This is a genomic window from Bacillus cereus group sp. RP29 (assembly GCF_040459765.1).
GTDB classification, from domain to species: Bacteria; Bacillota; Bacilli; order Bacillales; family Bacillaceae_G; genus Bacillus_A; species Bacillus_A paranthracis.
In genome coordinates, this window is sequence record NZ_JARVHN010000002.1 from 288,358 (window position 1) to 330,391 (window position 42,034).

Consider the following 42,034-nt stretch of genomic DNA (forward strand, 5'->3'; position numbering starts at 1 on the left):
ATTAAACCCTTTTTAGAAGAAATAGAGAAATATAGTTCGTTTAGTCAAGGCGTAATTGATTTCCATGATGTTAGATGGATTGGTGATGGTTCGGCTGAAATTAAACTGAATGATGGAACTGAATTTATGTGCCATGTTAAAAAGGATAAATTTAATCCTTTTGATTTTCCGCATTTTGAAGAACTAGAAATTAATTTGGATGAGGGTGCCATCAAAGAAATAAAAGAAAACATGTCAAATTTAATTAATTTACATGAAGAAATGAGAAAAGTTATTAAAAAAGGGATTAGACAGTAGTTTCTAACAACCTATAATAAAATATTCAACTGTATTACAATTTCAAAAAAGAAGGATAAATGGGGCGACCTGTTTATCCTTCTTTTTGGTTTATCATGCTAAAAAAAATAATATTATCTGTATTTTTCCTTAGTTTTTTTGTGGAAATATCTCATGATTAATTATGAAGGATGAATAATTTAATTACTCTCATTAATGAGGTACTGATAGAAAGGAGGCCATTGTTGTTATATGCAAAATAATAGAAAAAGAAACGTAATTAAAGAAAGGATTAGACAAGAAAAAGAACGAAGAGAGCGATTACTAGCAGAGGAAGAAGAACAATATGAGGATGTCAATAAAGATCCAATAAGTGAGCAAATACAACAAGAGCATTTGGAACAACCGCGGAACCAACGTGAAGAAAGTGTAAATGTGAATTTACCTAAAAATGAATCTTCAAATAGTAACCCAGCTCTTGATTGGATCACTACAATTCAAAATCAGGCAGGCACTTCTGAGAATGATTTAAAAATAAAAGAAGCAGAAGAAGAAGCGATTGAACGTGAAGAAGTAGAAGCGCGTAGAAAAGCAGAGGAAGAAGCAAGAAAACGAGCAGAAGCGGAAGCGCGTAGAAAAGCAGAGGAAGAAGCAAGAAACCAAGCAGAAGCGGAAGCACGTAGAAAAGCAGAGGAAGAAGCAAGAAACCAAGCAGAAGCGGAAGCACGTAGAAAAGCAGAGGAAGAAGCAAGAAACCAGGCAGAAGCGGAAGCACGTAAAAAAGCAGAGGAAGAAGCAAGAAACCAAGCAGAAGCGGAAGCACGTAGAAAAGCAGAGGAAGAAGCAAGAAACCAGGCAGAAGCGGAAGCACGTAAAAAAGCAGAGGAAGAAGCAAGAAAACGAGCAGAAGCGGAAGCGCGTAGAAAAGCAGAAGAAGAAGAAGCAAGGAAACGTGAAGAAGCGGAAGCGCGTAGAAAAGCAGAAGAAGAAGCAAGGAAACGTGAAGAAGCGGAAGCACGTAGAAAAGCAGAGGAAGAAGCGAGAAAACGAGCAGAAGCGGAAGCACGTAGAAAGGCAGAGGAAGAGGCAAGAAAACAAGAAGAAGTGGAAGCACATAGAAAAGCAGAGGAAGAAGCAAGAAACCAGGAAGAAGCGGAAGCGCGTAGAAAAGCAGAAGAAGAAGCAAGGAAACGTGAAGAAGCGGAAGCACGTAGAAAAGCAGAGGAAGAAGCAAGAAAACGAGCAGAAGCAGAAGCGCATAGAAGGGCCGAAGAAGCAGCAAGGAAAGAAGTAGAAGCACGACGGAAGGAAGAAGAGAGAAAACTTGAAGAAGTAAGAAAAAGAAGATTAGAGGAAGAAAATAAAATAAAAGAAGTACAACAGAGACAAAAAATAGTTGTAGCTAAAGGTGAAACAGAAAGTGATGAGATTAATTTAAATAAGGAAAGAGATCTACCAAATGAAACTAAATTTGAACAAGAAGAGAAAGTAGTAATCGATAAAAAAGGAATCTTAAATAATATGAAAAAATATAAGTACGCTATTATAGGAGTCGCATCAATTGTTTTATTAGTAGTAGCAGGTTTTGCCTTTAGTAATTTGAAGAATTCACAGGCTGCATCTGCAAATAATGTAAATAGTCTTGAAGTTAATGCGAATTTAATAAATGGATTAAGGTTATCTGCAGTTCAAAAATATCAAGATGCTGCCTTGGAATTTGATAAAGTGGATTATAAAAAATTAGGAAAAGAAGATAAAAAGGCGGTTTTATTTACGTATCTATTAAGTGGTAAAGCACAGAAGGCAATTGACTTAGAACAAGATTTTGCAGAATCAGTAGTTTCATATTATATAGCTGTAGATAATTTGAAAAAAGTAAAAGAATTAAAAACAAAAAATCCACTAATTAATTTTGAAATTGCTGCATTAGATAACAAACATGAAGAAGTTATCAAATTAAGAGATCAAGTGCCACTAGATGGCAGAAGAGAAGGAATTATTGTTAATAGTTATTTGAAATTAAATAAATCTGAGGAAGCTAAAAAGTTTGCTCAAAAAGTTGGAAATAAAGATTTACTCGAAAAAATTAATAATTCTACACCTAATAGTTCTGCTACTTCTGTAGCAACTATAAGTGCAGGTTAGGTAATAGGGAGGAATTGATTGTGCCTTTAGATTATTCGAAAATTTTAAAGAAAGTGTTACTTACGACTACTGTAACTACCTTAAGTGTTGGGGTAGTTACAGGCTGCTCACTGTTTTCTTCTGAAAAGAAGAGCACTAAAACAGCATCAGTATCTAAAAAGAAAAAGGATAGTGAAAAAGAAAAGAAAAAAGATGAGAAAAAAGAAGAAAGTAAGAATGAGCCGACTGAAAATCTAAATACTAATGATTTTGATGAAATCATTGATAATGCAAAACGTAGCTCTGACCAAAATTTAGCCGGTATCATTGAAAATAACAAAACCAAAAAGAAATTTGATGACTTAACAGATTCAATTGCAACCGCAGCTATAAACTCAGATCGTAACTTAGCATCAGTTATTGACGGTGATAAATCAAATAATCGTTTTTCAGATTTAAATACTTCAATTGCATCAGCAACAAACAATCCTTCTGTCTCGGATAATAAGGATAGTAAGAACTTTGTATTTGGTGGCGATCTAAATATTAATGATGGTGTGGCTATTGCAGATAACTCAATACCTCCAATTAATAATGATAAAAAGCCACCTACTTCTGGTGACACTAGTGGCGGGGAAGTGAAACCGCCAACAGGTGGTGAAGGTAATAATGGAGGTGGTACAAAACCACCAACAGGCGGAGATGGTAACGATGGTGGAGGCGGTACAAAACCACCAACAAGCGGAGATGGTAACGATGGTGGAGGCGGTACAAAACCACCAACAGGCGGAGATGGTAATGATGATGGGGGCGGTACAAAACCACCAACAGGCGGAGATGGTAACGATGGTGGGGGCGGTACAAAACCACCAACAGGCGGAGATGGTAACGATGGTGGAGGCGGTACAAAACCACCAACAGGCGGAGATGGTAACGATGGTGGAGGCGATACAAAACCACCAACGGGCGGAGATGGTAACGATGGTGGTACAACAAAACCAGAAAAGGATACAGTGGCACCAGTAATTACAGCGAAACAAGGTGTAACTGTTTATGTAGGAGATAGCTTAAATGCAGGAGATTTAGTAGAAGTAAAAGATAATAAAGATCCAAACCCAGTAGTAACAGTGGGAGCGTACGATACAAGTAAGGCAGGAGAAATTCAAGTAACAGTAACTGCAACAGATGCATCAGGAAATAGCTCAAGTACAACAGTAACCGTCAGCGTAGTAGAAAAAGAAGAAGAGAAAGATACAGAAGCACCAGTAATTACAGCGAAACAAGGTGTAACTGTTTATGTAGGAGATAGCTTAAATGCAGGTGATTTGGTAGACGTAAGAGATAATAAAGATCCAAACCCGGTAGTAACAGTAGGAGCGTACGACACAAGTAAGGCAGGAGAAATTCAGGTAACAGTAATAGCAACAGATGCATCAGGAAATAGCTCAAGTACAACAGTAACTGTTAACGTAGTAGAAAAGGAAGAAGAGAAGGATACAGAAGCACCAGTAATTACAGCAAAACAAGATGTAACTGTACATGTAGGAGATAGCTTAAATGCAGGTGATTTAGTAGAAGTAAAAGATAATAAAGATCCAAACCCAGTAGTAACAGTGGGAGCGTACGATACAAGTAAGGCAGGAGAAATTCAAGTAACAGTAACTGCAACAGATGCATCAGGAAATAGCTCAAGTACAACAGTAACCGTTAAAGTAGTAGAAAAAGAAGAAGAAAAGGATACAGAAGCACCAGTAATAACAGTGAAACAAAATGTAACTGTACATGTAGGAGATAGCTTAAATGCAAGTGATTTAGTAGAAGTAAAAGATAATAAAGATCCAAATCCAGTAGTAACAGTGGGAGCGTATGATACAAGTAAGCCGGGTACAATATCAGTTCAAGTAACAGCAACTGATAATGTGGGTAACAGCTCAACTGCAACGGTAACTGTCAACGTAGTCGAGAAAGAAGAGGAGAAAGATACAGAAGCACCAGTAATAACAGTAAAACAAGGTGTATCCGTACATGTAGGGGATAAATTAAGTCCTGAAAGTTTAGTGAGTGTAAAAGATAATAAAGATTCAAATCCAGTAGTAACAGTGGGAACGTATGATACAAGTAAGCCGGGTACAATATCAGTTCAAGTAACAGCAACTGATAATGCGGGTAACAGCTCAACTGCAACGGTAACAGTAAAAGTAGTAGAAAAGGAAGAAGAGAAGGATACGGAAGCACCAGTAATAACAGCAAAACAAGGTGTAACCGTACATGTGGGAGATAAATTGAGTCCAGGAAGTTTAGTGAGTGTAAAAGATAATAAAGATTCAAATCCAGTAGTAACAGTGGGAGCGTATGATACAAGTAAGCCAGGTACAATATCAGTTCAAGTAACGGCAACTGATAAGGAAGGAAACAGCTCAACTGAAACAGTGAATGTGGTAGTTCTTGAGAAAGAAAAGCCGGAACAGAAGCCGGAACAGAAGCCAGAGCAGAAACCAGAACAGAAACCAGAGCAAAAGCCAGAACAGAAGCCAAAACAGAAACCAGAACAGAAGCCAGAGCAGAAACCAGAACAGAAACCAGAGCAAAAGCCAGAACAGAAGCCAGAACAGAAACCAGAACAGAAGCCAGAGCAGAAACCAGAGCAAAAGCCAGAGCAGAAACCAGCAGAAACAACATCTAAAGAGCAGGGAAATGGATTGCTTGCATCAAATTCTAATGATGTAGCGAAATAAGATATTAGCAAAATGATAATTTAGTAAAAGTATAGAATCTCAACTACTAGTTGGGATTCTTTTTTTAATCGATTAATATATGGAAAATTCTATCATTTCGTCTTATAATGAATTTATACTATTTTCTTTTTTATTTTTAAATTCTAACTATAACTTTTAGCCCTTCGGGTTTTGTTAAATTATGAGATTACTCTATGTAGTCTACTAATATGACATATCCCAAAGGGCTTTTTGTTTTGAAAAAAGAAATTAGTAAATACAGAAGCGAAGGGGAATAAAAATGAACATTGTACAATTACCAAATCGTGTATTTAAAGCAAAAGAGGAAAGGGAAAAAAATGAGTATGTAAACTATATTCGAGATGTGGTTTTTGCAAATTGCACAAAGGGAGAAATAGAAAAATTTAATGAAGTACTAATGAGTAAGAAAGAGAACTTAATTAAGAGGCAGTTAAGTTTATTGTTTTTCAACTCAATAGTTCGGTCTTCGTTAAAAGAAGCTTTATATGTTGCTTTAGATGCAGAAGTGGAATTTTCAATAAATCAAGAGCAAGGTGAAAAATTACTAGATTTTAAAGTTAGGAAGGAAAGAGAAGAAGTTAAGGATTATTTTACCGTTTTAGAAGATAAAATAATAAATGAAGTAGATGACGAAACAAAAATTCAGCTAGCTGAAAATTACAATAGCGAGAATTTTAGAAGGTTCATTTATAAATTTTTGTATCAGTAATGAATAGCTAATTAAAAGTTATTTTAAAAAGAACTGACAGCCCTACTATTAGTTTAAAATAAAGAAACTTCATAAATTCTTATTTTAATACCAGCTAAATACTTCAAAAGTTTCATTTAAATGTAACTCATAAAAAATAAAATGTACCCTATCGAATACATAATTAAAATGTATATTCGATAGGGTATTTCACTTTTTACAGGACATTTTTTTAAGTTGTTACAATAATGTTTTCTTAAAACTTCACAAATCTGTCCAAAGGTTTATAGCGTAGAACCACCTTGCCTTCTATATTATTCAAAGGTACAAAGCCTATTTCTTTAAAGCGGCTGTCTAAACTTTCCTCGCGATTATCTCCTAATATAAAAATTGTATCATTCGGAACTTTATCGAAACCGTAAATACCTTTTAATGAAAAATCAGCTGTTTTACCTTTTGCGTATAGATCTTTTACCACAAGTCCATTTATATAAAGCTGCTGTGATTTATATTCTATTGTATCTCCAGGTAAACCAATTACCCTTTTTATAATGGTTTTATTATTAGAAGTGTTTTCTAACGGGGAATTAACAACAACTATATCAAATCTTTGCAGATCTTCTATTGAATGGGAGAGGTGATTAATTAAAACCTTGTCATTATTAAATAAGGTATTTTCCATAGAGACTCCAGAAACCTTATATGGAAAAAAAACGAACTGTCTTAATAAAAGTAAGGTAACGCCAATTATAAATATTAATATTGGAAAAATAGAAATTAGACGTTTTTTCAATTGTAAATCAAACTCCATTCTGAGGGTTTATAATATTTATCATAACATAAATTTAACGGATTAAATATTCTGAAGATTGTTGTTTTTGCAGGTGTAATTTGTTAAAATTAAGTATACCTTTTTTTAATTTCAATTTTTTATATCTATAACTACTATAGCCCTTTCGGGGTTTCGATTTTCAAAGATAGTTTAAGTTTTTTACTTTTACTTTCTTTTTAAATATAACTCCGAAAAGGGCTTTTTTGCGTTTTTTGGAGAACATCACATTGTGAAAGGATGAAGATTTTATGAAGATCAAAAGATTATTTTTAGTGTTAGGCGTTTTAGCTATGATGTTTGTTTTTTATAACACCTTTATAAAATATGAGCCTCAAACTGATGCTTTAACTCCAATCAAAGTAGAAGATTTGAAACAAAAGATTCAATACGATTATTTGTTTGAAGATGAATTATCACAAAATGTGATTAATGACTTAGGTGGGCAATTCAAATTAATATTTGATGATATTGATAAGAACGGTCACTTAACTATTTATCAAAACAAAAAAGAACTAGAAATGTTTTTAGGAAATCATGTAACAACTGCAGAATTAGCTGATGGATATATATCAGACTATTTTAGTACAAATAAGAATTACAAAGTTACTTATAAAAGTAAACCAAGTCTATTTAATTATGAAGAACCAAGAACTGTTACAAAAGTAAAAAAAGGATTGTTTTTGGTTAAACAAAACGACTTAATTCTGGAATTTAAATATGTACCAGAAATAGATGGATTTCGAATTTCTGAGATTACATATTTAAAATAAAAAAATATTAGGAGGAACTTATTATGTTACAAATTAGAACTGTTATTGCTGATGCATTAAATATTGATAAAGAAGTGAATGGTTTTTTGAAGTATTGTGATAATCACGGGAAAATAGTTAAAGAAATAAAACCAGGTGGGATCATTAATCGTGAATATGATCAAGGCCAACCACTTGTAACAGTTTTAGTTGTTTATGAAGAGAAAAATTAACTGCAGTTATGAAAAAGACGAGGATCAATTCCTTGTCTTTTTTATTTTCTAAGAAGGGTGGATAAATTGACTATGAAAATAATAAAAAAAGTGGCCGTCTTTAATTACAAAGAATTTGAGAATTCTTTGTTAGAGATGAATAATCGTGAATTAGATGTGGATGATTTAATGGTACCTATTGATTTAGCGAAAGTTCTAAAGTTTATACGTAAAGATTCATTCTCGGTTAAAGAGTTATTGGATCAGAACTTTCAACTTGAATTAATAGTTGCAGCTGCAGATTACATGAGACCTGAATTATTCGAAAATCAAACTATTTTAGATGAAATCACAGGAAATGTTGAATATGCAGATACAACAGATGAAGACTTCCCATTTTTTTAATGGTAGAAAAAGAGGGGATTATATGTGGAATGATATTGAAGAGTTTTTTGTTGGAAATGATACTACTGGTATATACGACATGTACAATTCTTTTTTTCAATTAATCTATTTTATTTGTAGTTCTAAAGACTTGCTAGCAAAAGCTAATATGGATGATTACGAAATTGCTATTCAAGATCATGATATTGAGTCTAATAGTGAATGCGCCCATATTAATTTTGTTAATGCGTTACTGCAATCTATAAATGATGAATGTAAGTTTCAAGCAGCATTTTTAATGGATGAGGAAGAAGTATATTTATTTCAATTAGAAGACTCAGTATTTCGAGAATACAATAAAAAGCTATTTTTAAATGATACGTGTTTATTACAAATTAAAAGTAACATCGATTTAAAAAATGTAAAGGATATATTTCCGGATTTAGTTTTAATAAGTGACTATGCTAATGAAGATGTATTTTATGTAATCCATGAGGACATTCATGATGTGTTAGATACAAAGAAATTGAATCGATATATAGATTTATTGATATTAATTAAATAGTAAGGAGTCCTGATCATGATAGATATATGGGAACGTTTAGAGATGGATGAACATGAAGAAAATTCTAATCTAACAATAATAAATCTTATTTCTTTATTTATCTCAATGAAGAATGAAGGGGTACCAGCGGAATTATTTGAAGAGGTTGTAATTCAAAAATTAGATTGGAATGCAGAATTCTATTCCTATAATGGCTTCAATCCATATACAGAGCTTGTAGAAGGAATACTTAACTGTATTGGTTATTTAGAAGAAGCTACTGTTAGAGAGTATCTAGAATGTGAAGCAAATGAACTATTTGAAGGAGATTTTGATGAACCTATTATATTAGTTTTCATTCCCCTACCTTCAGGATATGAAATGAATGATATTAAGAATCTATTTAAGGAAAAGGTAATCCATTTTAAAGAAGATGTGGATAACGAATTCGATAATGAATTTGCTTTTGTTATGTGTAGTCAATTTGAATATTTTGACGTATTTACTTGGATTGAACTATTTGAAGTGGTGTATTTCATAAAAAAAGTTCAAGAAGAAAAAGAAAAATTTAATTTAAGCCTTTATAAAGAAGAGATTGTTGGGAGGACTTACTTTGACAATTTATTTAAAAATTGAGGAACATTCTCCAATAGTAGAAGCAAAGATTGTGGATGATTTAGGAGTAATAAAAAAGGATTTTAAATTTCCTGCGGTTGAGCTTGGAAAATCTATTGCTAGGTCTATTTCACTAGCAAAGGAAGAATTAGATTTTGAATTTAATTATGATTCAGGTTTTATGCCTAAGAATTTAAAGCAGCATCTTTCTGTTGGTACAAAAGATGGAATTAAGCACTTTTATTTTTTGGAATTAGAGAAAGCAAATAGAAAAGTTGAGTTATGGAGAGGTAATCATAAAGAAAAATTAACTTTTAATATTGTGGGTTTTCCAAAGGTCTTATTAGTACTCGCGGTATTACAAAATCCAAAAGGGGTTAAATCTTTTCAGAGTGCATTTGCATATGCGATGAAAGATGAACCTATTAAATTAGATTCTCCACTATATGTATATCCATTTCCGAATGTCTACTATAGTGGGAATGTATGCATGGGTGGGAATAAACCTCCAACAATAGAAAATTTAACAGCTTTTGAACGATGGTTTCACCAATTACCATTCGGTGCAGATATGTATACACCGGATAGAATTTCGAAGGATCTAGAATTAAAAAATAAATCTGATGTTTTTCAACTTTTTAGTTTTTTAGATGGAAAAGAATTTAATGATAATTGGTTAGTTTCATATAAGAAAACATATAAGCAATTGGTTAATGAATTTAAGAATTCAAAATAATAAGGAGTAAGTTATTATGAGTAAAAAAGAACTTGATATTTTTGATTATTTATTAGAGGAAAATAAACAAAGTGAAAAAAATGGAGCCGAAACAATAAATAGCTTAGATGAAGGAACGATTTTGGCAATACAAAAGATGGAGGAACAAAAAAGGGCCAGCGAAGAAAATAGAGCATCAAGATTAAAAGAACCTAATAGAAGTAAACAGCAGCAGGCATCTAAGAAAGAGCAAAAAGATAATAAACAGAAACCCGATAACGATGCAATAATTAGAGATTATAAATTGTGGAAGCTTAATAATGAAACTGTAGTGAAGTATTGGGGTAACACACATGCTTTAATAGAGTACTTTAGTGAAGAAGAGATTCTTAATAACGGAAAACCAGACTTCATGGAAATTAGTGGAGAAAAATTGAGAGAAAGAATGGAGAACTCAGGATACGATGAATTGGTAAAAGGTCATGTAATAATGGGTTATATCAAAGATAAAAATATTATCACAGTATCCATTGACATGAAGAAAAAGGGGAATAGTACTAAAATTACACCTTTCTTTCCAATACCACAGTATATACTTCAAACTTTTATAGAGCATGCAAAATTCTACGCTACTAAAGAGTTAGAATTACATGCAGAAGTATATCTTGATCAAAATGGGTGTTATGAAATAGTCTTTCCTAAGCAAAAAGTAAATAAATATTGGGTTAAACCTGAGACTGATATTTTAATGCAAATGGAGAAGAGATTAGTGCTTCAAATACATTCACATCATAATATGAGTGAAATACCAAGTGTATTGGATAATCAAAATGAGGTTGTTCCAAATATTATTTATGTAATTGTAGGTAGATTACATCGATATTTTCCTTCAATACATGCAAGGATTTATAAAGATGAGTTACATCAACAAGTAGACCTTACAAAGGTATTTGCATCACCTTTTAATGTTAATGGACCACTGGAACAAGTGGAGGTTGTAGAGTCTGCAATTCATGAGGTGGACGAAATATGATTCAATTATATCCATTTAATGTAGATATTCCTATTCATATTGTTCAAGTTGGTACTGGTGGTACGGGGTCATTAGTGGCTCAGTATGTAGCGCAGCAAATGGTTACTTCTAGAATTACGGAAATCAAGGGGATTTTAGCAGATGCAGATAGTATTGAAGAGAAAAACTTAAGAAATCAGTATTTCATTAAAAATGAGATAGGTAAGAAAAAAGCAGACGTATTAGCAAAAAGATATTCTAATCCGTTTGGAATTGATTTGCGGTCATATTCTGAAGAGTATATAGAAACTACTGATCTTTTAATGAAATTATTTGATTCATTGAAAGTAAATAATAAAAAGGAAACAATAAAAATTCTTATCAGCTGCGTCGATAATAATTGTGCGATTCGTTCCTAACTGAAAAGGTTAGGTACTAATCCTTAATTGGATTAGGAAAACTAATATTCTGAAAGGTAGAATGAGGAGGTAACGCTCTAAAATGCCTTCCCTGATACTCCGATATGCAATCTTGTTGATAAAGACAAGATTGTATAAAGCTCGGTAAAGTCGGTTGAATGTTACCCCAGTATGCTCTAAAAGGCATATGGAAAACTGCTCAGAGGTGAGTGGCGTAGCAGATAGACCGGGGGTCTATAAAATACCTATGGTTAGAATGTTACTAAATGTAACTGACGAAATTCTGAATGTAAGTGTCTAAATATCGATATGGTAGAAATGCCATACCCACCGAAGTTGTGGGGGTTGTGAGGTGGAGTAAGAATAATTGTTATGAAACACCTTATATTGTTAAAGGCAATATCCAGCAACCAGGCGCAAAGGAATGACCTAAGGGTATATGAAAAGATAAGAATATTGGAACGAAGAAAGCTAGGAACACGGAGGTTTTATCGCCTGTGAAGTGTTGAAATGGAAAGGGTTTAAATAAATTTATAACATTTCTTTATCCTAGTGAGAGCAATGGCATGACCTATGAACTATTTGTAATAAATAGGGAGGAATAGCCATTAGTCAAAAACAACTATCAAATTATTGAGTGATGTAAGTGGACGTGAAATCGCAAGGTTCGTGTAAGACTAAGAGAGGTGAAAGTAATTTATGAGTAACCGACTTGAGATGGAACGAAAGCCAAAGAAACATAAGAAACTTAGATTTAATGAGTATTATGATACACAGCAATTGTTTGATGACCTTTACAATAGAAGTAGTAAAGGGGAGATATTCAAAAATCTAATCTCCCTTATAATGAGTGAAGAAAATATAAAACTTGCCTATCGGAATATAAAGAGGAATAAAGGAAGTTACACTAAAGGTTCTAATGATACTACTATTTTAGAAATAGCTGAACAAAATTTAACTACATTTGTAGCAAAAGTACAAAAAGCGCTAGAAAATTATAATCCGAAACCTATTAGGAGGGTGTACATTCCAAAGAGGAATGGTGACAAAAGACCACTAGGTATTCCAACAATGGAAGATAGGATTGTTCAGCAATGTATTAAACAAATTCTGGAACCTATTTGTGAAGCGAAATTTTATAACCATAGTTATGGTTTTAGACCAAATAGAAATGCAAAACATGCTATTGTTAGAGCTATGTCCCTTATGAATATTTCTAAGTTCCATTATGTAGTTGATATTGATATTAAGGGATTCTTCGATAATGTAAATCATGGAAAGCTACTAAAACAGATTTGGTCGTTGGGAATTAGAGATAAAAGTCTATTATCTATTATTTCTAAAATTCTCAAGACGGAAATTGAGAACGTAGGAAAAATGGAAAAAGGAACCCCTCAAGGTGGAATCATTTCTCCATTGCTTTCTAATATTGTTCTTAATGAGCTTGATTGGTGGATAAGTTCACAGTGGGAAACTATGATTACAAGACACAACTATGAAAGTATTGATAAAAGAAATAATACAATTATTCGCTCCCACAAATATACTGCATTAAGAAGAACGAGTAACCTTAAAGAAATGTTTTTAGTGAGATATGCAGATGATTTTAAAATCTTTTGTAAAGATTTTAATTCTGCACAAAAGACTCTAATAGCAGTTAAGAAATGGCTTAAAAATAGATTAGGACTTGAAGTGAACAATGAGAAATCTAAAGTCACTAATCTTAGAAGAAATTACACCGAGTTTCTTGGGTTTAAGCTTAAGGTTGTTAAAAAGAAAGCTAAGAAAACAGACTATGTTGTAAAATCGCATATTACCGAACAGGCCAAGAATAATATCACTGAAAAATACAAAAAGGCTATTAAGCGTATCAAAGTTAGACCACATGCTGATGAGGTTCGTTTGCTTAATTCAAAAATTTTAGGGTTTCACAATTACTATAATATCGCTACGATGGTAAACAAAGATTTTGCAGACATATACTATAAAACAAAAAACTTTGTTTACAATCGGTTACATCGTATATCGTCTTTAAAATTTAAAGGTGGAGAGACTCCTCCAACTTTTCTGAAATACTACGGTAAGTATAATTTTAAGACGTACTATATTATGGAAAAGCCAATATATCCGATAGCAGGTATTACACATAAATCTGCAAAAGCGCTAAATAAAGAGGTAAATTCATACACCGAACGAGGGAGAAGGCTAATTCATGATAGGTTAAAATCGATTAACATAACAATATTAAGGTATTTGATGGAAAACCCTATTATCGATCAATCAATTGAGCTTAATGATAACCGTATTTCACTCTATGTAGGGCAAAATGGTAAATGTGCCATTACGAAAGAGCCTCTAGAAATAGGGGATATGGAGGTCCATCACATCATTCCAAAGTCAAAAGGTGGGACTGATGAATACGTAAATTTAATTTTTGTTCGTAGTGATATCCATAAACTCTTTCATGCAAAGAAAAAGGAAACAATAAATTACTATTTAGATAAAATCGGAATACTCAGCAGGTCTATGATACGTAAGATAAATAAAATGCGTACTTCTATTGGTAACGAGGAGATTTAATGAATTAACACTCAAAATGATAGTTTGGATTTGATGGAACGCCGTATGCGGTGAAAGTCGCACGTGCGGTGTGAAGCGGGGGAAAAGATAGAGATAATATCAAAGTCTTACCTATCGCTATTTTCAAGACAACAATTTCATCAATTTTTCAATGAACAAGAAAATATTGTTTATATAGACACAGGTAATGATGCAGTAGATTTAATAAAAGGAAATCCAAGTGAGGAAACTATTAAACAACAAGAAGAGAGCGGTTATACAGGGCAAACAGTAACAGGGTTAAGAGTGAAAGGTGAAACAATTTTAGCACCTGTTGCTGAATTGTATCCAGATGTTTTAACAGATGAGGATACAATAGCACCCAGTGATATTTCGTGTGATCAAGTAATAGTATCGCAGCCACAAAGGCGTATTACAAATCAATACTCGGCTTTGGCGGTTAATAATATGTTGAATTTTATTGTTAATCAATATTTGATTGTAAATCATCATATGGTATTTCATGCGAAAAAGGGATATAGCAGGGCATTTCCTGTAACTGAGGAACAAAGACTGCTGTTTAATCGAACAAATAAGGGTATTAAAGAATAATTATTTAAAATATGTAATTTGATTTTGAGTATCAAACGGGATATTGAAAGGAGAATGAATAATGAATAAGTGTACATTTTGTGGAAGAGAATCAGATTTTCATGATACTAAAATCGTAGGTGGTTATCAAATATTAACATGTTGTACAGATTGTGAAGAAGAAATACTTCAAGATCAAGAGGGTTTTAGTATAAATTAAATTTAGAGAAATAAAAGAAGTGAATGGACCAATTGGTTCATTCATTTCTTTTATTTCTCTACCCATAGTACTACATAGAATTACTATTTCTAATTGAGCTTATAGATGTTGTTAACTAAACACATGCTAACTATGTCAATAATATGAAAGGTCTTCTATGATACTAATTTTATCATTTCAATCTTTCCTCAATTTTAAGTACTGGGAAGTAATCACCAATCTCATTTGTTTCCTTTTCGTTACGAGTCATACTAATACTTCCTATGTTAGCATATGTAACAGCTAGTGTTTGCCAACCTTCATGTTTTAGTAATTCATCTGATAATTGACTGTATCTATTAACAGCCATATCCTTAGCTGGAAATAGATTGTTAGATGCTAATACAATAGTTGCTTTTATTTCACCATTTTCAACAGCTACGTCATTTAATTTGTCATTTTCTCCAATAGAATAATACTCAATAATTTCTTTTACATTATCAACTGTAAGTTGCTGTGGCGATTGTTCTACTACTGATTCCTTGTCCGCGGCTGGTATCTTCTCTTCTGCATTTTGTTCTATCGGTTGCGTTTGGGTATCTTTAGTCGCTAAGTCTACCTCTTGCTCAGACGGCTGTGTTTGGGCAGTTTCAGTTTCTGCTTCTACTGGTGCATCTTCTTCAGATATTTTTCCAATACTTTTTTCTGTTGTACCTACTTTATTTCCGTATTGTATATCTACAATATTCCCAGCTGCAATAACATACATATTTGTCGCTTTATTGAACTGATTAATACCATCTTTCCACTCGGTACCTTCTGTATCAGACATTCCTGTTAATAGTTTTGATGTAGATAATTCATATTCTTCCATTGCTTTTATTAGGTTCTTGTGTTGAGTTTCATACTTTTTGTCAGGAACTAAGTCTTTAAATTCTTTAGTTACCTTTCTAAATTCCATAACCGCTTCTTTATACTCTTTTTGTGACGAAGATAGCGAATGGTCTTTCTCTTGTATTTCAGTCATTTTATTGGATGCCTTCCTCATAGCTCCAGTTCCTTTTAAAAATCCTTTTTCATACTTTGTTTCATCTTCTATGTTTCCGCAACCCCCGACAAATAGCATAAGTGGAAGTAATAAATATACAAGCCTAAGCCTTAACATGTTGTAAACCCCTTACTTTCTAATTTTTTGTTTTATTCGTTATAGATTAAACTACTACACTCTTTTTAGGGATTCTAAAAAAATGTAGTAAACCCAGATTTTAAAATGTATGTATTTGATATTCATCTCAATATCTTGGTTTACGAATAATATGTTTGAATAATATTGTAATTGTAACATTTAAATCGAATACTGCACTATAAAAGTTAAAGAAATTATTTCTTGTTTTGATATACAATAAAATAAAAAACAGACCATAAACCAGCAATATAATTTAAAGTTTTTGTATTATTTTCAGTTTATAAATTAGCTGTTTTTGGTTATTGATATGGTATAATAAGTATATAATCTTTTTTCTTTTTCCTTTCTGTAATTAAAGCAACCTATCGGGTTGAAGAGTACGCATTTTTATGTGTTATGTCTTCTCCTTTTAGGTTGCTTTTTTATTTTGCTTAAAAAAGGAGTTATAATTTGAATCATTTATTGAGAGTTTCAAAAACAATACATCCTGTTATTTTAAATGCTTATCGATGGAAAATTACTAAAGGGAAACTTATTAGCAAACGATTAATTAGAATTGAAAATATCGATTTAAGAATCGATACAGAACTCGAAGGTGTTAGCGTAGGTGATACGGTTTATATTCATGTAGGAGATGTTATCTCGTATATCACAGCTGCTGAATGGGATCAGTATCAAAAAGAACAACATGTAATTGAAGATAGTTACAATAAGATGGTAACTAGTAGCATTGGTAATAGAACCTTATTTTAATAAAAACGATAAAAAAAGGAGTGTATATTGATGAATGTATCTATTTATAATCGCGAAAATAAAGAATGGAAAGAGAGAAAAGAAACAAAAAACAACAGTTTTAACGAAGTACTGAAGACATTGCAAATTCTAGAAAAAAATTTAGGAGGTAATACCTGTATTGCACCGTCAGAAATAGATATGGGAATTTATCCAGAGCTGATAAATATGGAAAATATAATACGAAATAAGTTAATAGGATATCAAGAAGATTTTTATTTCTTTGATATATATTATTATTTCTTATTTGAGCGAAAGGTATTGTGGTTAGTACGAGAGACAGGAACGAGAATAATAAATTTATGCAATTATGAAAACGTTGAAGAAAAACAGGTAGCATTTGAAATACTGGAATTCTATATTTATCAAAATTGTAGTGTAATCTATAGCATAATCGATGGGAGATTGAAAAAATTAAATAACCATCAGGCTTTAGAATTATTAGAAAGAGTAAAGATATCAAAGAATTTGATTTGTTAACTTGAGAAAGTTAAATAACAAAATAAATTTTCTGAATTTAAAGATAAAACAAACTTCAATGTGATATAATTTAGTTGCATTTTTTTCTTTTTCTTTTTTATATCACTAATTACTTATAACCTTTCGGGTTAATGAAATTACACAAAAAGGAACTTTATGTTACTTTATTTCATTGTGTAAACAATTCATTTTCCTGGAAGGTTATTTGTTTTGCCTGAAAGGGGTGATGCTATGTTATAGCAACTAATTATTAAATAGAAACTGCTGCTGCAATGTCAAAAGTTTTTCGAAAAGGGGTGCATATTATGTTGGTTACAGTAATTGTGTCAGTTGTGGCTGGTATGGTCTCAGGATTGGCTAGTCATTACATCACAAACAAAAAGTTTTTGTTGCCTCGTAAGAGCAAGCTTGCATTTCACCCGGGTTTCTTGGGAGAGATGTTTGTAGGAAGTATTGCTTCACTCGTTGGTGTTGCAATGTTTAACCCTGAAACAATGATGGATATTCTTAAGGTGAGTATTCTTGCTGGGATTTCAGGGCAAGCCTTTTTGCTGCACAATCGTTTGGCAACGGAACAGGTGAAAACCGACGAGATTCAGTCGATTTCAAAGAAATTGGCCGAACTCGAAAAAAAGAATAAGGAATAAAAGAGGAGTAATTTGGTATAAATAGAAATAGAGAGATGAGGAGATTTGGTTATGTAACGGCCAAATAAAGAGAGTTGAGTTGAGGTGAGCCCGATGTCTCGAAAGGAAGTTTTTGATTATCTAGATGATCAAGAAAAGGAAGATTTAGCAGAATGGACAGAAGAGCTTAAGAATGCTCAATCTACGAAAGCGGTTATACTTTATTCAAGTAAGATAAAGGAACTGCTAGGAAAGATTGAACAACGAATGATTAGTTCAGGAGAGGAAGCAGCGACGGTTAGCTTCTAATTGAATAGCAAGAAATAGAAAAGCTGGTGGAGGATTTATCCATCAGCTTTTCTTTATTATTAAAAAAATTATGAGGAGTGTTTACAATGAGTACAGATTTATTACAACAATTATTAGAGGTTGATCAAAAAGCAAGAGAACAAGAAAGAATACATTTAATACAAAACTTTTTCAATTTAGGTGTTTCAATTAAAATCATAGCGGAAGCAACTTCAGTAAGCGTAGAAGATGTAAAAAGGATAGTTAATAGTTAAATAATGAATATATAAAGTTAAAAACGTTTATAATTGTTTTAAAAGTCCCATCAATAATTACTAAAATAAGGTAAAATGGGTAGAGATGGAGAGACTGGCGATAAGGTCAGTGAAGGGGGATCTGTATTCGATATGTTAAAAGATGATATTATTTTGGATAAGTTACAGCAATTTGTTTCTGGGGAATCTATACAACGCCAAAGTATGAAGAGTAGCCTTGCTGATTATATACTGTCATCTGGTGAAACGTCTAAAGCTGCAAATTGGATAGTTAGCTATATTGAGAGCTTATGTCATGACAAGCATGACAAGGGTGTTTACACTCAAATGAACAATCCTGAATTAATTGCTGATTTATTAGAAGTGGCTTATGAAAGTCTGAGTAGGGACGCTGATCTACAACCATACGTTACAAAAATCGTACGATTATTGTATATTGATAAAAAGGAACGAGATAAGTTAGATTCTGAACGATATGTTCAGTACTGGGCAGCTGTAATGTTGGATGAATTAATTTCGTTAAACGTTTCGTTGCCACAGGAAGTAGTAGAGCTGATTCTATCGGATTATTATAGACAAGATATACCGACAAATGAGTTCATTTGTAGTATATGGAGGAGATTGGCTGAAAGAGGCATTAATATATCCAATCATATAAATTCACTTGTCATAAATGTTAATAACCACGAATCTTCTACTCTCACTAATAATAGTATACTAGCTTTATGGGCATGCATTCACAGGGGATTCTTTGATACACCTATCCCTGATAGTAATCAAACTTACCATGTATGGCTTTGGCATATGACTACAAGCTGTGTAGATAAACTAAAGAAAACATACGAGGAACCTACCCGCTCAGTGGCAGTTGGCTGTCTTCTTGAAACTGCAAGGATATACCCGGAGACTCAATCTTTGATTCTAGAGTGCATGAATAAATGGGGAATTGCAGAACCAAAGCGTCCACGTAGTGATTTTCAACGAGATTTAAAAGAGCTTTTTTCACGTTGCGAAAATCATCCAGGCATAAATTGCTTACCAGAGAATTATGTTATTACTAAAAGAGGAATCATGTTGAGATCTAAATCTAACTCGTAATTCAAATAACATAAGGATCTTACGAATCAAGTCTATTCTTTCAATTAGCCTATCAAAACTGAATTAAGTAAATATATGGTATTCCAAATGAAATAGTAATGCTAAAAATGAGGGGGGCTAAAAATGCTAGAAGAATTTATAGTAACTATGTCAACTTTAGATAGACAAAGACGAGTGAGAGTGTATTTACCGAAAAGTTACGAGAACTCAACTAAACATTATCCTGTTTTATATATGCACGATGGCCAAAATTTGTTTCAAGATGAGGAATCTTTTTTTGGAACTAGTTGGAGAATAACGGACTGTCTTAAAGAAAGTCGTCTAGACATTATTATTGTAGGAATTGATTGCAATGGAGAAGGTACAAAACGTTTTGATGAGTATGGACCTTGGATAAGCAATAAAACCATAAATCGAGGATTATCATTAGATGAGACCATCGACTTAGGTGGGGAAGGAGAAAAATATATAGATTTCATAGTGAAGGAATTAAAGCCACATATTGATAAAAAATATAGAACACTAACAGATGATACAGCAATTGCAGGAAGCTCATCAGGGGGACTCATTTCAACTTATGCAATGGTGAAATACCCATCTATTTTTCGAAGGGTAGCCGCTCTTTCTTCTGCATACTGATTAAATCAACTTGAAATTGAAAACTTTGCCAAAATAAGCGATTTATCAAATATAAAGTATTTTTATTTTGATGTAGGAACAGAGGAATCGACAGTTACGTTTGATTCCAAGGCCTATATTGACTCGAATCAATCCTTTAAGACCGTAATAGAGGAAAAGGGTATAAATTATAGATTTAAAATTATTGAAGGAGCTCCTCATAATCAAATAGCCTGGAGAGAGAGATTTCCTAATATTCTTAGATACTTATATACTAGTTAAAGATTTGTATCATTTCTATTATAAAAAAACAGATATTAATATTGAATAAACTATATTCACTTACTTCCGTTTTCAAGAATTATGTAAATCAGCTGTCCATATGGGCAGCTGATTTTATTTTTCGGCATAGCATAGATTATTGTGAAAAACGCTGACGGTATCCTAGAGAGAATAAAAAGCAACAAAATACTAAACTTTAGAAGTTGAATAAAGGATTATTAAAAAAGAATATGGAGCCAGATACTTTGCAATTGTGATACATATTTTAAGATTGTAAGAACAATAGCAATTTATCGTAAGAATCGCTATTTTTTTATAGTATATTTATGTAAATTATGTTATGGTTTCATATGTTAATTACTTACAATTTCTTAGGGGGTGGGGGGTTGAAGGTAAAGAATCTAATTTTATTAGCATTTTCACTTATGTTTGTAGCATGGGGATCAGCAGGGTGTACTACAAAAGAAAAACAAGTAGACAGTAAAATTTCTATTGAGCAAAATAAGAAAGCAGACTATGAGGAAAACTTAGCATATCTAATGAAAGATGTTTCTGAACAGTCCAAGGTCGTAAGTGACATATTAACAGGCCAAAAGTCAGTAGAAGAGAAGAAGAAAGAATTTGATTTAGCTTCTAAAGACTTACTTGAAACATCTGAAAAGGTTAAAAAATTAAAGCATGATGAAAAGTATAAAGATGTGCAATATACAATAGATACTGCTATGGGTTTACTAGATATGTCACTTAAATCAATTGGAGACGGTCTAGAATTAAAAGATAGGAAATTAATAGAACTAGGTAATGATGCAGTAGTCAAGGCTTCTAAGAAGATAAACGAAGCAAACGAGATGATGAAAGACATTAAGTAGTCAGTTAATTTCATACAGTGGTAATTTAGTTAGCTTCTAAACTACTAGAAAATGAGTTTGAAGAAAGTAGGAAAAGATATGAAACGAAAGGCACTAAAACTTGCTTTACCCGTCATGCTATTAATAGGAGGAGTTGGTTGTGGAAGTAATGCGATAGATGAAGAGAACGCTATTGTTTCGAAAGAAGATGCAAAAAAGGAAGACATTTATGCAGGAAATCTACTCCAGTTAAATAAAGAGTTTAACACTATTATTGAAGATCTAGCTATAGCCGAGGAAAAGGGGTATAGTTCTGAATCATCCAAAGCTGAGTTTGAAGAGAAATTTAAACAAGCAAAGTCAGTTACAGCACAAATGAGAAGATTAGCACCAAGCTCAAAATATAAAGATGCCCATAAAAAGGTATCTCAAGCAACTGCAGCGATAGATAAATCATTTAATAAGCAATTAGACGCTATTAAACAAGAAAATTCAACTAAACTTAAAGAAGCTACAGACAGTATGAGTGAACCATTTGACCAGTATTTAGAAGGGATAAGTGATGTGAACGATATATATCTAAAAGAGATTGAAGATATTGCTGAAACATTAGGAAAATAGGTAAAATAAACGATATTCGTAGTGGCGAATAAAATGGAAACAAATATAAAAGTGGAAAGAATAGAAAAAGCATTTTTAAATAAAGGGGTATATGTCAATGAAACGTAAAATTTTATCTTTTTTAGTAGTTCCAATGTTAATGTTAACTGGGGTTGGATGTGAGACAAAGGTTAAGAAAGATGAAGCAATGGAAGCTTCTGTTAAACAGAATAAAAAAGAAGACTTCAGTAAAAACCTAGAATATTTAATGAAAGATTTCTCCGAACAATCTAAGGAAATAGACGATATTGTAAAAAGTAGCAAGTCAATGAAGAAAAAGTCAGAAAAGTTAAAAGAAGTATCTAAACCATATTTAGAGTTAGTGGACAAAATAAGTAAGTTAGAGTACGAAGAAAAAGATCACCCAGTACAACAAAATGTAGGTGTAGCGATGATTCATGTAAAAGATGGAGTGGCAATCATACAAGAAGGTTTAGATAAGGGTAAAGAATATGAAGTTGATGCTGGGGTTGAAAGATTAGAGACTGCTTCTAAGTTAATTGATAAAGCAAACAAAGAATTAAAAAAATCCAAGTAACCTAACTATTGTAAATGAATAATAAAATTGTTTAATTTTGATCTAAAAAATAAGAGCCTTACTACATTTGAAATGTAATAGGGCTCTTTGAAGTTGTTTAATATCAAATTGATCTATACAATTTCATTCATAAAAAAGATAATAAAGTTGTTTAATTCTTACCGAGCAAACGCCCCCGTTAGTTAATAAGTAGGAAACTCTACTACGGATATAAGTAAATCAAAATCATAAAATGGTGAAGGCACATTAAAGACCTAAATTTTCAACTATTAGATGCCAATTTCACTTCATCTATAATTAAATTACTATCTAACCATTCTTCTAACATCTTATTGAATAGTTTTGGATTTGCTAAAGGTACCCCATGACCAATCTTAGGAATGATAACTCCTTGACAATTGGGGTTGTTAGCCATAATTTCCTTCATTGAATCCTTCATTATTTTTTTCTCTTTTTCACCAACAGTAACTAATATATTGTGTGGGTATTCCCTGAATGTTTTAGGTATTTTAAATGAAGAATTTTCATTCATAACCCTTAAAAAAGCGTCTTTGTTTACTTGTAGACTTTCTTGATAATAAAGATTAAAATACTCCTCGCCTATATATAGGGTTTTTGCTTGAATTTTAGAAAACGTTTTATTCTTTACCAGTGGTAATGCCATTGTCATTATCTTATTTAATATATTTGCAAAAGGAATTGGTTTAACCAAAGCACTATTAATCATTGCAAAATCAATTAAATCTTTTTTCTTACTAAGCATTGAAAGGAGTACTTGGGAACCTAAAGAGAAACCTATTGCCACAACAGACTTGCCTTCTCTTTTTTCTTCTATTAATTTAATTATTTGCTCTGCTGCATAATCAATTGAAAAAATTTGTTCATCTTTTCTGCTATATCCATGTTCAGGTAGGTCAAGAACTAAACAATGAAAATTTTGAGAGAAGAAATCAACTTGTTTATCCCACATCCAACCACTTACTCCACCACCATGTATATAAACCATCATTCTTTCATGTTCTACTCCAAATTCTTTATAATACAAGGTAATTCCCCCCAGCTATGAATTTCCCCCCTTACCAAGATTATACAGTACTTTTTTACTTGAACTATATTTATTCGTACATTGCAGGTACTTTTCTTACACTAACCTGCCGCTTTAGTTCAATAAGAATTAAACAACTTTATTGTCACTAAACAACTATAGGGGAGTGTGTTATATCTAGAGGCTATCCTATAATTAATGAATCCTAAAGCTTAATACATAATAAAAATACCGGTTCTTATTAGAACCGGTATTTTTAATGGTATTATTTCGAAGCACTTATTTTACTTAGTAAAATAAGTGTGTAGTCTAATTCCTATCAATAATCCGTAGGTAACATCATAATAAAACTTCTACCGTTATCAATAATCCATATATGGTGTGCTAATGGAAGTTTATCCACTTTTACATTTGTTTTGGAACGTATCTCAAAATCTTGACTTTCTTGTTGATAATTTAATACTAAATAATTATCTTCCAATTTTAAATCAAAGATGTGTTTATAACTTAATAATGAATTGTTTTTTAAAAGTATTTGTGTTTTGAAGAAATCCCAGATACTTTTAGTTATTATAGAAGGAAGCATTTTATCTATACTTGCAGTTCCATAACATTCACGGTAAATATTACGTAGTTTCATATTGTATCCTCTCTTTCAAAACCAAAGGAGATTGAAACATTTAAGGATAAATCTAATGATGGTACACGTAAGTTACCCCATGTATCTAATGGATCATGCCCATCTATAACATACCTTTCTTCAATTCTCGCTAAATAATAGTTTTCAGCACCAATGCAATTTAGCCAATAAAATAATAGTAAAATAGGCTCGCTATTTTTAATATCGCTTATATTGTTACCTAGTTCTTCTGGCATATCCCAATTAAACTCCGACCAATGCCATAACAGACCGTGTGGCAGTGTATTTTTTGTTTTTGCCTTATTTAGTAAAGCATGCACTTTTTCTACTGATTCAGAATTAGTTAATATTTCATTCATAGATTTTAATAAATCTGAATTTCTTATAATTAACACAACATTTGCCATGTGCTTAATACCTCCTAAAGTATTCTTTATAAAATTTCACGTACCATATATTTAATATATTTTTAAACACCAAGTAATCAAGGGAATGCTGTCCTTGAAGGGACGGAAATATCATTTTAAACTTGACACGTAATTACGTAAAACATAATCACAATCGCTACATATATCCTCATATGATTTTCCGTGTATGGTTTTCTTTTCAATTAGTTCAATTGTCTCGACATAATAGGAACAATTTGTACATTTTTTTAAGTGTAAATCCAATTGATCGGTAGGTAATTTATTTTTATATAGCCAAATATCTACATCAAACTGTATTAGTTTTTTGATTCTTGGAAATTTCATAGTAGGGGTTTGGGATTTAAAATTAACTAAATTAAGCATTAAGGACCTCCTTAAAATATTTCTGATTCACCTCAATTATTTTGGTGAATCAGAAATTTTATCCAAGTATTTAAAATTCAAATCTCATCAAAGTTAAACTTAAAAAGAATATATTGACTATTAATAAGTGAAAAAATTTTCTTAAATACGAATAAATTCATGAGTGTTTATATGAAAATCTTTTTGTTTTTGAAACATAATCACTTCAGAACAATCTTCACTCTTTTTTATTTTGTTTATAAAGGTATTTAATTTTTTTTGATCATAATTTTCTAATTGCCAATATACTAACTCATTCTTCATCGACCAGCCTTTTAAATAATTTTCGCGGAGACCAACTACTAATAAGATTAAATCCTTATTCTTTTTACTAATTTTTTTATATACCTTTTCTAAATTTACATATCCGAGTAGTAGTGCAAATAGCATTTCTATATCACGAGACATACTGGAAATGAAATTTTCATGTTTGGCATATGCAAATAATCTTTGCTTAATAACGGTTAAATCATAATTATTAAACTCCAATACCATTGGGCCGCCCCAATCACCATCAGATATATAGCCAGCTTTTTTTCCATCTATATATACCACTGCTTGTTGAAGTGGTTCACCCTCATGTCCGCGTTTAATTGTGTAAGTCTTGATTTCAATTCCGCTAATACTTGCCATTTGTATTCCCCCTGGTCTGCATAATTTAATCCTTAAATATCCCTCATACAATCTGTGAATAAATAGATTTAAATTTCTTGCGATCATTTATCGTTCCAGATAACTCAAATTTCATTAATACTGGTACGTTGTATTTATCAGAAATAACATCTGCACTCTTTGCAAACATATCTCCCCAATTGCGATTACCACTCGCTGCAACGCCCCGTAAATACTTGTTATTCTTAGTTAAGAAGTCTTCTACAAGTTGTGGCACTTGTCCAAAACCTGTTGTGTAAGTAACGAGTATAAAATCTTCTTCAAGGAGTAAATTATCAGTAATTTTTACTGACTTTATATCAGGAAATGATTTTATAAACCGTTCAACATTACTTGTCTTAGATGCAAATGCCACTAACATAAAAGTACCCCCTTGACTATTTTTTAAAGCAGAAAAGGGGCATATTCTAATTGAATATAACCCCATTTTGAAACTATAAAATTAGGTTCTCACCCAGGTTCTAATTACTGATAGTTAGTTGTTCATTTAGGTCTTCTATTATTGATTCTTTAGTTGATTCCATACCGACAGGAATAACAACTCCATATATAACTCCTTGAATTAAGCCATCTGGATAATTCGGAGTATCTTTAACCCGTTCTAATAGAAATTCAGCAAATTCTTCAATAGTTTCATCATCTTGAGCGTAAAATTGAATGTTCCCAAGAAGGACTAGTTCCGGAGTCTCTGAACTCTGTTGCATTGGCACTAGTTCCTGCATTAACGGTTGACGTATTTCTGGTAAGCAATAATCTAAAAATATGCCTATTGTCGAAATAACCATAGTATCCATGAAAGAAGTAATAATCAGATTTCCTTTCATTCCATAAACACGAATTGCTGCAGCTATTTGACGATAATCTTCGCTATTTAAATACCCTTGAAACTCACCATTTAAATATAAACTAAATAACTCATTATTATTTTCAAACATATTATAATTCCTCCTTATTATCTTTAATAATATTTCTATCATCTTCATAATGACTTGCTGCTGCATCTGAAAATTGGTCCAACAGAAAGTGAATTTGTCTGTCTAGCAGAATAATATCGTCAAATACATGACTTCCAAAGTACATGCTAATTGATGTAATACTTTCAAAGTTAATGCTTAATTCATATTGACCGATCTTACTGTTGAAATAGAAAGTTGATTTTTGCTGTGTGTTTTGGAATTTATGTCGTACTTCTGTTTTTTCGAGAAGTTTTCTTTCTTCAAGTTTCGGGGCGATAAAACGATATATCGCTTTAATTAGACTAGAAGAGAGTACTTCCATCATAAAAGTAAATATTTCTGGATTCTTTTTGTAGATACGATTATAGGAATCTAAAAAAAGCATAGTTTTTGTAAATTCAATTTTTGCTTTAGAAAACTTTTGGATTTCAGTATGTTCGTGAATTAAACAACTATCCCAGTAAGTTTCATTTAGCAGCTCAATAAAATTAGTCATCATAACTCCCTCCATAATAAAAACTCCTCAAAATTGAGAAGTCTGTGTATTACGCATAAATGCGTTTAATATTTTCTTACTGTGCTTCTAGTAGAAATTCTTCGTAGTCTTTTCTCAAAAGTAGATATTGTTTTGAGATGATTTCTTGAATGTCTTCATGTGTTAGATACTGATTTTCAATCAGAGTTTCATTTTTTAATTCTGGCCATGTTTTTCCACATTGATCTAATACGAATTCGTTAAAACTCATTTACTCTCTCCTTTCTAGACAATACAAAAAGCCCTTCAAGGATACAGGATAGTAAGAACTAATGCAGTTTGCATTATATTCTTCTTTCAAGTAACCCGAAGGGCTTATGTGTATTGAGATTGATTTAAAAAATTAAAAAGGTGTATATAACAAATAATATCTCAAATTTCTGAAAATGTAAATTGATTATAAAGATTTCATTTTAGAGTTTGATAAATATAATTTATAAGAAGTAAATATGAAAAAGTTAGAGAATTATCTTAGTTATTAAATAGATTCTGCCTATACTTTAAGTAGAGCCCAATTTATTAAATTTAAATAGTTTATATGTTCATATATAGAATTTTGAAGGGGGTAAATTGTAAATGATTCCAACGTCAACATATGTGGCTAAATGGGTATTAGATGACTTAACACTTGCATCAAGACCGAATCAGGGGATCAAACTAAGTACATTTAAAAAATTAGAGAAACTTTATGTAGAATACAGAGAAATGATTGAGGGAGATACTAGCTTTGAAATCACACATTATTTACTAGAATTTATCAATCCACATAATCTATTTGTAGTAAGAGAAGGTTATTATATATTCGATAATAAAACGATGAAATTCATTAAAGTATCGGACGATATTCATTTTTCTAATCAAAGCTTAGCATATTGTAATAATGGAGTTGCAGTGGATTTAATAAACGGAAAAATGCATTTTTTAGAAGGACATTATTATAAAGTTAAGACCTCATATGTTGATTTGTTAAAAGGAGAAACTATCCCTGTAATGGTACTAAGTCATTTAGATAATAATGTTGGAGTATCAGTTCCTTTGACAATGTTTAATGAGGAAAGAACTTTTAAAATTGCAGAGAGTTATATAGTGGATCTCACCTCGAAAAATTGTAACAATGAGAGTGAATTTAGTGAAAAGGGAAACGTAGTACGATTTCTAAAACCGTCTATTGTGTAGTTAAATATATATGTTAATTAAATTCATAATGAATTTTAGAAGGTGATAAATTTGTCTTTTGAAATGTATACAGCCTTTCGAGGTAAAGTAATTATAAAGGAAGAATATAAAGAATTGGTGGAATTAATAAATACAGGAAGCTGGGAAGAAGCCGCGTTAAAGTTTCCATTTGTTAAAGAATATATAAAAGTTAATCGTAGTACAGACATTCCATTTACAAAGGTACAGATAAATAAAGCACTAGCAGAAGATGATTTTCTATATATGAGGTGGCACGTAGGAAACTGGGAAGAAGAGAATGACTATTATACAAATTTAAAAGGTAATGAATGGTCATTTATAGCCAATTTAAAGAATTACAGAGATAAAGAATATAATGTGACACCTATTTCATTATTTATGAATTTGATATTAAAAGAAGTAGCAGAACATATTATAAAGCTGGAAGCTTGGTATGGTGAAGCTGATGAACCAGAAGAATATGTTTATGTTAATAACAAATTTATAAAGAAGTTGTAGCAGTAATGAATTATTGCTGCTTTTTTATTATTAAATACACTAAAATTATTGTTGTTGGCTTTATGTATATTCATTTATAATAGAATATGGAAAATTTTACACTGCAATAATAAAGATTTTTATTAAATAAGAGCTGGGAGCAGCTCTTTTTATTTTGCTCAGGGGGAGTGTGAAAGAGAATAGTATATGTTAGTGACAAAATTAAACGATCTAATAGAGAATAAAAAATTACAATTAGTTGAACTGGTAAAAAAACATGGTTTTAGTCATACGAAAGTCCTCTATTTAAGTCAGGAAATCGATAAATTAATTAATAAATATATGATTATAAAAAAGGAACCCTATAATAGTAGGGTTCAAAGGGAACAGATACATAAAATAAATAAAGAGAATAATTTAATTATATAAGAAAATTGATACCGTAATATTGAGAAAGTGTAAAACCTTAATTAATTATTTTCGTTTGAAAAGTGATGTGATTACTATTTTAAAGTTAAGAACAGATTTAATAGAGAAAGCTATTAAACTAACTCATATAAAAGAAGACACCAATGTTAGTAAACAGGAAATTGATATTGCATTTAATTTATATGAAGAGTTACAAAAAATAGATGAACCCAAGAAATTTAAATTTTATCCTTATAATGAAAAGCAAGCCAGTCAATTCTCACTATCTGATTTCTCGAAAGACCCTAAAATAATTCCTCGTTTGAGAAACTGGGTTTTAGAAGTGTTACCTATTATTGATTTGTATAACCAGGTTGGGAAATTACCCCTAACTAGGGAGAATGATGATTTTATAGAGTATCTTGAAGATTGCTTCAATACTTATATCTCTGGGTTAGAGAGCATCTGCAGTGCAACATTAGAAACAGTCATTACCAAAAAGGATTTGGAACTTGTAAGGGATTTGTGTAATGGGATTACTAATTCTTTAAAAGAATATTATAAAGGTTTTCCGTCAAAGGCTTTTAAAGAATTTCAGAGAGTTTTAATAAAAAACGTGTCTAAACCAAATCATTTCAATGATATAAAAACACTTCAAAACTTTGACAATGAATTCCTTTATAAAATGCGAGTCGGTACCGATCATGTATTTACAAGTAAAGAAATGTTTCATATTCCGTTAGAACTTCGGGGAATAGTTAGCACAAATAGATACAGTATTCCTGGATTACCATGTATCTATTTAGGAAGCTCACCTTTAACCTGCTGGGAAGAACTTAATAAACCGGATTTAAACACGGTTCAGACTTCAGTATTTAAATCAGATGATATAAGTTATATAGATTTATCTACACCACCTGTTGCTTTTATAGAGAAGATAATTAAGAAATTCGATGATTTCGGTACAATTATGAAAAAACGCTTATTTGCGGATATGTTAAATGAACCAAATGAAGTAATTTCTTATCTAATTATTTGGCCATTAATGGCAGCATGTTCTGTACGTGTAAAAAATACGACTAACACATTCAAACCAGAATATATTATCCCACAACTATTATTGCAATTTATAAGGTATGATGAATTTTTTGATGGCGTAAGTTACTTCTCAACTAAAGTGGATAACTATTCTGCTGCAACAGCCGTACTTTATAAAAATTTCGCTTTTCCAGTTCAGGATGGAGCAACTAAAGATCTTTGTCCAAAATTACTAAGTAAATTTGAGGTTTCCGATGCAGTACCGTGGAATATGTTTCAGTTATATAAGGATTCACATCATTGTCTCCCCAATGAGGAAGAGAAACGAGTTGAACATGAATTCATTAATGGAATGAGTTTATTATATTCTTCTACAGATTTTAGTAAGCTTGAAACTTTTTTACAGAATAAATTTTTATTAGAAAGATCTAATTGACATTAGTATAGAATGCGGGAAGGTATTCAATCTATAGATTCAAATGTTTAGGAGACTAAATGAATTTGTGATATATTTTTAAAGTAGTGCACAAGTGCAAAATCACAAAAAAGATCACCTATGAAATTTTGTAGGTGGTCTTTTCATGTTCGTTAAATAAACTTTGGATTCAATTAGGGGTACAGCCAGCATTTCGGAAAAAAACCACGCTAAGCAAATTTATATGAAAAAAGAGCCGTATTTTACTCCGTTAAGAGTAAATCGGCTCTTTTATATTCAAAGGGCGTAAGGATTGTAAACTTGTTGCATGTAATCCCTCAAACTTATATTCACCCAAGAAATTGATGTGTTCCCAACCTAAAGGCCATATATACGGCATTAAATCCTCTCGAAATTCGCCTGTATCTTTTAATTCTTCTACGGCTTTTTCCATATAGACCGTATTCCATACACTTATCGCATTAATAATAATATTAAGTGCACTGGCCCGTTGCAATTGATCTTGGAGGGCTCTTTCTCTAAACTCTCCGCTCTTTCCGAAAAATATAGCTCTGGCTAAGGCATTTGTGGCTTCGCCTTTATTTAAGCCTTTTTGTATTTTTCTCCTCACTGATTTACTCGAAATATAATCTAAGGTAAAGATCGTTTTTTCTATTCGACCCATTTCACCAAGGGCGGTCGCTAATTTATTTTGTCTTGCATAAGATCCAAGTTTCCCCATTATAAGTGAGCTAGATACTTTACCTGTTCTTACGGAGTATGCTAACCGTAAAACATCATTGTAATTTTCTTGAATAACCTTTAAATTAATTTTCCCTTTTAATAGTGACTGAACATTTGGATATTCTTGCACACCGTTAATAGTAAAAAGTTTTGTATCCATTAAGTCACGAATACGTGGTGCAAAGCGGAAGCCTAGAAGATGTGTTAATCCGAAAACTTGATCTGTATATCCGGCGGTATCTGTATAATGTTCTTCAATCATGAGGTCTGTTTCATGATGAAGTAAACCGTCAAGGACGTATAGTGCATCTCGGGCATTTGTATTAATTACTTTTAAATAGAAGGAAGCAAATTGATCACTTATAAACCTATAGATAGTTGCTCCTCTTCCTGTTCCATAATGCGGGTTTGAATCAGCATGTAAAGAGCGAACGCCAATAGGTACCCGCATTCCATCTGAAGACGATGTATTACCGTCTCCCCAATATGTTGCTAATTGTCGCCTGTGTTGAAAGTTAACTAGAACAGACTGAGCTCGAACCATAGCATCATCATACATTCTCCATTGTGCAGTGTTTGCCATTTGTCTATAAGAGATTCCAGGAGTAGCCTCTGCCATTTTTGTAAGACCAATATTTGTACCCATTGCCATCAGAGTTGCTAATACTACATTCTTCTCTTCTTTATCAGGAGATTTGTTCGTTGAAGCATGAATAAATTGCTCATGAAATCCAGTCCAGCTGGAAACTTCTAATAGTAAATCTGTGAGCTTTATTCTTGGTAACATATTATGTAGACGGATACTAAATGCTTTTGCTTCTTCTGGTGTCCCTTTATCTAACCTCTCCACATATAGCTTTCCTTGGCTGATATCAACACCTTCTAATTTTTCACTATTTTTTGATAACCAGTCCAAACGTTGGTTTAGCGAAGTAATCCTTTCTGTTAAGTACTCCTCGACCGTTAAAGGAACTGCCAAGTAATTTTCCGCATTTATTATGTTTCTCCAATCCTCTTCAGATATTAAGTAATCATCAAATGCCTTATGCTGTCTACTTCCTGAAACAAATACATCTCCTGATCTTATGTAATTTCGCAACTCTGTTAATGCTGCAAGTTCGTAATAATGTCGGTTAACATTCCCTTCGTCGTCATACACATGTTTTTGCCAGCGATTTGATACAAAATTCAAAGGTGCACTCATCGGTACTTTTCGCTTTCCGTTTATGTTTAAATCATGTATAGTATGAAGCGCTTGAAGTACTGGCTCTGCCGATTTAGTTGATCCAAACTGGAAGACCCTTAATAGGGTAGGCGCATACCGCCTGATATAAGAATATCTAGTCTCCAACAAATCTAAATAATCATAGCTTATAGGTCTTGATAACTGTTTGGCTTCCTCAACCGATTCCACCATTTTATCCCACGGCATAACGTCATCTAGAGCTGTAAAAGCATCTTTTCCTACTTCTTTCGCTTCAATAAGTGCTCCACATATCTTGATAAATTGTACAAGTTTTTCATTCAGTTTTTTACCATTTACTTTTTGCATCTCATCTTGTGCTTTTTTTCCTTTTAATTGAAGATTCATCATAATACGGTCGTGTATTTCAATTGCATAATCGATTAAATCTTGTGTAATTTCTAGCATAAAAGCAACTAAAATACTGTATCTTCTCACTTCATCAAACCTTCTAAAGGCATATGGTTCATATTTTGATCCTAATCTTGCAAGCTGCCGAAGGCGGTTGGAATTAATCTTGCTCGTATCAACTACAAGCCCTATATCTTTTACATATTCAAATCGCTCCACAACCTTGAGGAAAGACTCTGGTGATGGTTGAGAGGGAAGTTGTTTTAACCAAGCCAATGGCGAAATTCCATTATTTGTGGGTAGAAGTAAAGCATCTATTCTTTTCTTTTGCTCAGATGTTAAGTCATCATACAAAATACTGTATACTTTTTGATCTGCTTGCTGTTTGGCTTCCCAAACTATATTTTCAATTACATACATGGCAGGAAGAATAACTTTTGATTTCCGTAACATGGACAGTGCTATTTCAATTAAATGAAGTGAATTGCTGTTTTCCATAGCTTGTTGTGTGAGATGTTTCAACAGATTTTCTTCATGGCTAGAAGAAAAATTAGTGAAATTATACTCCTCACGAATTTCACTAAGATGCTCCCATAATGTGTTATTACGATTGGCATATTTAGAAAACCCTTCTGCAGGAATCTGTAGCTGTCTTGCGATATGCTTGATTACTGACATAGGAATATCGTTATACTCAGTTAAAGCCCATCCAGGATAACGAATTAATGCCAGTTGAAGAGCGAAACCTAAACGATTATATCCTCTACGATGCTTGAAGATTAAATGTAAGTCATGTTTAGAAAAGGTATGAAATGTTACCAAATCCCATTCTGTTAAACGTGATAAATCCATTAATTCATTTCGTTGTGCCTCCGACAGTAATTGTTTAACTCCCATTCTTTCTTTTTTCCTCTCTTTAAGAATTTATTTTTATTTTTTAGTTTAAATTGTTTAAAGTTATGGAGCGCAATGTTGTATATACGGTTAATAAAGATCTCTGCAGATGCTATAAGGGGACATGAGAATAGCCTTTATTATACAAATTATAGCATTTAACTAAGTATAATTTGATTAGTATATATCAAATGTAAAATCCCAGTCTTAATCCATAAAAAAAGAGCCCTATATCCCTTGGGCTCTACCATAAATTCGTATACAATAGTAGTCCTTCAAAACTAGTATTGTATGTATATAGTATTAATTTTTTTAAACTGCAGTAGATATAAATACAGAGTATACAGCACTTTGAGTAATTCCTGGAGTTATAAAAAGTGAGATAGCATCTGTCCTTGCAACTGGATTACCAGGTATTGTACTAGTCCATGTAACTGTTGCAGGGGCTACCACTGGATTAGGATTAAATACCTTTACAGGTTGTGCTCCAATATCAGTTGGTTTAATCGAAAACACTATAGTTCCAGTAATATTGGCTGTAAGTGTAAGCGTAATTGTAGAGACTATTTGACCAGCACCCGGTGAAGCTAGATTAGTAGGTACATTATCACATACTCGCAACAAATATACACCTGTACCTAAGTTATTTACATTTATAGAAGCAGAAAACGCAACAACACTACCAGCTCCTGCTGTTACATAAGGGAGCGTTTGTGAATCTGCACCAGGTGATCCTGCTATGCGCTGAAATCCCGCATTAGTACCACCAAAAAGGATAGCCTTTGTAGAAGTTGTTGCTGTAGCGCCAGTAGCTCCGGTAGGTCCTGTAGCTCCGGTAGGTCCTGTAGCTCCGGTAGGTCCTGTAGCTCCGGTAGGTCCTGTAGCTCCGGTAGGTCCTGTAGCTCCGGTAGGTCCTGTAACTCCCGTAGGACCAGTAGCTCCCGTAGGACCTGTAACTCCAGTAGGACCTGTAACTCCGGTAGAACCAGTGGCTCCTGTAGGACCAGTGGCTCCCGTAGGACCAGTAGCTCCCGTAGGACCTGTAACTCCAGTAGGTCCTGTAGAACCAGTTGTTCCGGTAGCTCCAGTAGGTCCTGTAATTCCCGTAGGACCTGTAACTCCGGTAGGTCCTGTAATTCCCGTAGGACCTGTATCTCCGGTAGGTCCTGTAGTTCCCGTAGAACCAGTGGCTCCGCTAGGACCGGTGGCTCCAGTAGGACCTGTAACTCCGGTAGAACCAGTGGCTCCCGTAGGACCAGTAGCTCCAGTAGGACCTGTAACTCCAGTAGGACCTGTAACTCCGGTAGAACCAGTGGCTCCAGTAGGACCAGTAGCTCCAGTGGGACCAGTAGCTCCGGTCGGACCGGTCGGTAGTGTAAATGGTGGAGTTGGCGGCAATGTAGGGCCTACAAGACTAGGATCAAACGCTGCAGCAGATATGAAATCAGCTTGGGCTAATTCGTTTGAATACTTTTTTTCATTCTCATCTGACATTATATACCTCCTTTCTCTTTAAAAAATTTATTTAATGTAGGGCTTGTACATACTATAAATTATAAAAGAAACAGTCTTTTCTAAAATAATTGAAAATATTCTTTGGATTTTCAAAGATTTATTTATTATTAATCAAGGTTAATCTCATTTGTATTTTATAAACAAATCCATTAAAAGAACTCTTACCAAAAACCAATATTTTTGTAACATTTCTCATCTTGCTTCTATTTCTATATTTATAAGGTTTTTTGAGTTGCAAAAAATAGTTACCAAAAGTATTACCAAATACCTTTACAATAAATGAACCTTCGGTACAATGTAAATATATGATTGTACAGGAGGAAGCAAATGATTATTGGTTATGCACGCGTATCTACTATCGATCAAAATTTAGATCGGCAAATCCATTCACTTACTGAATACGGATGTGAAAAAGTCATACAAGAGAAATTCACTGGAACGATTCGAGAAAGACAAGGTCTTATAAATTTGTTTGATGTGATAAGAAAAGGAGATACTGTTGTAGTTGAAAGTATCTCACGTTTAGGACGGAAAACATTAGATATCCTAAGTATTATCCAACAGTTCGAAGAAATAGGAGTTCAATTTGTATCATTGAAAGAGAATATGGATACAAGAACGCCTACAGGTAAGGCTATGTTGCAAATGATGTGTGTCATTGCAGAATTAGAAAGAAATTTAATTGCGGAACGAGTGAAAGAAGGATTAGAAGCAAGTAAGAAACGTGGAAAAAAATTAGGTAGACCCAAATTAGAAAAAGAAAAACTCTCAATTGCATTACGCATGTATGACAGTAAAGAATACTCTATTAAAGAAATTGTAGAAGGAACTGGTGTATCACAAGGTTCTCTTTATCGAGCAATTAATCAACGAAAACTCGAAGAAACACAGAGGTGACAAATCTCTGTGTTTTTACTTTGCGGTCTATGACTGCAACCCTGTCACTACCCCCATATTGGTGAAATAAAAGTGGGTTCAAGTCTTTAATTCAATACAAAAATGTCAATTCTATTATGGAATTGACATTTTTGTATTGAATGAGTAGCGTATTTTTGTCATATATAAGCAATGAAAATTGCATTGAATAGATAATAGCACAATTAGACATAAAGGGAAACTTAGATTTGTTTAGCATATAATTTTTGGAAAAACTAATTTGTTTTTATATTTGAAAGTATTACAAGCCTCGGCAAACATATAGATGGTTTTCATAAAACTCATGGTAAACCATTTCAATTTTCTTACTCAACGACTCCTGAATTTTCAATATTTACAATGTATTTCACTTTTACTGGTACTGTTTTATATATTTTGTTCCATTCTTTTAACTTAAATGATTTATAATGCTGTTTAAATTTAGAGCCTAAACCAAGTGGATCTACATTTAGATTTTGTAGTTTTTTTAGTAGCTTTTTACTATCTGTATTAAGTTGTTTTTCTATGTTCTTTGTTATTATCTCGAAATTCTTTTTATTTTCTAGACTTATTCTTTTTGAGACTTCTTGCAGACGAGCATCCACTTTAACTTGAATATAAAAAGATGGTTTTCCATTTTTAATCCGAACATGATAGGAAGGAGTGGAACGGATGTTGTTAATTAATACATAACCGCCGTGGCTTTTAAATTCTTGAGAGTTCAATCTATGTTTTTCAAGCAATCCTCTAAAAACAAACATCTCTTTTGGTTCCAATTTCCCTACATATGTTTCTTCATTGAAAAGAGCTAAACCTTGAATTTTTATTTTATCTTTTTGTTTTTTTAATATTGGCAGAAAATTATCTTGTCCTACTGTGTAATAGCGATTAGAGTTATGATGTAAATTATCATACGGTAATGAACCTGTTTCCATATTGTGTTCCAACAGATTTTTTATATAAATTGCAACATTAAAGTTATTTTGATATTTTCCAGAGAATAGATCATATCCATTACCTTCCAGTATCCCTAGATATATTGAGTGTCCTATACTACTATCTCGTAGAAGTGTATCATACGCTACCGCTATATCTTTTTTAGCTAATTTTTCTGTAAAAAGAGCAACACGTAATTGGCCAATGGCAAACGGCTGTGCAGATTCGAAAAAGGCATTTTCTCTTCCTTGTTTTACTGTGTTTGCAATATTCTCAAATACTTGAACTTTATGACCTTTTTGTTGAATAGGACAGACAATTGTTGCTTTTATTTTATCTTTTGTTGTATCGTATACAACGCCTTGAATTAATTGAACATCATCAATAAGAGACTTTTGCAAGCATCCTGTCATAAATATTAATGAAATACCAAATAGTATAATTTGTTTTGTGTAATTTTTTTCATATTCCCTCCATCCAGTCACAAATCAAATTGAAAAGTAACTCGTTGTAAGTTTTGGATTATATTGTATTAATTATTAAATTATAGGATTTGATTATTTATGATATTTTCCCATAATAATCACCATTATATGTATGTTTTTATTAAAACTACCAATAATAGCAATTATGTAAAAAGTAAACGAATACACGTATTTATCAAAAAATCCTAACCTTAATTATTTTCAAGATGGAAGAATCAAAAAAGGTATAGAGTATATACAGATAGATATGGAGATTTTAATGAACTCTCTTCAACTAGGACAAACATGTGAAATGTCCAACGCTTATGTAGGAAGGACTAATCGATAGCTTTTTATATAGCTTAAAGTAATTTTTAATCAAACTTTATCCTAAACCTACAGAAGAAACGCAACAGTAAAAAACTTTGCGTTTCTTTTTTATTGTTATATTTATTGGAAACTACTTTGCACTTCCCGGCACAGTTGCTCCTTCTCCCCCTAAAAGAAGGATTAGAAGCAAGTAAGAAACGTGGAAAAAGATTAGGTAGGCCTAAATTAGAAAAAGAAAAACTCTCAATTGCATTACGCATGTATGACAGTAAAGAATACTCTATTAAAGAAATTGTAGAAGGAACTGGTGTATCACAAGGTTCTTTTTATCGAGCAATTAATCAACCTCTAAGTTTTTCGATGCTCCCTTTACATATCCAAGAGCCAATTTACTCTTAACGGGGTAAAATACGGCTCTTTTCGCATATAAATTTGCTTAGCGTGGTTTTTTTCAAAAATGCTGGCGGTACCCCTTAAAGAGGGATAGCTCTTTTCTCGTATATATTTCTTTGTATTAGTGTAATCTAACTAAAAACTTACTGAAAAGGAAGTTTAATGGGTGAATTTGTTAAAGCTAGGGTTAGGCTACTCAAATTGATGGGACAAACAATTGGTATTGTAGGTGGTCATATAATTTGGGAATTGGTAGTGAATGCAATGATTATAAATCCGCTTTTATATAGTGCCACCTCGTAGTGATTAATATTTCAGTTGCTGCAGTTACTGTATTTTCACTTCCTCATATATAGCATCGTAATTCGGTATCGGATTTTAATTTTTGTGTTTTTGCTAATAGTGAATGATGTAGGATTACATGGGATTATTTTAGCTCTTATTGTACATATGATTCATTTTATAAATTTAAGATTGTTAGTGTTTTTTTACAACACCTATTGCTTCTTCACCTTAAAGGGATAGGAAGGAAGAAATTATTCGTCTCCCAAAATCGACGTTGAAAGAAAGACGAGAAGTTTGCAAATAATAGATTCTAAAATACGTTCAAGGGAACAAGATAGTGCAATGCAAACTTTATTTTTAAAAGGTTGGGTTGATATGAAGTTTGTTGAGCTAGTACCTTTCCAGTTTTTTATTTTATATAAAATGGAGGAATCGTTGGAGTGAAATACCTTTTTAAAATTATTATAGTTACGCTTTTAGTTGGATCTATCAGCGGTTGCTCCGAGTTAGTAGAAATAGAAGAAAGGGGATTTGTAGTAGGAGCTGCTTATGATATTGTGAAGGAAAAGCAATCAAATCCAATTATGAAAGGGACCTATCAAGTGGTACTCCCTCATGTGGCACAACAAGGTGGACAGGGTGATGGAGATAGTGGTAATTTTATTAATGTGAGTGCAAAGGCAGATAGCGTTTTTGAACAAATACAAATTATCGCTAAAAAAATCAGTCGTACATTGTTCTTCCCGCATATACAAGTAATTATTTTTTCTGAAGAGTTACTCTCGAATCCATATATTTTACAGAATACGTTAGATGTATATATTCGAGATCATGAAATGAGACGAAATATCCGTCTATTCGTTACTGAGGAAAATGCAGAAGCTGTATTGAATCAAAGTGCAAAACCTGAAAATTTACCGGCACAGTATATTGATATGTTAGCTGAACATCCTCCGAAAAACGCTCAAATGGTTGGGGCTGCAAGAATTGGTGATGTGCAGGAAAAGATTATTTCAAAACGAAGTTTTGTATTACCTATCTTAAAGTTAACAGAACAGGGGATACAAATGGGAGGGGCTGCACTGTTTCGTGGAAAAGATAACAAGTATATTGGAACGTTAAGCGGGGAACAAACAATGGGAATTAATTATATAATAGGCAGAAAAATAGGAGGTTTCTTTACCATACGTAAAAAAAATCAGCTTATTACATATGAAATTCATAAGTTGCACCGAAAAATAAAGATATTTACTGAAAATACCTTAAAACCGAAATTTGATATTCATTTATCCTTGGAGGGTACATTGGCTGAGTTGCACTTTAATGATCATAAAAGGGGTCTGAATGAAAAGCGTTTAGAGAAGGATATTTCGAGGGAAATGGAGAAGCGCATCCAAAAATCAATTAAGCTTGTTCAAAAAAAATATAAGGTAGATGTATTAGAACTAGGAGAAGTGTATAAGCGGCATAATTATAAAGAATGGAAAAAAATCAGTAAGAATTGGGATCAAGGAAAAAATTATTTTAGTGATGCCGAAATTACTGTTCATGTTCATCCGACTATTGAACATTCAGGTTCAGCTTTACCCAAGAGAGTAAAATAAAGTGATTTCTGCCTTTACGTATTAGACATTAACTGCACAATGTTATTAGTGGGAAGACAATAATGGGAAAAAATATCCCAAAGGGTAGTAGAAGCTGTTGAATTATATAATTATAAACAAACAGTGTCGCTCGAACAGATTAACTTTCCATGACAGAAACAACTGAGATAGTAATAGGCGCAGACCTATCAACATCCATTACAAAGGCAATACCCGTTACTAAAAGCACATCTTGCAAAATATTAAGTAAAGTAGTATTTCAAGTACAAAAAGGAAATGTAAAATGAAGATTCGTTGTTAGAGGGAGATTATATGAATTTTATTTGAGAATCATTTATTTTAATCTTGAGTGGTATTCTTTTATTACGAATAGCATGTAGAGAGTTTACTTCGCAGATGACATTAGCACAAGCTGTAGTAATGATTTCTATTGGTACAGTTATTGTACGACCTATAGTAGAAAAAAGTGTATTAAAGGCAATTGTAAGTTCATTTATATTTGTCATTTCAGTGGTTATTATAGAATATCTACAATTAAAATCTAATGCATTCCAGGAGTTTATTACTGGTAAGCGTAAAACAGTGATTAAAAATGGTATTTTAAATGTTTCTAACTTGAAGAAAATGCGTTTAACAGTAGGTCAATTAGAAATGACGTTACGTAACTAAGGAATTTCAAAGGTTAGAGATGTAAAAACAGCAACACTAGAACCCAATGGTCAATTAGAGTATGAATTAGAAGCGGATGCTAAGCCGTTAACAGTATGAGTCTTAAAAGGATTAATTTAACCCCAATTTTCAAATCAAAATATACTATCAGATAACCCAACAGACTTACAATCAAAAAATAATAATTCAAATATACTTCAAGAGAAGGATGTATAATCTGATTTTAAAAATCATGATTTGAAGTAAGAAATAAAAAATGCAGCTAGCGAAACCTAAATGCTCCCACAAACACTGCAACAAAGGACCACTTCACAAAGTATGTGTAAATACCAGTTTATACCACCCTAATCTTAAAAAAGTACCAGTTATAAATAAAAGATTTTTAAGTATCGTAAATGTTACTTTCATCTTATATACTCCTGTTAAAAAGTTTCTATAATAGAGCAGTCAGTAAAACTAATTTGACTTGTCATACATGCTTATCAGGCTAAGTTTAGGTTTTCTATGAACTATATAAAAATAGGTTGTTTTAAGTAAGTTATGTTGCGTTAGCAACTTAATTTGAATAGTTTTCCTCACTTTAATGCAACACAAATGACATTGTGTCGCATTAAACGACCTTATCGTTGTTCAAATCACTTATTTTCATGTCAGGATTTTAACGTGGGGGTTTTCAGAAGTGATGTCCCCTTCTATAAGTTTTATATAACAAAGAAAAAATCATCTACTTTCGTGGATACTTCATCGTATTTAATTAAATGAAAGTAAACCTTTGGGTAAAATTCAATTGGATTTTAACTAAATTTGTAATGAATTTCTCAATACAGATATACTGCCTAATTACGGGTATAATATTCAAAATTAACAAAAAGTAGGTTATGATATAAATATGATAGTTATCCTTTTGTTTACTCCTTGTGCTAAAGATAAGATTATGTTCCCTGATCTTATCTTTTTATTTTTGGATTTTAGATACAAAAAGGAACCTTTAATAGCTTAAAACTACCCTGTCACTAGGCTAGAAAGATGAAAAGCTTCAAATCCCGGTCTCTACGCAGCAGATTAAAGTAGTAAAAATTACTTGAAGGAAAACGCTTGGACGTAAATTAGAA

The 42,034-nt window shown here is 32.3% G+C and carries 45 protein-coding genes and 3 pseudogenes (1 of these 48 cut by a window edge); 35 read left to right on the forward strand and 13 right to left on the reverse strand.

Annotated elements, in window-relative coordinates; all coding sequences use genetic code 11:
• From QCI47_RS29510 to QCI47_RS29525, 4 genes are all read left to right on the forward strand, one after another.
• A protein-coding gene (locus tag QCI47_RS29510; RefSeq protein WP_000119415.1) for a hypothetical protein crosses the window boundary here: on the forward strand, positions 1-297 show its 3' portion. 129 nt of this gene lie to the left of the window's left edge; only the last 297 of its 426 coding nucleotides appear in the window; its start codon lies beyond the left edge, outside the window; the stop codon is at positions 295-297.
• Positions 298-528: 231 nt separating this feature from the next.
• Positions 529-2,421, forward strand: coding sequence for a hypothetical protein (locus QCI47_RS29515; protein WP_001180714.1), 1,893 nt, complete (start codon positions 529-531; stop codon positions 2,419-2,421).
• 20 nt (positions 2,422-2,441) lie between these two features.
• Positions 2,442-5,135: an adhesin gene (locus QCI47_RS29520; protein ID WP_025921772.1), complete on the forward strand. Its 2,694-nt coding sequence runs from the start codon at positions 2,442-2,444 to the stop codon at positions 5,133-5,135.
• Positions 5,136-5,415: 280 nt separating this feature from the next.
• Positions 5,416-5,865 (forward strand): hypothetical protein, encoded by a 450-nt coding sequence (locus tag QCI47_RS29525; RefSeq protein WP_001028512.1) that lies wholly within the window; start codon positions 5,416-5,418, stop codon positions 5,863-5,865.
• A 235-nt stretch (positions 5,866-6,100) separates the two neighbouring features.
• On the opposite strand, the gene lepB is transcribed toward QCI47_RS29525, so the two are convergent.
• Positions 6,101-6,655 carry a signal peptidase I gene (lepB, locus tag QCI47_RS29530; RefSeq protein ID WP_029948453.1) on the reverse strand — a complete coding sequence of 185 codons (555 nt, stop codon included), beginning with the start codon at positions 6,653-6,655 and terminating at the stop codon, positions 6,101-6,103.
• 269 nt (positions 6,656-6,924) lie between these two features.
• Here lepB and QCI47_RS29535 point away from each other — a divergent pair, with 269 nt between their 5' ends.
• The 11 genes from QCI47_RS29535 (at position 6,925) to QCI47_RS29585 (ending at position 14,696) form a co-directional block, all read left to right on the forward strand.
• On the forward strand, positions 6,925-7,446 hold the full coding sequence (locus QCI47_RS29535) for a hypothetical protein (RefSeq protein WP_000695115.1): 522 nt from the start codon (positions 6,925-6,927) through the stop codon (positions 7,444-7,446).
• Between the two features lie 23 nt (positions 7,447-7,469).
• Positions 7,470-7,658: a hypothetical protein gene (locus QCI47_RS29540; protein WP_000939328.1), complete on the forward strand. Its 189-nt coding sequence runs from the start codon at positions 7,470-7,472 to the stop codon at positions 7,656-7,658.
• A 135-nt stretch (positions 7,659-7,793) separates the two neighbouring features.
• The gene (locus QCI47_RS29545; RefSeq protein WP_232481706.1) at positions 7,794-8,042 is read left to right on the forward strand and encodes a hypothetical protein; all 249 of its coding nucleotides are present in this window, start codon (positions 7,794-7,796) and stop codon (positions 8,040-8,042) included.
• A gap of 22 nt (positions 8,043-8,064) precedes the next feature.
• Positions 8,065-8,586: a hypothetical protein gene (locus tag QCI47_RS29550; RefSeq protein ID WP_000266984.1), complete on the forward strand. Its 522-nt coding sequence runs from the start codon at positions 8,065-8,067 to the stop codon at positions 8,584-8,586.
• Positions 8,587-8,601: 15 nt separating this feature from the next.
• A complete protein-coding gene (locus tag QCI47_RS29555; protein ID WP_000565598.1) occupies positions 8,602-9,201 on the forward strand; it encodes a hypothetical protein in 600 nt (199 codons plus the stop codon).
• The gene (locus tag QCI47_RS29560; protein ID WP_000158352.1) at positions 9,179-9,916 is read left to right on the forward strand and encodes a hypothetical protein; all 738 of its coding nucleotides are present in this window, start codon (positions 9,179-9,181) and stop codon (positions 9,914-9,916) included. The genes QCI47_RS29555 and QCI47_RS29560 overlap by 23 nt, the downstream gene beginning before the upstream one ends.
• A gap of 16 nt (positions 9,917-9,932) precedes the next feature.
• A complete protein-coding gene (locus QCI47_RS29565; protein WP_000037306.1) occupies positions 9,933-10,928 on the forward strand; it encodes a hypothetical protein in 996 nt (331 codons plus the stop codon).
• A complete protein-coding gene (locus QCI47_RS29570; protein WP_000615507.1) occupies positions 10,925-11,326 on the forward strand; it encodes a ThiF family adenylyltransferase in 402 nt (133 codons plus the stop codon). The genes QCI47_RS29565 and QCI47_RS29570 overlap by 4 nt, the downstream gene beginning before the upstream one ends.
• A 699-nt stretch (positions 11,327-12,025) precedes the next feature.
• Positions 12,026-13,906, forward strand: a complete 1,881-nt coding sequence (gene ltrA / locus QCI47_RS29575) for a group II intron reverse transcriptase/maturase (protein WP_000071176.1) — start codon at positions 12,026-12,028, stop codon at positions 13,904-13,906.
• Between the two features lie 63 nt (positions 13,907-13,969).
• Positions 13,970-14,497, forward strand: coding sequence for a hypothetical protein (locus tag QCI47_RS29580; protein WP_001203209.1), 528 nt, complete (start codon positions 13,970-13,972; stop codon positions 14,495-14,497).
• A gap of 61 nt (positions 14,498-14,558) precedes the next feature.
• Entirely contained in the window at positions 14,559-14,696 is a 138-nt protein-coding gene (locus QCI47_RS29585; protein ID WP_001030565.1) for a hypothetical protein, read from the forward strand.
• 172 nt (positions 14,697-14,868) lie between these two features.
• Here QCI47_RS29585 and QCI47_RS29590 read toward each other — a convergent pair whose 3' ends face one another.
• Positions 14,869-15,840: a hypothetical protein gene (locus QCI47_RS29590; RefSeq protein ID WP_000945234.1), complete on the reverse strand. Its 972-nt coding sequence runs from the start codon at positions 15,838-15,840 to the stop codon at positions 14,869-14,871.
• A gap of 471 nt (positions 15,841-16,311) precedes the next feature.
• Between QCI47_RS29590 and QCI47_RS29595 the strand changes: the two genes are divergently transcribed.
• The 10 genes from QCI47_RS29595 (at position 16,312) to QCI47_RS29640 (ending at position 22,366) form a co-directional block, all read left to right on the forward strand.
• The gene (locus QCI47_RS29595) at positions 16,312-16,614 is read left to right on the forward strand and encodes a hypothetical protein (RefSeq protein WP_001016162.1); all 303 of its coding nucleotides are present in this window, start codon (positions 16,312-16,314) and stop codon (positions 16,612-16,614) included.
• A 30-nt stretch (positions 16,615-16,644) separates the two neighbouring features.
• Positions 16,645-17,133, forward strand: a complete 489-nt coding sequence (locus QCI47_RS29600; protein WP_001103071.1) for a hypothetical protein — start codon at positions 16,645-16,647, stop codon at positions 17,131-17,133.
• Between the two features lie 305 nt (positions 17,134-17,438).
• Positions 17,439-17,780, forward strand: a complete 342-nt coding sequence (locus QCI47_RS29605) for a DUF4257 domain-containing protein (protein WP_000961792.1) — start codon at positions 17,439-17,441, stop codon at positions 17,778-17,780.
• 93 nt (positions 17,781-17,873) lie between these two features.
• A complete protein-coding gene (locus QCI47_RS29610; protein WP_000087396.1) occupies positions 17,874-18,068 on the forward strand; it encodes a hypothetical protein in 195 nt (64 codons plus the stop codon).
• Positions 18,069-18,154: 86 nt separating this feature from the next.
• Complete coding sequence (locus QCI47_RS29615; protein ID WP_000102280.1) at positions 18,155-18,322, forward strand: hypothetical protein; 168 nt, start codon at positions 18,155-18,157, stop codon at positions 18,320-18,322.
• 132 nt (positions 18,323-18,454) lie between these two features.
• Positions 18,455-19,420 (forward strand): hypothetical protein, encoded by a 966-nt coding sequence (locus tag QCI47_RS29620; protein WP_025921774.1) that lies wholly within the window; start codon positions 18,455-18,457, stop codon positions 19,418-19,420.
• Positions 19,421-19,543: 123 nt separating this feature from the next.
• On the forward strand, positions 19,544-20,059 hold the full coding sequence (locus tag QCI47_RS29625) for an alpha/beta hydrolase (RefSeq protein ID WP_000888885.1): 516 nt from the start codon (positions 19,544-19,546) through the stop codon (positions 20,057-20,059).
• A gap of 647 nt (positions 20,060-20,706) precedes the next feature.
• Positions 20,707-21,189: a tungsten formylmethanofuran dehydrogenase gene (locus tag QCI47_RS29630; protein ID WP_353812045.1), complete on the forward strand. Its 483-nt coding sequence runs from the start codon at positions 20,707-20,709 to the stop codon at positions 21,187-21,189.
• A gap of 78 nt (positions 21,190-21,267) precedes the next feature.
• Complete coding sequence (locus QCI47_RS29635; RefSeq protein WP_000822988.1) at positions 21,268-21,789, forward strand: hypothetical protein; 522 nt, start codon at positions 21,268-21,270, stop codon at positions 21,787-21,789.
• Positions 21,790-21,880: 91 nt separating this feature from the next.
• Positions 21,881-22,366 carry a hypothetical protein gene (locus QCI47_RS29640; RefSeq protein ID WP_025921775.1) on the forward strand — a complete coding sequence of 162 codons (486 nt, stop codon included), beginning with the start codon at positions 21,881-21,883 and terminating at the stop codon, positions 22,364-22,366.
• A gap of 262 nt (positions 22,367-22,628) precedes the next feature.
• Here QCI47_RS29640 and cesH read toward each other — a convergent pair whose 3' ends face one another.
• The 8 genes from cesH to QCI47_RS29680 all read right to left on the reverse strand — a co-directional run bounded on the left by cesH (position 22,629) and on the right by QCI47_RS29680 (position 27,255).
• Entirely contained in the window at positions 22,629-23,411 is a 783-nt protein-coding gene (cesH, locus tag QCI47_RS29645) for a cereulide biosynthesis alpha/beta hydrolase CesH (RefSeq protein ID WP_000291475.1), read from the reverse strand.
• A 319-nt stretch (positions 23,412-23,730) separates the two neighbouring features.
• Positions 23,731-24,051 (reverse strand): DUF960 family protein, encoded by a 321-nt coding sequence (locus QCI47_RS29650; protein WP_000776829.1) that lies wholly within the window; start codon positions 24,049-24,051, stop codon positions 23,731-23,733.
• Positions 24,048-24,458: a hypothetical protein gene (locus tag QCI47_RS29655; protein WP_000024606.1), complete on the reverse strand. Its 411-nt coding sequence runs from the start codon at positions 24,456-24,458 to the stop codon at positions 24,048-24,050. Before QCI47_RS29655 ends, QCI47_RS29650 begins: the two co-directional genes overlap by 4 nt.
• A 525-nt stretch (positions 24,459-24,983) precedes the next feature.
• Positions 24,984-25,514: a hypothetical protein gene (locus QCI47_RS29660; RefSeq protein WP_000146716.1), complete on the reverse strand. Its 531-nt coding sequence runs from the start codon at positions 25,512-25,514 to the stop codon at positions 24,984-24,986.
• 43 nt (positions 25,515-25,557) lie between these two features.
• Positions 25,558-25,914 carry a class Ib ribonucleoside-diphosphate reductase assembly flavoprotein NrdI gene (nrdI, locus tag QCI47_RS29665; protein ID WP_000959157.1) on the reverse strand — a complete coding sequence of 119 codons (357 nt, stop codon included), beginning with the start codon at positions 25,912-25,914 and terminating at the stop codon, positions 25,558-25,560.
• 100 nt (positions 25,915-26,014) lie between these two features.
• Positions 26,015-26,488 (reverse strand): hypothetical protein, encoded by a 474-nt coding sequence (locus QCI47_RS29670; protein ID WP_000462742.1) that lies wholly within the window; start codon positions 26,486-26,488, stop codon positions 26,015-26,017.
• 1 nt (position 26,489) lies between these two features.
• Positions 26,490-27,005 carry a hypothetical protein gene (locus tag QCI47_RS29675; protein ID WP_002170406.1) on the reverse strand — a complete coding sequence of 172 codons (516 nt, stop codon included), beginning with the start codon at positions 27,003-27,005 and terminating at the stop codon, positions 26,490-26,492.
• 76 nt (positions 27,006-27,081) lie between these two features.
• A complete protein-coding gene (locus QCI47_RS29680; protein ID WP_000009395.1) occupies positions 27,082-27,255 on the reverse strand; it encodes a hypothetical protein in 174 nt (57 codons plus the stop codon).
• Positions 27,256-27,620: 365 nt separating this feature from the next.
• Between QCI47_RS29680 and QCI47_RS29685 the strand changes: the two genes are divergently transcribed.
• From QCI47_RS29685 to QCI47_RS29700, 4 genes are all read left to right on the forward strand, one after another.
• Positions 27,621-28,220, forward strand: a complete 600-nt coding sequence (locus QCI47_RS29685) for a hypothetical protein (RefSeq protein WP_000613334.1) — start codon at positions 27,621-27,623, stop codon at positions 28,218-28,220.
• Positions 28,221-28,283: 63 nt separating this feature from the next.
• A complete protein-coding gene (locus tag QCI47_RS29690; protein WP_025921776.1) occupies positions 28,284-28,739 on the forward strand; it encodes a hypothetical protein in 456 nt (151 codons plus the stop codon).
• 186 nt (positions 28,740-28,925) lie between these two features.
• On the forward strand, positions 28,926-29,147 hold the full coding sequence (locus tag QCI47_RS29695; RefSeq protein WP_000961673.1) for an aspartyl-phosphate phosphatase Spo0E family protein: 222 nt from the start codon (positions 28,926-28,928) through the stop codon (positions 29,145-29,147).
• 19 nt (positions 29,148-29,166) lie between these two features.
• A complete protein-coding gene (locus tag QCI47_RS29700) occupies positions 29,167-30,600 on the forward strand; it encodes a hypothetical protein (RefSeq protein ID WP_002170405.1) in 1,434 nt (477 codons plus the stop codon).
• Between the two features lie 250 nt (positions 30,601-30,850).
• Here QCI47_RS29700 and QCI47_RS29705 read toward each other — a convergent pair whose 3' ends face one another.
• The gene (locus tag QCI47_RS29705; RefSeq protein WP_000538374.1) at positions 30,851-33,814 is read right to left on the reverse strand and encodes a Tn3 family transposase; all 2,964 of its coding nucleotides are present in this window, start codon (positions 33,812-33,814) and stop codon (positions 30,851-30,853) included.
• Positions 33,815-34,123: 309 nt separating this feature from the next.
• Complete coding sequence (locus QCI47_RS29710) at positions 34,124-35,305, reverse strand: exosporium leader peptide-containing protein (protein WP_001278806.1); 1,182 nt, start codon at positions 35,303-35,305, stop codon at positions 34,124-34,126.
• A 348-nt stretch (positions 35,306-35,653) separates the two neighbouring features.
• On the opposite strand from QCI47_RS29710, the gene QCI47_RS29715 reads away from it, so the two are divergent.
• Entirely contained in the window at positions 35,654-36,223 is a 570-nt protein-coding gene (locus tag QCI47_RS29715; protein ID WP_000583544.1) for a recombinase family protein, read from the forward strand.
• A 344-nt stretch (positions 36,224-36,567) separates the two neighbouring features.
• Here QCI47_RS29715 and QCI47_RS29720 read toward each other — a convergent pair whose 3' ends face one another.
• Positions 36,568-37,590 carry a Ger(x)C family spore germination protein gene (locus QCI47_RS29720; RefSeq protein ID WP_483299105.1) on the reverse strand — a complete coding sequence of 341 codons (1,023 nt, stop codon included), beginning with the start codon at positions 37,588-37,590 and terminating at the stop codon, positions 36,568-36,570.
• Between the two features lie 230 nt (positions 37,591-37,820).
• Between QCI47_RS29720 and QCI47_RS29725 the strand changes: the two are divergent.
• The 5 genes and pseudogenes from QCI47_RS29725 to QCI47_RS29745 all read left to right on the forward strand — a co-directional run.
• Positions 37,821-37,987 (forward strand): annotated as a pseudogene (locus tag QCI47_RS29725) (IS4 family transposase); the annotation flags it as partial.
• A 152-nt stretch (positions 37,988-38,139) separates the two neighbouring features.
• Positions 38,140-38,370: pseudogene (locus QCI47_RS29730) on the forward strand (helix-turn-helix domain-containing protein); the annotation flags it as partial.
• Positions 38,371-39,089: 719 nt separating this feature from the next.
• Positions 39,090-40,253 (forward strand): Ger(x)C family spore germination protein, encoded by a 1,164-nt coding sequence (locus tag QCI47_RS29735; RefSeq protein WP_000876124.1) that lies wholly within the window; start codon positions 39,090-39,092, stop codon positions 40,251-40,253.
• 149 nt (positions 40,254-40,402) lie between these two features.
• Positions 40,403-40,540 carry a hypothetical protein gene (locus QCI47_RS29740; protein WP_012614910.1) on the forward strand — a complete coding sequence of 46 codons (138 nt, stop codon included), beginning with the start codon at positions 40,403-40,405 and terminating at the stop codon, positions 40,538-40,540.
• Between the two features lie 133 nt (positions 40,541-40,673).
• Positions 40,674-41,021 (forward strand): annotated as a pseudogene (locus QCI47_RS29745) (DUF421 domain-containing protein).
• Positions 41,022-42,034: the final 1,013 nt, after the last annotated feature.

Excerpts from the sequence above, each read along its gene's own strand:
- QCI47_RS29635 (WP_000822988.1), top strand. The coding sequence starts at position 21,268 with ATGAAACGAAAGGCACTAAAACTTGCTTTACCCGTCATGCTATTAATA.
- QCI47_RS29610 (WP_000087396.1), top strand. The coding sequence starts at position 17,874 with ATGTCTCGAAAGGAAGTTTTTGATTATCTAGATGATCAAGAAAAGGAA.
- QCI47_RS29695 (WP_000961673.1), top strand. The coding sequence starts at position 28,926 with ATGTTAGTGACAAAATTAAACGATCTAATAGAGAATAAAAAATTACAA.
- QCI47_RS29565 (WP_000037306.1), top strand. The coding sequence starts at position 9,933 with ATGAGTAAAAAAGAACTTGATATTTTTGATTATTTATTAGAGGAAAAT.
- QCI47_RS29650 (WP_000776829.1), bottom strand. The coding sequence starts at position 24,051 with ATGAAACTACGTAATATTTACCGTGAATGTTATGGAACTGCAAGTATA.
- QCI47_RS29570 (WP_000615507.1), top strand. The coding sequence starts at position 10,925 with ATGATTCAATTATATCCATTTAATGTAGATATTCCTATTCATATTGTT.
- QCI47_RS29690 (WP_025921776.1), top strand. The coding sequence starts at position 28,284 with ATGTATACAGCCTTTCGAGGTAAAGTAATTATAAAGGAAGAATATAAA.
- QCI47_RS29710 (WP_001278806.1), bottom strand. The coding sequence starts at position 35,305 with ATGTCAGATGAGAATGAAAAAAAGTATTCAAACGAATTAGCCCAAGCT.
- ltrA (WP_000071176.1), top strand. The coding sequence starts at position 12,026 with ATGAGTAACCGACTTGAGATGGAACGAAAGCCAAAGAAACATAAGAAA.
- QCI47_RS29540 (WP_000939328.1), top strand. The coding sequence starts at position 7,470 with ATGTTACAAATTAGAACTGTTATTGCTGATGCATTAAATATTGATAAA.
- QCI47_RS29680 (WP_000009395.1), bottom strand. The coding sequence starts at position 27,255 with ATGAGTTTTAACGAATTCGTATTAGATCAATGTGGAAAAACATGGCCA.
- QCI47_RS29590 (WP_000945234.1), bottom strand. The coding sequence starts at position 15,840 with ATGTTAAGGCTTAGGCTTGTATATTTATTACTTCCACTTATGCTATTT.
- QCI47_RS29585 (WP_001030565.1), top strand. The coding sequence starts at position 14,559 with ATGAATAAGTGTACATTTTGTGGAAGAGAATCAGATTTTCATGATACT.
- QCI47_RS29620 (WP_025921774.1), top strand. The coding sequence starts at position 18,455 with ATGTTAAAAGATGATATTATTTTGGATAAGTTACAGCAATTTGTTTCT.
- QCI47_RS29720 (WP_483299105.1), bottom strand. The coding sequence starts at position 37,590 with ATGACAGGATGCTTGCAAAAGTCTCTTATTGATGATGTTCAATTAATT.
- QCI47_RS29640 (WP_025921775.1), top strand. The coding sequence starts at position 21,881 with ATGTCAATGAAACGTAAAATTTTATCTTTTTTAGTAGTTCCAATGTTA.
- QCI47_RS29615 (WP_000102280.1), top strand. The coding sequence starts at position 18,155 with ATGAGTACAGATTTATTACAACAATTATTAGAGGTTGATCAAAAAGCA.
- QCI47_RS29555 (WP_000565598.1), top strand. The coding sequence starts at position 8,602 with ATGATAGATATATGGGAACGTTTAGAGATGGATGAACATGAAGAAAAT.
- QCI47_RS29655 (WP_000024606.1), bottom strand. The coding sequence starts at position 24,458 with ATGGCAAATGTTGTGTTAATTATAAGAAATTCAGATTTATTAAAATCT.
- QCI47_RS29705 (WP_000538374.1), bottom strand. The coding sequence starts at position 33,814 with ATGGGAGTTAAACAATTACTGTCGGAGGCACAACGAAATGAATTAATG.
- nrdI (WP_000959157.1), bottom strand. The coding sequence starts at position 25,914 with ATGTTAGTGGCATTTGCATCTAAGACAAGTAATGTTGAACGGTTTATA.
- QCI47_RS29535 (WP_000695115.1), top strand. The coding sequence starts at position 6,925 with ATGAAGATCAAAAGATTATTTTTAGTGTTAGGCGTTTTAGCTATGATG.
- QCI47_RS29625 (WP_000888885.1), top strand. The coding sequence starts at position 19,544 with ATGCTAGAAGAATTTATAGTAACTATGTCAACTTTAGATAGACAAAGA.
- QCI47_RS29740 (WP_012614910.1), top strand. The coding sequence starts at position 40,403 with ATGACAGAAACAACTGAGATAGTAATAGGCGCAGACCTATCAACATCC.
- lepB (WP_029948453.1), bottom strand. The coding sequence starts at position 6,655 with ATGGAGTTTGATTTACAATTGAAAAAACGTCTAATTTCTATTTTTCCA.
- QCI47_RS29600 (WP_001103071.1), top strand. The coding sequence starts at position 16,645 with ATGAATGTATCTATTTATAATCGCGAAAATAAAGAATGGAAAGAGAGA.
- QCI47_RS29545 (WP_232481706.1), top strand. The coding sequence starts at position 7,794 with ATGAATAATCGTGAATTAGATGTGGATGATTTAATGGTACCTATTGAT.
- QCI47_RS29685 (WP_000613334.1), top strand. The coding sequence starts at position 27,621 with ATGATTCCAACGTCAACATATGTGGCTAAATGGGTATTAGATGACTTA.
- QCI47_RS29515 (WP_001180714.1), top strand. The coding sequence starts at position 529 with ATGCAAAATAATAGAAAAAGAAACGTAATTAAAGAAAGGATTAGACAA.
- QCI47_RS29660 (WP_000146716.1), bottom strand. The coding sequence starts at position 25,514 with ATGGCAAGTATTAGCGGAATTGAAATCAAGACTTACACAATTAAACGC.
- QCI47_RS29675 (WP_002170406.1), bottom strand. The coding sequence starts at position 27,005 with ATGACTAATTTTATTGAGCTGCTAAATGAAACTTACTGGGATAGTTGT.
- QCI47_RS29605 (WP_000961792.1), top strand. The coding sequence starts at position 17,439 with ATGTTGGTTACAGTAATTGTGTCAGTTGTGGCTGGTATGGTCTCAGGA.
- QCI47_RS29670 (WP_000462742.1), bottom strand. The coding sequence starts at position 26,488 with ATGTTTGAAAATAATAATGAGTTATTTAGTTTATATTTAAATGGTGAG.
- QCI47_RS29715 (WP_000583544.1), top strand. The coding sequence starts at position 35,654 with ATGATTATTGGTTATGCACGCGTATCTACTATCGATCAAAATTTAGAT.
- QCI47_RS29525 (WP_001028512.1), top strand. The coding sequence starts at position 5,416 with ATGAACATTGTACAATTACCAAATCGTGTATTTAAAGCAAAAGAGGAA.
- QCI47_RS29550 (WP_000266984.1), top strand. The coding sequence starts at position 8,065 with ATGTGGAATGATATTGAAGAGTTTTTTGTTGGAAATGATACTACTGGT.